This is a genomic window from Desulfobacter sp. UBA2225, assembly GCF_002348205.1.
Lineage (GTDB): Bacteria > Desulfobacterota > Desulfobacteria > Desulfobacterales > Desulfobacteraceae > Desulfobacter > Desulfobacter postgatei.
In genome coordinates this window covers 1-52,973 of sequence record NZ_DDYV01000336.1, presented here as the reverse complement: position 1 = coordinate 52,973, position 52,973 = coordinate 1, and the positions used below count along the sequence as shown (strand labels likewise).

Annotated in this window: 47 protein-coding genes and 1 rRNA gene; 28 read left to right on the top strand and 20 right to left on the bottom strand. The window is 48.0% G+C overall.

Features of this window, described 5'->3' with window-relative positions:
* The coding region (locus tag B3D59_RS17635; RefSeq protein WP_286822454.1) for a hypothetical protein at nucleotides 1-398 on the top strand (398 nt) is incomplete at its 5' end.
* Between the two features lie 745 nt (nucleotides 399-1,143).
* On the opposite strand, the gene B3D59_RS17630 is transcribed toward B3D59_RS17635, so the two are convergent.
* The 11 genes from B3D59_RS17630 to hysB form a co-directional block, all read right to left on the bottom strand.
* The gene (locus tag B3D59_RS17630; RefSeq protein WP_286822453.1) at nucleotides 1,144-1,719 is read right to left on the bottom strand and encodes a class I SAM-dependent methyltransferase; all 576 of its coding nucleotides are present in this window, start codon (nucleotides 1,717-1,719) and stop codon (nucleotides 1,144-1,146) included.
* A 161-nt stretch (nucleotides 1,720-1,880) separates the two neighbouring features.
* Complete coding sequence (locus B3D59_RS17625; RefSeq protein WP_286822452.1) at nucleotides 1,881-2,267, bottom strand: Hsp20/alpha crystallin family protein; 387 nt, start codon at nucleotides 2,265-2,267, stop codon at nucleotides 1,881-1,883.
* Between the two features lie 40 nt (nucleotides 2,268-2,307).
* Complete coding sequence (locus B3D59_RS17620) at nucleotides 2,308-2,754, bottom strand: Hsp20/alpha crystallin family protein (protein WP_286822451.1); 447 nt, start codon at nucleotides 2,752-2,754, stop codon at nucleotides 2,308-2,310.
* 465 nt (nucleotides 2,755-3,219) lie between these two features.
* Nucleotides 3,220-3,813, bottom strand: a complete 594-nt coding sequence (locus B3D59_RS17615; RefSeq protein ID WP_286822450.1) for an FmdE family protein — start codon at nucleotides 3,811-3,813, stop codon at nucleotides 3,220-3,222.
* Between the two features lie 46 nt (nucleotides 3,814-3,859).
* The gene (locus B3D59_RS17610; protein WP_286822449.1) at nucleotides 3,860-5,179 is read right to left on the bottom strand and encodes a TRAP transporter large permease; all 1,320 of its coding nucleotides are present in this window, start codon (nucleotides 5,177-5,179) and stop codon (nucleotides 3,860-3,862) included.
* A complete protein-coding gene (locus tag B3D59_RS17605; protein WP_286822448.1) occupies nucleotides 5,176-5,670 on the bottom strand; it encodes a TRAP transporter small permease in 495 nt (164 codons plus the stop codon). The genes B3D59_RS17610 and B3D59_RS17605 overlap by 4 nt, the downstream gene beginning before the upstream one ends.
* A 121-nt stretch (nucleotides 5,671-5,791) precedes the next feature.
* Complete coding sequence (locus B3D59_RS17600) at nucleotides 5,792-6,784, bottom strand: TRAP transporter substrate-binding protein (protein ID WP_286822447.1); 993 nt, start codon at nucleotides 6,782-6,784, stop codon at nucleotides 5,792-5,794.
* Nucleotides 6,785-7,027: 243 nt separating this feature from the next.
* Nucleotides 7,028-9,016, bottom strand: coding sequence for an HDOD domain-containing protein (locus B3D59_RS17595; RefSeq protein WP_286822446.1), 1,989 nt, complete (start codon nucleotides 9,014-9,016; stop codon nucleotides 7,028-7,030).
* Between the two features lie 237 nt (nucleotides 9,017-9,253).
* A complete protein-coding gene (hysD, locus tag B3D59_RS17590; protein ID WP_286822445.1) occupies nucleotides 9,254-9,736 on the bottom strand; it encodes a NiFeSe hydrogenase maturation protease in 483 nt (160 codons plus the stop codon).
* Entirely contained in the window at nucleotides 9,737-11,254 is a 1,518-nt protein-coding gene (gene hysA / locus B3D59_RS17585; RefSeq protein WP_286822444.1) for a NiFeSe hydrogenase large subunit HysA, read from the bottom strand.
* Between the two features lie 35 nt (nucleotides 11,255-11,289).
* Complete coding sequence (hysB, locus tag B3D59_RS17580) at nucleotides 11,290-12,246, bottom strand: NiFeSe hydrogenase small subunit (protein WP_286822443.1); 957 nt, start codon at nucleotides 12,244-12,246, stop codon at nucleotides 11,290-11,292.
* A 169-nt stretch (nucleotides 12,247-12,415) separates the two neighbouring features.
* On the opposite strand from hysB, the gene B3D59_RS17575 reads away from it, so the two are divergent.
* Nucleotides 12,416-12,769 carry a hypothetical protein gene (locus tag B3D59_RS17575; protein ID WP_286822442.1) on the top strand — a complete coding sequence of 118 codons (354 nt, stop codon included), beginning with the start codon at nucleotides 12,416-12,418 and terminating at the stop codon, nucleotides 12,767-12,769.
* Between the two features lie 11 nt (nucleotides 12,770-12,780).
* Here the strand turns inward: B3D59_RS17575 and B3D59_RS17570 are convergent, their stop codons facing one another.
* On the bottom strand, nucleotides 12,781-13,215 hold the full coding sequence (locus B3D59_RS17570; RefSeq protein ID WP_286822441.1) for a YbgC/FadM family acyl-CoA thioesterase: 435 nt from the start codon (nucleotides 13,213-13,215) through the stop codon (nucleotides 12,781-12,783).
* A gap of 182 nt (nucleotides 13,216-13,397) precedes the next feature.
* Here B3D59_RS17570 and B3D59_RS17565 point away from each other — a divergent pair, with 182 nt between their 5' ends.
* The 3 genes from B3D59_RS17565 to B3D59_RS17555 all read left to right on the top strand — a co-directional run bounded on the left by B3D59_RS17565 (nucleotide 13,398) and on the right by B3D59_RS17555 (nucleotide 15,975).
* A complete protein-coding gene (locus tag B3D59_RS17565; protein WP_286822440.1) occupies nucleotides 13,398-14,075 on the top strand; it encodes a nitroreductase family protein in 678 nt (225 codons plus the stop codon).
* 54 nt (nucleotides 14,076-14,129) lie between these two features.
* Nucleotides 14,130-14,600 (top strand): HAD family hydrolase, encoded by a 471-nt coding sequence (locus tag B3D59_RS17560; RefSeq protein WP_286822439.1) that lies wholly within the window; start codon nucleotides 14,130-14,132, stop codon nucleotides 14,598-14,600.
* A 151-nt stretch (nucleotides 14,601-14,751) separates the two neighbouring features.
* On the top strand, nucleotides 14,752-15,975 hold the full coding sequence (locus B3D59_RS17555; RefSeq protein ID WP_286822438.1) for an acetate kinase: 1,224 nt from the start codon (nucleotides 14,752-14,754) through the stop codon (nucleotides 15,973-15,975).
* 7 nt (nucleotides 15,976-15,982) lie between these two features.
* Here the strand turns inward: B3D59_RS17555 and crcB are convergent, their stop codons facing one another.
* Both crcB and B3D59_RS17545 read right to left on the bottom strand, forming a co-directional pair.
* Complete coding sequence (gene crcB, locus B3D59_RS17550) at nucleotides 15,983-16,360, bottom strand: fluoride efflux transporter CrcB (RefSeq protein ID WP_286822437.1); 378 nt, start codon at nucleotides 16,358-16,360, stop codon at nucleotides 15,983-15,985.
* A 173-nt stretch (nucleotides 16,361-16,533) separates the two neighbouring features.
* Complete coding sequence (locus tag B3D59_RS17545) at nucleotides 16,534-16,734, bottom strand: hypothetical protein (protein WP_277005219.1); 201 nt, start codon at nucleotides 16,732-16,734, stop codon at nucleotides 16,534-16,536.
* Between the two features lie 316 nt (nucleotides 16,735-17,050).
* Here B3D59_RS17545 and B3D59_RS17540 point away from each other — a divergent pair, with 316 nt between their 5' ends.
* The 8 genes from B3D59_RS17540 to B3D59_RS17505 all read left to right on the top strand — a co-directional run bounded on the left by B3D59_RS17540 (nucleotide 17,051) and on the right by B3D59_RS17505 (nucleotide 28,572).
* On the top strand, nucleotides 17,051-18,436 hold the full coding sequence (locus B3D59_RS17540; protein WP_286822436.1) for a sigma-54-dependent transcriptional regulator: 1,386 nt from the start codon (nucleotides 17,051-17,053) through the stop codon (nucleotides 18,434-18,436).
* Nucleotides 18,437-18,720: 284 nt separating this feature from the next.
* The gene (gene acs / locus B3D59_RS17535) at nucleotides 18,721-20,685 is read left to right on the top strand and encodes an acetate--CoA ligase (protein ID WP_286822435.1); all 1,965 of its coding nucleotides are present in this window, start codon (nucleotides 18,721-18,723) and stop codon (nucleotides 20,683-20,685) included.
* Nucleotides 20,686-20,817: 132 nt separating this feature from the next.
* Complete coding sequence (locus B3D59_RS17530; RefSeq protein ID WP_286822434.1) at nucleotides 20,818-22,512, top strand: bifunctional sulfate adenylyltransferase/adenylylsulfate kinase; 1,695 nt, start codon at nucleotides 20,818-20,820, stop codon at nucleotides 22,510-22,512.
* 148 nt (nucleotides 22,513-22,660) lie between these two features.
* A complete protein-coding gene (locus tag B3D59_RS17525) occupies nucleotides 22,661-23,833 on the top strand; it encodes an MBL fold metallo-hydrolase (RefSeq protein ID WP_286822433.1) in 1,173 nt (390 codons plus the stop codon).
* A 31-nt stretch (nucleotides 23,834-23,864) separates the two neighbouring features.
* On the top strand, nucleotides 23,865-24,881 hold the full coding sequence (locus tag B3D59_RS17520; protein ID WP_349676910.1) for a 4Fe-4S dicluster domain-containing protein: 1,017 nt from the start codon (nucleotides 23,865-23,867) through the stop codon (nucleotides 24,879-24,881).
* On the top strand, nucleotides 24,874-25,341 hold the full coding sequence (locus tag B3D59_RS17515) for a FeS-binding protein (RefSeq protein WP_286822432.1): 468 nt from the start codon (nucleotides 24,874-24,876) through the stop codon (nucleotides 25,339-25,341). Before B3D59_RS17520 ends, B3D59_RS17515 begins: the two co-directional genes overlap by 8 nt.
* 83 nt (nucleotides 25,342-25,424) lie before the next feature.
* Complete coding sequence (locus tag B3D59_RS17510; RefSeq protein WP_286822431.1) at nucleotides 25,425-27,326, top strand: HDOD domain-containing protein; 1,902 nt, start codon at nucleotides 25,425-25,427, stop codon at nucleotides 27,324-27,326.
* On the top strand, nucleotides 27,319-28,572 hold the full coding sequence (locus B3D59_RS17505) for an adenylate/guanylate cyclase domain-containing protein (protein WP_286822430.1): 1,254 nt from the start codon (nucleotides 27,319-27,321) through the stop codon (nucleotides 28,570-28,572). Before B3D59_RS17510 ends, B3D59_RS17505 begins: the two co-directional genes overlap by 8 nt.
* Before the next feature lie 23 nt (nucleotides 28,573-28,595).
* Here the strand turns inward: B3D59_RS17505 and B3D59_RS17500 are convergent, their stop codons facing one another.
* Together B3D59_RS17500 and B3D59_RS17495 are read right to left on the bottom strand one after the other, a co-directional pair.
* Complete coding sequence (locus tag B3D59_RS17500; RefSeq protein ID WP_286822429.1) at nucleotides 28,596-29,606, bottom strand: tetratricopeptide repeat protein; 1,011 nt, start codon at nucleotides 29,604-29,606, stop codon at nucleotides 28,596-28,598.
* 8 nt (nucleotides 29,607-29,614) lie between these two features.
* Nucleotides 29,615-31,618, bottom strand: coding sequence for a class I adenylate cyclase (locus B3D59_RS17495; RefSeq protein ID WP_286822428.1), 2,004 nt, complete (start codon nucleotides 31,616-31,618; stop codon nucleotides 29,615-29,617).
* Nucleotides 31,619-31,743: 125 nt separating this feature from the next.
* Between B3D59_RS17495 and B3D59_RS17490 the strand changes: the two genes are divergently transcribed.
* From B3D59_RS17490 to B3D59_RS17460, 7 genes are all read left to right on the top strand, one after another.
* Complete coding sequence (locus B3D59_RS17490) at nucleotides 31,744-33,312, top strand: HDOD domain-containing protein (protein WP_286822427.1); 1,569 nt, start codon at nucleotides 31,744-31,746, stop codon at nucleotides 33,310-33,312.
* Nucleotides 33,313-33,380: 68 nt separating this feature from the next.
* Entirely contained in the window at nucleotides 33,381-34,025 is a 645-nt protein-coding gene (locus B3D59_RS17485) for an IMPACT family protein (protein ID WP_286822426.1), read from the top strand.
* Between the two features lie 134 nt (nucleotides 34,026-34,159).
* Nucleotides 34,160-34,747 carry a helix-turn-helix domain-containing protein gene (locus tag B3D59_RS17480; protein ID WP_004071595.1) on the top strand — a complete coding sequence of 196 codons (588 nt, stop codon included), beginning with the start codon at nucleotides 34,160-34,162 and terminating at the stop codon, nucleotides 34,745-34,747.
* Nucleotides 34,748-34,758: 11 nt separating this feature from the next.
* Nucleotides 34,759-36,045 (top strand): 3-isopropylmalate dehydratase large subunit, encoded by a 1,287-nt coding sequence (locus B3D59_RS17475; protein ID WP_286822425.1) that lies wholly within the window; start codon nucleotides 34,759-34,761, stop codon nucleotides 36,043-36,045.
* A gap of 11 nt (nucleotides 36,046-36,056) precedes the next feature.
* Nucleotides 36,057-36,584 carry a 3-isopropylmalate dehydratase small subunit gene (gene leuD / locus B3D59_RS17470; protein ID WP_286822424.1) on the top strand — a complete coding sequence of 176 codons (528 nt, stop codon included), beginning with the start codon at nucleotides 36,057-36,059 and terminating at the stop codon, nucleotides 36,582-36,584.
* A 466-nt stretch (nucleotides 36,585-37,050) separates the two neighbouring features.
* Nucleotides 37,051-38,136 carry a RelA/SpoT domain-containing protein gene (locus B3D59_RS17465; RefSeq protein WP_286822423.1) on the top strand — a complete coding sequence of 362 codons (1,086 nt, stop codon included), beginning with the start codon at nucleotides 37,051-37,053 and terminating at the stop codon, nucleotides 38,134-38,136.
* Nucleotides 38,137-38,387: 251 nt separating this feature from the next.
* Nucleotides 38,388-40,631 carry a hypothetical protein gene (locus B3D59_RS17460; RefSeq protein WP_286822422.1) on the top strand — a complete coding sequence of 748 codons (2,244 nt, stop codon included), beginning with the start codon at nucleotides 38,388-38,390 and terminating at the stop codon, nucleotides 40,629-40,631.
* A gap of 337 nt (nucleotides 40,632-40,968) precedes the next feature.
* On the opposite strand, the gene B3D59_RS17455 is transcribed toward B3D59_RS17460, so the two are convergent.
* Both B3D59_RS17455 and polA read right to left on the bottom strand, forming a co-directional pair.
* Nucleotides 40,969-41,802: an NAD(+)/NADH kinase gene (locus tag B3D59_RS17455; RefSeq protein WP_286822421.1), complete on the bottom strand. Its 834-nt coding sequence runs from the start codon at nucleotides 41,800-41,802 to the stop codon at nucleotides 40,969-40,971.
* A gap of 24 nt (nucleotides 41,803-41,826) precedes the next feature.
* Nucleotides 41,827-44,517, bottom strand: coding sequence for a DNA polymerase I (polA, locus tag B3D59_RS17450; protein WP_286822420.1), 2,691 nt, complete (start codon nucleotides 44,515-44,517; stop codon nucleotides 41,827-41,829).
* 84 nt (nucleotides 44,518-44,601) lie between these two features.
* Between polA and B3D59_RS17445 the strand changes: the two genes are divergently transcribed.
* Both B3D59_RS17445 and purN read left to right on the top strand, forming a co-directional pair.
* Nucleotides 44,602-44,832, top strand: coding sequence for a hypothetical protein (locus B3D59_RS17445; protein WP_286822419.1), 231 nt, complete (start codon nucleotides 44,602-44,604; stop codon nucleotides 44,830-44,832).
* A 16-nt stretch (nucleotides 44,833-44,848) separates the two neighbouring features.
* A complete protein-coding gene (gene purN, locus B3D59_RS17440) occupies nucleotides 44,849-45,571 on the top strand; it encodes a phosphoribosylglycinamide formyltransferase (RefSeq protein ID WP_286822418.1) in 723 nt (240 codons plus the stop codon).
* A 29-nt stretch (nucleotides 45,572-45,600) separates the two neighbouring features.
* Here purN and B3D59_RS17435 read toward each other — a convergent pair whose 3' ends face one another.
* Together B3D59_RS17435 and B3D59_RS17430 are read right to left on the bottom strand one after the other, a co-directional pair.
* Nucleotides 45,601-46,821 carry an EAL and HDOD domain-containing protein gene (locus tag B3D59_RS17435; protein ID WP_286822417.1) on the bottom strand — a complete coding sequence of 407 codons (1,221 nt, stop codon included), beginning with the start codon at nucleotides 46,819-46,821 and terminating at the stop codon, nucleotides 45,601-45,603.
* Between the two features lie 22 nt (nucleotides 46,822-46,843).
* Nucleotides 46,844-48,025 (bottom strand): TraB/GumN family protein, encoded by a 1,182-nt coding sequence (locus B3D59_RS17430; RefSeq protein ID WP_286822416.1) that lies wholly within the window; start codon nucleotides 48,023-48,025, stop codon nucleotides 46,844-46,846.
* Nucleotides 48,026-48,155: 130 nt separating this feature from the next.
* Here B3D59_RS17430 and B3D59_RS17425 point away from each other — a divergent pair, with 130 nt between their 5' ends.
* The 6 genes from B3D59_RS17425 to B3D59_RS17400 form a co-directional block, all read left to right on the top strand.
* Entirely contained in the window at nucleotides 48,156-48,344 is a 189-nt protein-coding gene (locus B3D59_RS17425) for a hypothetical protein (protein ID WP_004071621.1), read from the top strand.
* Nucleotides 48,316-49,317 carry an iron transporter gene (locus B3D59_RS17420; RefSeq protein ID WP_286822415.1) on the top strand — a complete coding sequence of 334 codons (1,002 nt, stop codon included), beginning with the start codon at nucleotides 48,316-48,318 and terminating at the stop codon, nucleotides 49,315-49,317. The genes B3D59_RS17425 and B3D59_RS17420 overlap by 29 nt, the downstream gene beginning before the upstream one ends.
* Nucleotides 49,277-50,986 (top strand): DNA repair protein RecN, encoded by a 1,710-nt coding sequence (gene recN / locus B3D59_RS17415; protein ID WP_286822414.1) that lies wholly within the window; start codon nucleotides 49,277-49,279, stop codon nucleotides 50,984-50,986. Before B3D59_RS17420 ends, recN begins: the two co-directional genes overlap by 41 nt.
* A 257-nt stretch (nucleotides 50,987-51,243) precedes the next feature.
* Nucleotides 51,244-51,483: an FmdB family zinc ribbon protein gene (locus B3D59_RS17410; protein ID WP_286822413.1), complete on the top strand. Its 240-nt coding sequence runs from the start codon at nucleotides 51,244-51,246 to the stop codon at nucleotides 51,481-51,483.
* Between the two features lie 15 nt (nucleotides 51,484-51,498).
* On the top strand, nucleotides 51,499-52,356 hold the full coding sequence (locus B3D59_RS17405; protein ID WP_286822412.1) for a glycerophosphodiester phosphodiesterase: 858 nt from the start codon (nucleotides 51,499-51,501) through the stop codon (nucleotides 52,354-52,356).
* 342 nt (nucleotides 52,357-52,698) lie between these two features.
* Nucleotides 52,699-52,973: ribosomal RNA gene (locus B3D59_RS17400) — 16S ribosomal RNA — on the top strand; the annotation flags it as partial.

The following is a 52,973-nucleotide window of genomic DNA, read 5'->3' as shown; positions in this document are numbered from 1 at the left end:
AAACCGCGTTTTTGGACACCCCAGACTTGACCTTTTACATGAAAAAGTTTTTTCAAAAAGATTTTGAGCGTTATCTATCCAATAGAGACCACCAGGGTATATGTAATGCAATAGAGGGAATTTTTCGACATACTGTATCAGAGATTACAAATAAATTTTTAGTGTTTAGATTTATAGGTAACAAAACTATTGAGGATATCAGGAATGACTCTGATTTGGTTCCGGTGCAAAATGCAAAGCAAAAAACAATAGAGATTTTTAAGGATGCCTTCCAAGAGAACTCTCCTGACGTTGAACTGCTACTGTCAGCTATTTTAGGACAGGTTCGTTATGCAAATGATATGGGTAGAGACAAAATGAAAAAAACAGTCGACAAATTATATAATAAATCGTGCTAATCGGCATAAGACTTCCCAGCACTACGGTAAAAAAAACACTTACTCAACATTTTTTCAAGAAAGTTTAATACAATTTTGAGAACATAAAAAATTGGCCCGTACCAAAAGCGACCCGCCAGGGGAAGGACAGCTGTTAGGCTCGTCCTTAAAGCAATTCCGGGATTTTTATGCTATTTTATTACAACAGGACCGATAGGGGATATTGGACCTGTAGGGTGGTGCTGGGACACACTCACTGGATTTTTGAGCAGTGCTTACATCGGTTTTTTATTTTTTACGGGTTTGTTATTCGACTGTCGGAAAAAGTTTTAGAAAAATCATCGTCCAACCGTCAATCATCGTCCAAATCCAACAATTTCAGCAGGTTTTGATGGAAGATGTTATTGTCCAGATCAGATGGGTACCGTCCATGGAGAGATGGGATTAAAATCCCTGATACACTGCCGAAGTGATAATTGCCCTTCAGGAAAAAAGTTTTTGGAATTTCATCGTCCATATCGGGTTTATCGTCCAGGCATCAACTTAACGACTGACGTCTTGTTGTGGCTATATTTTGATTTGTTTTTGGAGCTGGATACCATCTGTTCCAGCTGTCTGAAAGGTAAAGGATTTACGGCTGGCAGTAAGGGTTATCGTGGAATTGGGGTAAACGGAGAGTAGCCTTGGGGACGCCACTTAAAAATAAAGGCTTTTCAGACTTTTCTGAAAAGTCTTTTTGCTTTTTGTCCGGAGAACGGGGCCTGTTTTACATCGGTGACTTGAAAGTTGTCAGATAGTTGTAGTCACCGATCTCCGTAGTATTTATTTTTTTAAATCCCACCCCGGTGACCAGTTTTTCCGTCTCTTCCTGGGACAGGCGTATATGTGCCGGCGGACCGGGAGGTCCATCCATCTTTTTGAATTCAATTACGGCCAGGCATCCCCCGGGTATAAGAAGGTTTAGCACTTGTTTTAAAACTGTCTGGTCGGCGTTCATCTCCTTGAAGTCATGCAGTACTGTGGCCATCAGGCACAAATCCAAGCTATGAGCTTCAATGTCTATTTCCCTGGTGGCATCCGCCTTGATGGTTAAAATATTTGCGGCCTCTTTTTTCAGCGCGTCTTGTTCCAGTATTTCAAGCCCCTCTTCCCAGAGATCCACGGCATATACCAGGCCGCTCGGTCCCGAAAGCTGTGATAGAAACAGTGAATACAGCCCTTTACCGCAGGCCAGATCCAGAATTACCGAGCCCTTGTGAATTGGCAGCATCTGTTCTAAAATCTGCGTGTCAATCAGTTCAAAACTGCTTTTGCCGGCACCTTTGGGTTTTGCCTGGTCCATTATCTGCCTCCTTGGGAATTTGTGGTTTGTCCGGTTGTCGGTCTTTAATATTCATGTCTCATCTCCTTTGGTTTTTATGGTTGAGGGCCTGGGATGGCTGCGGCTCATTTGTTTTGCAGCAGCCATCCTGATACTGGCACAAAGAAGATGGTCTCCTTGTCTTAGGCAGCTTTGATTTCAATCAATCTGGGTTTGGCTGCTTCGGATTTGGGCAGATGGAGGGTAAGCACCCCATCTTTGAGCTTGGCTTCCACATCTTCTACATTAATGGTTTGGGGGATGGAAAAGCTTCTGACATATTCAACGTCCACAAATTCCTCCCAGTTCGACACGCCCTGGTGATCAAGCCGTCGGACGCCGGAGATGGCGAGCTTGCCGTTTTCAATGTTTACCGTGATATCATCCTTGTGAACCCCGGGCATGTCCGCAAAAAGCAGGATCTCATTTTCATTTTCATAAATGTCCACTGACGGGGTAGCGGTTCTTAGTTCACGGGTTTTCTCAATGGTCTTGTTTTCGGTTTTAGTGATATCTTTTCTGTCAGTCATGGTAACCCCCTGGGTTTTATTTTTGTTGTTCATTTGATTTTTAGTTAATGGTGATCTGTCTGGGTTTGGCGGCCTCTGATTTGGGCAGTGTCAGATACAAAATGCCGTCTTTAAGCGTTGCATCGACTTTTTCCGCATCAACCTCATCGGGCAGGGTGAAGCTGCGTGAGAATGTGGTGGCGGACCTTTCATTTCTGTGGACCTTGTACCCTTCGAGGGGCTCAATTGCTCTTTTTCCGCTGATTTCAAGGTAATTGCCCTGGATTTTAATGCTGATGTCATCCTTTGAAATGCCGGGGAGTTCTGCCCGGACTTCAAATTTGTCACCGTTTTCCATAAGATTGGTTTTGGGTGAATTGGTCCCTAAGGTTAATGCCGGTCCATGCAGATAAGGTCTTCCCATTTCATTGAAGAGTCTGTCCATTTTGCTGCGGAGCAGATCCATGGCCCCAAACATTCTGTCGATTTCATTGATTCTTGCAAACATAGTTCATACTCCTTTCTCTTGATTGTTGTTTTTGTCGGTTGGCTCGTTTAAGTCTGCCTTCCGTTTGTTTGAGAGTAAAATATGTCTAAATAATATTGTGTCAATATTATTTTCATTATTATATCCAAAAAAAATTACAAAGTAATATAAATCAATTAATTTTAATAAAAATGAGGAGGATTAGAAAATGAGCGAATCGAAAATAAAGTCCAGCGAGTTCTCCCTGGATGCACTTAAAGGGATGCAGTCTGTTCGGACAACGTTTACACTGCCCAGACATGCCATCAATTTAATAAGCACCGTTGCCAACCAGATGATGAGACGGTTCAAAAGTTTGAAACCTTTTTCGGCCAGTATGACAAGACAATGGATGAACTTGAAGCCATTATTGAAAAAGGAAAGTCCGTGGAGCAGTCAATGTCTGCCTCACAGGATTAAAGAAAAGATTAGTCTATTGGGTTGTGTTCATGAGGGGTCCACAGGTTCATAATAGGATCCAAAAGCACATGGCCGGCAAAGGACCTGGTTGTTTTTTAAAACTTCCTTTTTATCCCTGACCACAATGCCGCACCGGGCACATACGGCCTTGAACCGTGTGGGGCCGGGCATCTCCGCTGCGGGAACATTTACTTTTACCCGGGAAACCGTAAACAAATCTGAATCATTCATGATTTTATAAGCTTCGAGCTGGGCAAGTCTTGAATCTTCAATGCTGGGCATCAATTTTGGGGCAAGTTCCCGGGCTGTTTCCGTGGAAACGATTCTAAATGCCTTTCCTGTTTCAAGGTTCATAAAGGTGGCAGCCATGATGCCGTTGTCAATGAATTTTAAGGACCGTCTGCCAAGCTTTACACCTGTAACATAGGAGATGGCGTCCGTGGCACACCGGTCCATCTCCACATATACAATGATTTTTTTGATCTGGGGCAATGTTGACGGTTCATCTAAGCCAATGAGCCGACACCCAAGCATGGCCATGCGCACCCCGATCACCTGCCCCGGGCACAGATGACCATGGGCCTGCGCCGATCCTTCAAGCAGCGTATTAAAATCTTTCAATCGCACCCCGGTGTTTTTTTTGAATATGTCATTTTTTTACAATTTCTTAGGAGTACATCAAATCGGGAAGGAACAATATGATCCAGGGAAAGGCAATAAGAATGATAATCCCGACAATCAGGGCAATCAAAAACGGGATAATGCCTTTAAATATTTTTTCCAGGGCCACGTTATGGGACAGCACGTTTTGGGCCACCCCGTAAACCACGTAGACATTGATGCCCACAGGCGGTGTAATAACCCCCATCTCCGTGACCATAACAATGATAATGCCAAACCAGATGGGGTCATACCCCAGTTCCATGACCACCGGGAAAAATATAGGCACCGTGAGGGTAACAAAAGCCAGGGCATCCATAAAACAGCCGCCCAGAAAATAGATAAAAATGATTACGGCAATCACCAGGGCCGGCGCCATATTAAGTTCGCTCACCCAGGATGCAATCTCAAAGGGAATCCGGGTAACAGCCAAGAATTTACCGAAAATAACCGCCCCTGTGATCAGCATTAAAATCATGCAGGAGGTGGTCAATGTTTCCATTAATGATTTTACGAATCCCTTCCAGGTGAGCCGGCGTCTGAGTACAGCAATGATTAGAACACCGAAAGCGCCTACAGACGCAGCTTCCGTGGGGGTAAACAGGCCGTAGAAAATGCCGCCCACCACCAGGGCAAAGATAATCAGGGTTTCGCCAAGGCCCAAAAGCGCTTTGAATCGCTCGGTCCAGGAAAATTTTTCCCCGGCAGGCCCGGCGTTTTTGTCCAAAAGACAGGTGATAAAAACAGCACCGATAAAAAGCAGGGTAACAAGAAGAGCCGGGAATATGCCGGCCACAAAAAGTTGGCCAATGGACTGCTCCGTTAAAATGCCGTAGATGATCAGCACCACGGACGGGGGCATGATCATGCCGATGCCGCCGCCCGAGGCCACAGAGCCTGTGGACAGTGCATCGTCATAGTTGAACCGCTTCATCTCGGGTAATCCCACCGTTGCCATAGTGGCGGCCGTGGCCGGACTTGAGCCGCATACGGCCCCGAATGCCGTACAGGCAGCCACCGTTGCCATGGCAAGGCCCCCGCGTATGCTTCCCAAGAATTTATACCCGGCTGAATAGAGGCGCTTGGATATGCCGGAATTGAATCCCAACTGCCCCATGAGAATGAACAGCGGAATGGTGGTCAGATCATAGGAGGCAAAGGTGTCATAAAAACTTCTGGATAAAAGAATAAGCCCCGCATTGGGACTTACCATTAATGAAACGCCGATAAACCCTACCAGGGCCATAACAAACGCGACAGGCATCTGGGTCATGAACATGATGATCATGGCGGCAATGCCGAAAATTCCTGTAAGAATGGGGCTCATCTGGTTGTGCCTTTTTTAAATTGGTTGACGGTGGCAACAATCTGCTGAAGGATGGTGCTGGAAAAAAAAGCAAGGCTTATGGCCAGGACAATGACAATATAATGCAGAGGCAATTCCAGGTTCATGGAAACTTCGCCAGCCCGCTGCATCTCTTTGGCATAAACAAACATCTGCCAGGCAGCCACTGAGAAAAAAATCAACGTCAGGGTCCGGGTAAATAGATCCAGCAGCAGACGGGTTTTGCGGGGCAAAAGACGGGTGATAATTTCCACACCCACGTGTCCGTCCACTTTATACGTGTGGGGCATGGCCGCAGCAGCCACGGCAACAGCTAAAAAACCCACAAGTTCCACAGATCCGAAAATGGGGTGTTTGAAAAAACGGCCTGTCACATCAGCCACGGTAATGAGCATCATCAGCGTCAGGGAAAGGGCGCCGACAGATCTGAGCAGGTCAGAAATACGGTTTAAAATACGGTCCAGCAATGTCATTCAAAAACCTGTTATTGTAAATGTGTTAACAAAAAATTAGGAAGAATCCGTTAAAACGAATTCTTCCATAAAACTGCTACTGCACCTTGGGGGCGCGATTTATCTAAACCCTATCGGCGTGCTACATGTTGGCTTTTATAAAATCCACAACAGCCTTTCCATCTACGCCCTTTTCAGATACTTTTTTAATATAGTTGTCAAGAACCGGCAGCGCAGCTTCACGCCACTTCTCAGCTTCGTCTGCTGACTGGGGGATGACAACCCCTCCTTTTTCCTTGAAAAACGCCATGCCCTCCTTGTCGGATTCGTCCCAGGCTTCTGCGTGTTTTACTGCCCATTCCCGGTTTATTTTCATAATAGCATTTTGCTGTTCCGGCGTAAGTTTGCTCCACTGATTTTTGTTCATAAATACACCAAAGGTGGTGGTATACGCGGTGGAAAAGTTCTGAATCATGTAATGGACCACTTCGCCCAATTTCCAGCCTTTGTTGGATTCAATGGGGTGACAGGAGCCGTCTACCACGCCCTTTTGCAGCATCGGGTAACACTCCCGCATGCTTGTGCCCACTGGTGATGCGCCTAAAGCGTCCATAACCAGGCCGCTGGTCCCTGTACTCCTGATCTTAAGGCCCTTTAAGTCTTCAAGGGTGTTTATTTCCTTATCCCGGGTGTGGATCAGGCCCGGACCATGGGCATGGAAGAACAGGATGTGAGTTTCATTGAACTCTTCGGGTTTGAATTTCTCGTACATGGCATTGGCCACGGCCGTGGCCTGGACCCCCGAAGTGTATCCCATGGGCAGGTCAATGGCCTCTGCCACCGGAAATCTACCCCGGGAGTATCCCAAAGCGCTCATACCGATGTCGGCTATGCCCCCGCTCACCACCTCGCCGTAGGTTTGGTCTGCTTTGGTCAGAGTGGAGGCCGGGAAATACTGGATAACCACTTCTCCATTGGTTCTTTTTTCAACTTCCTTGCACCAGCTTTCAGCAAGCTGGCTTTGGATATGTGTGGGCGGGAAAAAATTGGAGTATCGAAAGGTGGTTTTGGCTGAAACATGGGATGCCCACGACAGACAAAGTAAAAGAGCCAGCAATACAGACCATTTCTTCATGGTACCTCCAAAAAAAGTGATTACAATGTAAATATAAATATGTTAAAAATTAAAAATATGTGCATTCTATCCGAGCAGGACAAGGTGTCAAGTAAAAAACCGCACGAATGACGGGTGTGTCGTGTGAACAAGTTGTGTCGTCAACTATATCCTCTTCGGGGAAGAATGATCATAAATCCGTTTATCAGCCCAGCCCGGGTATTTTAATGGTTGTACCTCTTCAATTACCGGCAGACTCTGTTCTTATCCTGAAACCACCCGATTCCGACCGGCTTTCTTTGCTTTGTACAGGGCCTCATCCGCCTTTGACACCAGAGCTTCCTTGTTTTTCATATCATTTTCAAATTTGCTGATGCCGATACTCACGGTCAGGCCAAGCCCTGGAAAACGATCAGAAAGCAGATGGCCCAGACGTTCGATCTCCTTTCGAATACGTTCGGCATACACAACCGCTTTGGCGGGGTCTGTGTTATTCAGGACAACGATAAACTCCTCTCCACCGTATCGGCCGACATAGTCTGTGGGGCGGGACATTTTTTTTAAGGCTTTTGCGATGAGCTTGAGGACGCTGTCTCCAGCCTGGTGGCCGAACATATCATTAAATTTTTTAAAAAAATCCACATCAATCATAGCAACGGAAAGGGGGGTATCTTCACTGACCGCTTTTATAAAAGATTCTTTTAACAGATCATCAACGGCCACCCTGTTCAGCAGTCCGGTCAACCCGTCGTGAAGAGATGCGGACTTGGCCTTTTTATAGGCCGAGGCATTTTCCAGCGCAAGCCCAAGCTCATTGGCCACAAGCGCAATGGATGAAAACAGACCCGGCTCAATTTTTTGTCCGGATACGGCATAATCCATTCCCAGAAGTCCGATTACCTTATCATGACTGCAAAAAGGAACAACAAGCATCTGGGATACTGAAAACCGTTCCAGCACCTCCTTTTCGCCTGGCAGGGTGCCGTTGATGACAACCGGCTCTTTATTTCTCAGGCACTGGAGGAAACCGTTATCCACCTTATCCGTGGAGATATAGTGAGATGCCAACCGGTTTGAAAAACCGTCCTGTTGCAGGCACTTTACAACCTGAAGGCGGCGTAAAGGGGAGACTGCCCTTAATATGTAAACCCTGTCAAAACCAAAATCCTGGCAAATGGCTTTCAAAGTCGCCGATAGTATCTTTTCGGGCTCCAGGCTGCAGTGGGGTGCGGTGATGCTTGCAGTCATAGAGCGCTTTTTCTCATGGATTTCTTTTTGTTTGGGGGAAAAATAGGCCGAGTTAATGGAGCTCAATTTCAAATTGGCCTTGAGCAGGTTGGCTCGGTACTGGTCAGAAGAAGGAAATTTGAATTCATAAAACTTGGCCGTATTTTCAATCTCTTCATCCATTTTTTGGATCACGGCTTCAAAGTTTATACGGTCAAGCTGAATATTTTGTTCAACTTCGGGCTGTAGCGATAGTGGGGAAATGGCATCCACAGAGCCCATGCCCTGGGTCCAGGCCAGAAAATCAGCCAGGCAGACAATGCAAATAAACTGCATATCTTCTTTGCAAAGATCCAGATGGTTAAAACGACGGTGGTGGTATTGTATGGCCAGGGAAAGCTTTTGGGGAAATCCCCAGCGATGTCCGTAATAGGCCCCCAGGTCATCGTGCCCGATCCCCATGACATCCCTTTCTGCTTCAACCGAGGGGCCGGTGCAGTTGAAGGCGTTTTTGCAAAAAACAGCATAATTCACCCGGCCGAAACGGTCCAGGGCAATTTTTCCAAAATCATGGAGCAAGCCTGCCGTATAAGCGTCCTCAGGGTTGGGATATCCTATCTCCGCGGCAAGGGCCTGACTGAGACTTGCCACGCACAGGCAGTGACGCCAGAAAAACGTTCGGTCAAATTGTTTTTGGCGTCCGGATTTAACCATTTTTTCAAAAAAAGTTGCACCCAAGCAAATTTTTTTGACCTCATCAAGTCCCAGAAAGAGCACGGCCTCTGAAATGGCCGAGATCCTGGATCTTAGATTGAAAAAAGCAGAGTTTACAATACCCAGCACCTTTGCGGTGATGCTCGGGTCTGTTTCAACCAGTTTGGCCACATCTCCAATGGTAGCGTCAGGGTCATTGCAAAGGGTGAGCATTTTGGCCATAACCTGGGCAAATCCCGGCAGTTCCTTGTCATTTCTTTTCAGGACTTTTTTGATATCAGAATCACTGGGGAGACTCAGTATGTTGTCCATTATAAGAAACCATAGAAAATCAAGGAGTTTGGATTAGGCTTACTGTCGATTCTGCCTGTTTATTATCATTTTCCTTCTGAACTGTACAGATTAACTTTCGTATTTTTCCTTGATTTACGGTCAGGAACGGGGGGCAGCGGTCTATTGGGGGAAGGATAATTCCTGGCGTATCAATTTTGCGCCAACAGGGAGTGGCTTGTGGATACCTGAAAATTAATTGCCCACAGGGGCGCCGTATCACACCGTGTCGGATGACCCAAGGATCTCATTGATGTGTTTTCGAACGACCTTCAAATAATCGGGAAGGGCGGCTGCCAAAGGCGGGGTAAGTTCCGTTCCCCAGTTAATGGTGGCCGGTTCAATCCCCACTACCCTCAGATAGGGCCTGTGTCCACGCATTTCAGCCATACCTAAAGAGTCTAAAAGATCAATGTCGTGTAAAGAGAGCATCTGCTTTTTATCTTTTCTCAGGTGGTTTTCTTCCAGGGAAAAGATGGTGCCGGGTGCCTGGTTGGCCCGGACGATATCCAGCACCAGAACGTTTTCATACCCTTCAAACAGGTAAAAGATATCCTGGGTAAAGGTGCCGCCGTCGATGAACTCCACGTCCGCATCTTTCCAGGTCTCTTTTTCCTTCCAGAGTTCATTGATGGCGTGGACGCCCATGCCTTCGTCCTGCATCAGGATATTTCCCACACCAAGCACCAGTAATTTTTTCATTTACAGGGGAACTTCCACTTTGATTTCCTTGCCGGTATCTGCGTCCAGCACGTGGACGGCGCAGCCCAGTCAGGGGTCGTAGGCGCGTATCAGGCGCCCGACATTCACCGGATTGTCCACGTCCGGTACGGGGACGCCGATCAGGGCTTCTTCAATGGGGCCTCTCTGGCCCATGTCATCCCTGGGGTTGGCGTTCCAGATGGTGGCAGAGGTGATCTGGTAATTGGATATCACGGAGTCCTTGATCTCCACATAGTGGAGAAGCGCGCCTCTGGGGGCTTCTGTCATACCAAGACCTTCCGCGTTTTCGGGGATAGCCGCCGGAACAAAGGTCTCTTTGCCCGGGGTGGCTTCGGCAAGCCATTGTTCAACCGCTTTGGCAACCAGGACGGTCTCTTCGGCCCTTGCCACATGGCGGCCCAAAATTGAGAAACAGGCATCGCCAATATCACGCAGTTTTTTAACCCCCAGCGCTTCCTGGCCGGTTTTGGACAGTTCCGGGTTGGTGGCCCACATTCTGGCCAAAGGCCCACCTTCATGGGGCTTGCCATTGTATCTGGGCGCCTTGATAAAGGAGTATGCACCGGCTTTGCCCGGTTCCGGCCGGGTCCGGCCCCTGGTGGGATTCAAACCTGTGGTGCTGTCTTCAAACCAGGAGTATTTAACATATTCCTTGATCTGGGCAGGGTCCACTTTATAGTCTTCCCCGTCTGTATAAACACCTGGTTTCAGAAGGGTTTTGCCTTTGCTGTCCATGGGGAATACACCCCAGGAGACCAGGTTTTTGTGGCCCACACCGGTTTTGAGCAGATCGCCGTAGGGCCCTGCCAGGGCGTAGATCACTGGAATATATTTTTCCATGACGAATTTTTTGACTTTCTTGAACCGTTCGTTATAGGCATTCAGGGCTTCTCTGGTGGGAATTTCCGTTGTTCCGCCCACCACAATGCCTTGGACATGGGGCATTTTGCCGCCCAGAAGCGCCACCATTTCATGGCAGATTTTACGTATTTCAAGGGCTTCAAGGTACTGGGCGACGCATAGGTCGTTAATATCCTTGGAGACCCGGATGTCATTGTTTTTATATCTGGGAATAAAAGGCGCCGTGTCCGGACCGTTCACATAGTCAAGTGCTGCCAGATGGTAGAAATGCAGGATATGGGACTGGATGAAGTTGGCCCCCAGGATCAGATTTCTGGCAATTCGTCCGTTGTCCGTAAGTGTTACGCCGAATGCGTCATCCAGGGCAAGGGATGATGCCGTGGCATGGGATGTGGGGCATACCCCGCAGATTCTCTGGGTGATCTGGACGGCATCCCTGGGGTCTCGGCCCACAAGAATTTGCTCAAATCCGCGGTACATGCCGCCTGACATGCGGGCGTCCACAACAACGCCATTTTTAACTTCCACCTCGGCTTTCAAGTGGCCTTCGATCCTTGTGATCGGGTCAATGCTTATTTTAAGTTTTTTAGTGCTATCGACCCCGACTGATCCGGTAGTGGGTTTGCTGCCTGACATAAATATTTCTCCTTGTGTGAATCTGTTCCGGTGGATTATGCGGGTTCATAAAAGGGTGATGATTGATCCGGGAAACCGGGTTCAACGCAAGCGATACAGACCGCATTATCCACACACCAGTTCAGGCCGCTGTTCCATTTTCTCTTGTAGCAGTCCGCATATGTGGAAGGTCCCTTGCAGCCCAGGTTTATACGGCAGCCTTTGGGGTCTGACAGGGTCTGGGACAGTTGGTCCGCCTCATACATTTTCAGCCTGGGGCAGTTGTCATGGATATTCTCTCCAAAGAAGAGCATGGGGCGTCCTTCATCATCCAATTCAGGAATGCCCTTTTCCAGCAGATGTACGATCGAAAGGACGATCCAGTCCGGATGGGGCGGACAGCCCGGGATATTGACAATCGGGGTGTTAATGCCGTTATCTGCAAAAAAGTCTCTGCATCCGGTGGCACCGGTGACATTGCCGTTGGCCGCGGGAATGCCGCCGTATGCGGCACAGGTGCCCACAGCAAGACAGGAGGCGGCCATGGGAGCCACTTCCTTGACCAGGTCAACCATGGTGTACTCTTTATGCGCGTATTCGCCAAAAGCACAGTACTTGCCCTCTGCTGCCGTAGGGATGGCGCCTTCCACAACAAGAGAAAATTTCCCCTTGTATTCCTTGGCAATACCAAACAGGTTCTCCAGAGCAGTTTCGCCTTCGCTGGCCATTATTGTGGGATGATATTGCAGACTGATGACTTTCAAAAGCACATCTGCAATGCTGGGATCAACGCTGTTGAGCAGGCTGACCGAACAGCCTGTGCATGCCTGTCCCTGGATCCAGAGAACCGGATGCCGTTTAAGTTCTTTTTCAAGGGCTTTAACCAGCGTCGGGTTCACCATCTGGGACACACCAATGCCGGCTGCGGCACCGGCAACGGTTTTCAGGAAGCATCGCCTGGTAACTCCTGATTTTTTTTGTTGCGTTTCAGGCAACATATGGTCGTCTTTCACGGGCACCTCCTTGATAATGAATATTTTACAATATTTTACAACAATTTGTAAAAAACTTAAATATTTTGATTATACAATTGCCGTACGGAATAATAATTTGTTGATTTGATTAGGTAAAATGGCTTAATATGTACGTTAATTTTTATTTTATCTAACTATCAGGCTGATTATGGAAAAAGAAAATAATTCAGAAAACGAAGATCTTCGCACACAGTTAAGAACAGCGGCTGCGGACGGTGCCAGTGTTGAATTTACGTTCCCAGGTTCCGTGATGGTTTACCAGTTTCCCTTGCGGGACTGGACTTACACTGGCTTGGGTATCCTGGCAAGACAAGATTCTAAGATATTGGATCATATCCAAGAGGGTCAAATATTTTCAGTGACCCTCCGCCGGGAGGGGATCCGCCTTTCTTTGGAGGCGTACAGGGTGGAAATTCGACATATTTCAGATCCTGAACAAGGACGGCATCCCGGACACAAAGTCATTGGGTTGAGCATTCTGGAAAAGGAGGCTGTGTTGTAAAATCTGAGTCCCTAATCCAGAAAATCGAATTCCGGAATGGGCAAAAGCTTTTTGCCCGGCCCCAGGCAAACCAGGTCCAGGGTGCAGGTTACCGCGGGCTTGTTTTGGCCCGGGCGCCAGGCGCTGTGGTAAAACACCACCCGGTATGGCCCCTGTTTTTCCCAGGTGGTCCGGATATCCAGGAGATCCCCGAATTGCGCCCCCTCGTGGTAGCCGATCTCAGCTTTGTATACGGCAAAGCCGATGCCTTTGTCGTGCCACATCCGGACCAGGGTATCAATACCGAAGATGTCTTCTCTGGCCCGTTCAAAAAATTTCAGATAATTGGCGTGGTAAACCACCCCCGAGTGATCCGTATCTTCATAATATACCCTGGCCTCAAGGTGATGAATGGCCGGGTCCTGATCCGCTGCATGTAGATTGGTGATATGTTTTATGGTCATCATAATAATAAAAGCTTATACATTGGATACCCTTTTTGATAAAGGGTTGTTTTGTGGGCAACCAAGGCTCTGTCCTAAATTTGCATAAAAAGTGTTGAGTATTTATTGCGCTTCACATTAAACTGCTCGGCATCAATTTGCAAGGTTTGATACATGGGGTTTAATAGCTATCCAAGGATGAAATAATGGAATTAAAGGATGTCATTGAACAAAGAAGAAGTGTTCGCGGATATTTACACAAACCGGTGCCCAAAGAGATGCTGACCCGGATTCTTGCCATCGCTACCAGGGCACCGTCTACGAAAAATACACAACCCTGGCATTTTTATGTGGTTGCCGAAGAACCTTTGGAGCAGCTAAAACGTGCCAATGTGGAAAGATTCCGCAGTTCTGAAGATCCCCCTGAAGAGATGGCTCATATCGTGATTGAACCGGAAAAAGGCACTGTGTACCGTGAACGGCAGGTAGATATTGCAAAACGATTGTTTAATGTTATGGGTATCGAACGGGAAGATAAAGCCAAACGGATGGCGTGGATGGAACGCGGATTCCGGTATTTTGACGCCCCTGCAGCGATCATCCTTGCTGGTGATAAATCACGCCCCATTGAAGGCGTCTATCTGGATGCCGGGTTGGTTATTCAAAATATCTGCCTGGCTGCCGTTGATTTCGGGCTTGCTACCTGTATTGAGAACCAGGGTATCATCTATTCCGACGTCATCAGAGAGATTGTTCAAATCCCCGATGATAAGCGATTACTCGTTGCCATTGCAATCGGGTACCCTGACTGGGATTTTCCTGCAAACCAGGTGATCAGTCCGCGGGAGGATGTGGAAAATGTTATTACCTGGTGTGGAGTATAACGATTTTTAGAAACAATAATTGCACCATATCTATAGATTTCGTCAGGGGATGGCATGATTTGTATTGAAATTCCCGGCACCGGTCCGGTTAATATTCAGAATGTAATCTTTGACTACAACGGCACCATTGCAGCGGACGGCCGTCTTTTTGACGGGGTAGGGCCGGCCATGAACCGGCTTGCCCACTGCCTTGATTTTCACGTTGTGACAGCCGATACCTTTGGCTCTGTCCGGGTACAGCTTGAAGGTGTGAAGGCTGAAGTTGTACTCATTTCAAATCAGGAACAGGATCAAAAAAAACTGGATGTACTCAAACACATCGGCCCGGAAACCACCATGGCTGTGGGCAACGGGGTTAATGATGCCCTGATGCTTAAACATGCAAGGTTGGGCGTTGCAGTGCTTGGAGAGGAGGGGATGGCCTTGCCGGCCCTGATGTCCGCCGATGTGATGATCCGGCATATTCTGGATCTATTTGCCTTTTTTGAAAATCCTAAACGGTTGATTGCTACTCTGCGAAACTGATTTCCCCGGACTCCTTTAAGCCGGAAGCTTTAAGATATGCTGCCATGGGATGTTTAAAAAATTGAAATGGTGCATGAGCTTAAAGTGTAACTGCCTGAATGCCCTGAATGTAACCGGGCATAATTAACTCAATTAAGCGAAAGTTGAAAAAATGAAAGTACTTGTCATTAATTCAGGAAGTTCCTCCCTGAAGTATAAATTGTTTGATTTAGCCGGTCCCAGGGCCATATGCGCGGGGTTGGTGGAGCGAATCGGCAGTCCGGAGAGCAGTTTGACCCATACCTTGTACACGGACTCCGGGTCCGGTGAAAAAACCGAGTTGTTTGAATGTTTTGAAAATCACACCCAGTCTATCGAAAAGGTGGCCGCTTTACTTATGGCGGGTGATGAGCCGCTTGTTAAATCTGCACAGGAACTTGTGGCCATTGGGCATCGGGTGGCCCAGGGTGGTGAAATTTTCAAGGAAAACTGCATTGTGGATGACTGGGCCATTGAGGGCATCCGGGAGAACATCGTGCTGGCGCCCTTGCATAACCCGGCCAACCTGGCCGGTATTGAAGCGGCCATGGCGCATTTCCCCGGCGTGCCTTCGGTTGCGGTGTTTGACACGCTGTTTGCAAGTCATCTGCCTGATTATGTGTACCGGTATGCGTTGCCCGCAGCTTATTACACTCAATATAAAGTCAGGCGGTACGGATTCCATGGCGCCTCCCACGCCTATGTCACCAGAACGCTTGCCGGTCTCATGGGAAAACCTTTAAATGAGTTGAGCAATATTGTGTGCCACCTGGGTAACGGGTCTTCGATAACCGCGGTCAAGGGCGGCGTGTGCCGGGAAACCTCCATGGGCATGACGCCGACTTCCGGTTTGATCATGGGAACCCGGTGCGGTGACATTGATCCTTCGCTGCCTGCTTACCTTGCCTCCTGTACCGGGAAAAGTGCTGCACAAATTCAGACCGTTCTTGACCGTGAAAGCGGTCTTGCCGGTATCTGCGGCATGAATGATATGCGGGATATTCATAAAGCCATGGCCTTCGGTGATGACAATGCCAGGCTTGCCTTTGAGATGCTGTGCCACGGTATTAAAAAATATATCGGAGCTTACTATGCCGTGCTTGGACGCCTGGATGCAATCGCCTTTACCGCCGGCATTGGGGAAAACGACGCGAAAGTCCGGGGTAAGTGCCTGGAAGGGCTTGAGCATCTCGGCATTATAGTGGATCAAGAAGTTAACGCCGGTTTAAGGGGTAAATCCGCTCGTATCTCAACCGATGACAGCGCTGTGGAGCTCTGGGTGGTCCCCACGGATGAAGAGTTTGAGATTGCAACCATCTGCAAAGATCTTGTATTGAGAAATAACAAAAATGCATAATTGTTTTTCAAATGGCTTTTGATAACTCGAATCCAATCCACACAAAAATCAGGCCGGCGCTTAACTGGATAAGCCCGTTTAAAACGGCCAGACCGATCTGTCCGTTGCGCATATATAAAAACAGTTCAAATCCAAAGGTGGAAAACGTGGTGAATCCGCCTAAGAATCCGGTAAAAATAAGTAGTCTGACTTCCGGGGCAAAGACTTGCCGTGTATCGGCAATACCGCCTAAAAATCCGATGATAAAGCATCCTAAAACATTGACGGTAATGGTTCCTAAGGGAAGCGATGTGTTTTTTAAGGCATTGATATAACCTTCGTACACCAGAAATCGGCACATGGCGCCTATGGCGCCGCCTAATCCGACTATTGCTATTTTGATCATTTTTATATTAACCGGTTAAATATCTCACATTAATGTATCAATTTCGTCCTGATGGTGGTTTTTGAGATAAAAAAACACCGGAAAAGCATTCGGCCTTTCCGGTGTCCTTTATATATCAGATTTTGCCGGGAAGATACTACATGCCCGGCAAAAAGGGGGGGATGACAAAAGGCTTATCCGATTTTCAACTGAATATTGTGTGAAGCCATGGTGCGGGTAACGGCCTGGTTCATCTCGTCTAAGTTAAGATTGGAACGGTATTTTCCGTTCATTTCACTGATCTCTATCCCGTCTATGGTTTTACGGGTTAGTTTCAGCAGTACACTCAGTCCAAATGTTTTTTTTACTTCAAATATTTTTTTGTTGCTGTCCATTTTAATATTCCTTTTTTTTAATATGTTTTTGACTTGTGTGCTTAAAATTATATAAAGCATGTTTTATGCCATTGTGTTTTAGAATTGTTCAAAAGTGGTAAAATTCAAAGATAACCGGGCTTATGGAGTGGATTTTGTCTCTATTGTTAGAAACCCCTTGATGTTATTATCGGAATAACCGGCCAGAAATTTACATTTTTGTTTCGATTTTTGTCAGGTTTTTTGAACAGCAGTTGACATGGGATTCTTTTTTCAGGATAAAGGTAGGGTGGCCTAACCCTTAAATTGTGCCGGTAAAAAGGAGGTTTTAATCGTTTTGAATTCCCCAAATCCGGATAACCCCATATTCATAGTGGATGACGATCCAAAAATTCTTGCTGCAGTAGAAACGATTCTGCGAATAGCCGGTTTTGACAACATCACTGCCATCCAGGATTCAAGGGATGTGATCAGGACCATGGAACGTAGAATTCCGGGGCTGGTTCTCCTGGATTTAAATATGCCTCATATCAACGGCGCCTACCTGTTGAAAAGTATCCGCAAGACCTGGCCAAGAATACCTGTTATTGTGCTCACAAGTAATCTTGAGGTGGATACGGCTGTTAAATGCATGAAGATCGGGGCCATGGATTATATCCTTAAGCCCGTTGATTCGGATCGCCTGATTAAGTCGGTAAAACAGGCGCTTGATGGCGGACAGGCCTTGGGGCAGCTTTCTCCTTCCCTGCACCAGGAGTTGTTTGCCCAGATAAAAAAACCTGCAGCTTTCAGCGCGATTATTACCCAGGACAGTCAGATGCATGCCATTTTCCATTATGTGGAAGCTGTGGCGCCGTCTCCCCAGCCGGTGCTGATCTTTGGGGAAACAGGGGTGGGCAAGGAGTTGATTGGCCAGTGCATTCACAACTTAAGCGGCCGTAAGGGCAAATTGGTAAAGGTCAACGTGGCAGGGTTGGATGATAATATGTTTTCAGACACTTTGTTCGGCCATGTGCCCGGCGCGTTTACCAGCGCCCGGAACGCCCGGCCCGGCTTGATTCTTCAGGCTTCCGGGGGAACTTTGATGCTCGATGAGATCGGCGATTTGGCATTATCCTCCCAGGTTAAGCTGCTCAGACTGCTCCAGGAAGGTGATTATCTGGCGCTGGGGTCGGATATTACCCGGCATTCGGATACCCGGATCATTGCTTCCACCAATCAGGATCTGTGGGCACTCGAAAAACAGGGTAAATTCAGAAAGGATCTGATTTACCGCCTCTCCACACATAGGCTGACCATACCTCCGTTGCGGGAACGCCTTTTGGACCTTCCCCTGCTTCTGGATCGCTTTATCTGCCAGGCTGCCGATGAACTGGACAAGCCTGTGCCTGATATCCCGAAACGTCTTATTGAAATCATGGAAACGCATCCGTTCAAGGGGAATATCCGGGAGTTGAAGTCCATGGTTTACGATGCCATGTCCAGATACCAGGGCGGTGCCATCTCTGCTGATTTGTTTAATATTTCCATCCATACCGATCATGGGGTGGGGGCGTCTATGTCGGTAGATCCGGAACTTCCGACTTTGAAGCAGGCTGCCAATGCACTGGTGGAAAAAGCCATGGCCCATACAGGAGGGAATCAGTCTGCTGCGGCCAAAATTCTGGGCATTTCCCAGCAGGCGCTCAGCAAGCGACTTCAAAAACTTCGTGAAGAGGGATAGTTCTGTCCAGCTACAACTAAATTGTATCTACAATATTTATTGTAATTTGATCTATCTTCCTCTTTTAAATGGTTTTTAAGGGTTTTATCCGGAAAGTTTAACAATTTTTATTGTAGCTGGACTTTGATTGAATGAGATCTGTTTCTTCAAATATTATGTTTGCTATCAATATGTTATGCATATATGTTGCTCCCGGTACAAAGTTTGCTCTAATTATCGATGATAAAATGGTTAAAAATAAATTACAGCTACATTATTATAAATAAGAAAAGGAGCTTCTGAATATGAGTGACAACATGTTTCATGCACCGGATAAATTTCGTGAAAATGCCTGGATTAAATCCATGGACGAATACAAAGCCATGTACAAAAGATCCGTGGAAGATCCTGAAGGGTTCTGGGGTGAAATTGCACAAACTTTTTACTGGGAAAAAAAATGGGATAAAGTCCGGGATTTTAACTACAGCATGTCCAAGGGGCCGGTGTTCATTGAATGGTTTAAAAATGCCAAGACCAATATTACATATAATTGTCTGGATCGTCACCTGGATACCCGGGGTGACCAGGCTGCTTTCATCTGGGAGGGAAACAGTCCGGATGAGGAGATGGTGATCACCTACCGTGAACTCCATGAAAAAGTGTGTCGCTTTGCCAATGCCCTGAAAAAAAGCGGGGTAGGCAAGGGCGATCGTGTGGCCATCTACCTGCCGATGATCCCTGAACTGGCCATAACCATGATGGCTTGTGCCAGGATAGGGGCCATCCACTCCATTGTATTCGGAGGCTTTTCCTCCGAGGCCCTGGCCAACAGAATTTTGGATTCCCTTTGTAAGGTTCTGGTGACATCGGACGGTGTTATGCGCGGGGCCAAGGCCGTTCCCCTCAAGGGCAATGCGGACAGGGCCCTCAAGCTGTGCGAAGGCCATGGGCACACCGTTGAAACCTGTTTTGTGGTCAAACGAACCGGTTCTGACGTTAATATGGTAGCGAACCGGGATGTCTGGTGGCACGAGGCAGCCCAGGCCCAGAGTGCTGAATGCCCGGTGGAATGGATGGATGCCGAGGATCCGCTGTTCATCCTTTATACATCAGGCTCCACAGGCACGCCCAAGGGGGTTCAGCACAATGTCGGCGGATATATGGTGTATACCGGAACCACCTTTAAATACATATTTGACTACCACGATGGCGACGTTTACTGGTGCACGGCGGATATCGGCTGGGTTACGGGGCATTCATATATTGTTTACGGGCCCCTTTCCCAGGGCGCTACATCCATTATATTTGAAGGCGTGCCCACCTATCCGGATCCCGGCAGGTTTTGGGCCACTATTGATAAATGGAAGGTCAACCAGTTTTACACCGCCCCCACCGCCATTCGGGCGCTCATGGCCCAGGGAGAGGAATGGGTGACAAAATATGATCTGTCTTCCCTGCGGCTTTTGGGATCAGTGGGCGAACCCATTAACCCCGAGGCGTGGCTGTGGTACCATAAATATGTGGGAAAGGGGCAGTGCCCCATTGTAGATACCTGGTGGCAGACAGAGACCGGCGGCATCATGATTTCTGCCTTGCCCTATGCCATTGGCCAGAAACCCGGCTCCGCCACCCTGCCGTTTTTCTCTGTGCAGCCTGTGGTCCTCAGTGACGATGGTAAAGAGCAGGAAGGGGCCTGCCAGGGAATCCTTGCGATCAAGGAACCCTGGCCCGGTCAGATGCGTACGGTTTATAAGAGCCATGACCGGTTTGAAATGACCTATTTCCAGATGTTTGACGGATACTATTTTGCCGGCGACGGCTGCCGCAGGGATGAGGACGGTTATTTTTGGATCACGGGCCGTGTGGATGACGTTATCAACGTTTCCGGACACCGTATGAGTACCGCAGAAGTGGAATCTGCCCTGGGCAGTCACGTTGATGTGGCCGAGGCTGCAGTCATCGGATATCCCCATGACATCAAAGGGCAGGGAATTTATGCGTTTGTTACCCTGAATATCGGCGTTTCCCCGTCCGATGAACTGATGGCTGAACTGAAAAAACATGTGAGAAGTGAAATCGGGCCCATTGCCACACCGGATATCATCAATTTTGCCTCGGATCTACCCAAGACCCGATCCGGCAAGATCATGAGGCGCATCTTAAGAAAGATTGCAACGGATGAGCATGATCAGCTTGGCGATATATCGACCCTGTCAGATCCCGGCGTTGTGGGAACCCTGATTAACAGCCATAAGGAATTAATGAAATAGTAATAACGGCCATGTCCTGACGGACACAACAAACAATGAAAGATGTTAGTTTTGAGTATTGAGTAGTGAGGAAAACAGCTTATTTTAATCTCACTACTCACTACTCACTACTACTATTTAAAGGATAGTTAGATGGCCCAAGACACATCCCTTGTCAATCTTCTGGTGGATCAGGAACGTCATATCGCACTTAAACAATTATTATCCTCTTTACCGGATATCACATTGAATCTGCGCCAGATATGTGATTTTGAACTGTTGACCACAGGCGTGTTCACTCCGCTGAAAGGATTTATGACCCAGGAGGCCTACGAAAGTGTCCTGGACCGGATGCGTCTGCCTTCCGGCGAAATCTGGCCTGTGCCCATCTGTCTTGATGTTTCCAGGGATCGTGCCGACAGGTTTGAGGCCGGACAGTCGGCTGTTCTTCGAGACCCTGAAGGATTTCCCTTAGGTATCATGGCCATTGAGGACATCTGGCAGGCGGATCGGGAAAAAGAGGCCATGGCGGTTTACGGCACCACAGATATGACCCATGATGAGGTGGCCCGGCTTCAGGAGGGACGCGACCGATACTATGTTGGCGGCAATATTGAAGCGTTGAATCTGCCGATTCATTCCGATTTTAAGCAGATCCGCAACACGCCTTTAGAGGTGCGGCAACAGTTTTGCAAGCTGGGATGGAAGCGAATTGTGGGGTTCCAGACCCGCCAGCCCATCCATCGTCCCCAGTTCGAACTGACCATCCAGGCCATGAAAAAGGCAAAGGCAAACCTGTTGATGCTGCCCATCGCGGGCATCCCCAGACCCGGAGATTTTGACCATTATACCCGGATGCGCTGTTATCAGAAGGTGGCCGCTTATTATCCCCCGGACACCTATCTGCTTAATCTGTTGCCTTTATCCACAAGGCTGGCAGGTCCAAGAGATGCCGTGCTTCACATGATCATCGGAAAAAATTTCGGGTGTACTCACTTTGTCATCGGCCATAACCACGCAACCCCGGGAAGTGACAGTTGCGGCAATCCGTTCTACGATACTCCCCAGGTCAGGGAGTTGGCTCAGCAGGCCGGGGAAGAGATCGGTATTGAACCGGTATTTTTTGAAGAGATGGTATATCTGCCCTTTGAGGATGAGTTTAAGCTGGCCAGTGAGGTGACGGATGGCCAGGAAACGCTCTCTTTTACCAATGACCATATCCGTGACCGGGTCAGAAAGGGCAAACATATACCGGAATGGGCCAGCTTTCCGGATGTGATCAAAGAGTTGCGCCGCTCCTATCCGTCCCCTTCCACCCAGGGATTTACAGTGTTTCTTACAGGGTTTTCCGGGGCCGGGAAATCTACCATTGCCAAAGTCCTCTATTCAAAATTTATGGAAATCGGCACCCGGCCCGTAACCCTTTTAGACGGGGACATTGTCCGGCGCAATCTGTCTTCAGAACTTAGTTTTTCCAAGGAGCACCGTGATATTAATGTCCGGCGCATCGGGTTTGTGGCTTCCGAGATCACCAAGAACAGAGGTATCGCCATCTGCGCTCCCATTGCTCCTTACGAGCGTACACGGTCAAAAATACGTACATCCATCGAAGCCCATGGCGGATTCTTTGAAATCCATGTGGCCACCCCCATCAGCGTGTGCGAAAAAAGGGACCGCAAAGGTATGTATGCAAAAGCCAAGGCAGGACTGCTCAAAGGCTTCACCGGGGTGGATGACCCATATGAGGAACCGTCAAACCCGGAGTTGTCCATTGACACCTCCAACCTGACCCCGGATGAAGCGGTTCAGCAGATTTTACTGTTGATCAGTGAAAAGGGGTTTGTGTAACGATTAACCGAGTTGCACCAATCTATCAAAATTTTACTAAAAAACACAAAAAACAACATTTTTTAGTGTATGCAAAAATCTAACCGGACATTACTGTGAAAGACTGGAAAGTATTAGACAGAGCAATACCAAATAACGGCAGAAGCCGTTGAGTGACTTTTTAGTATATATGACATGTTTTGTCCCTTGTCGGTCATGCATCCTGCTACCGCTTCTCATGCTTGTGTTCCTTCTGGGGTGTTCACCCCAGGAGAAGCAACCCTTTTCAGAAGATGTGTGGGAAAAAGAAGTATCCCGGACCCAGGAAAAAGATTTTTATGCCCCGCACAAAAAAGATGACCGATATTTTGCCCCCTGGATGAAAATGCCGGATAAAAGCTTTCTCGATGTCCTGGGCTGGAAGTTTTTTTCAAAAACGAATTATACAAAAGAGGAAAGGGAATTTCTGCCCAAAATTTTGCCCCAAACCCTGCAGCGTGTTCAAAAAACCCGGGGGGATTTCATCCTCTGGATCGGGCACAATACCTTTCTTGTCCGGACAGGAGAACAATATTGGCTCACAGATCCCATTTTTTCAAAACGCGCCCTTATTCCCGGGCGCAAGACACCACCTGCCCTGACCCTCGAAGAGATTAATACCCTGGTCAAAGTCCCCAATATCCTCATCTCCCACAACCATTACGACCACCTGGATCGTGGATCTATAAAAGGCCTGCCGAATGCATCCCGGGTCTTTGTGCCCAAAGGCCTGGCGGTTATGGTGAAAAAGATGAATAAACCCCATACCCTGGAGATGGACTGGTGGGAGGAAAAAACCTTAAGCCCCGATATAAAGCTGGTCTGTCTTCCCACCCAGCACTGGTCCATGCGCATCAACCAGGGCCGAAACAAAAGCCTGTGGGTGGCCTGGCTGCTGATAACGCCCTCCGCAACCTTCTATTTTGGCGGGGATACCGGCTATTTCAAAGGGTTCAAAGAGACCGGGAAGAAATATCTGGGCATCGATTATGCCTTCATCGCCACCACAGCCTACCATCCCAGATGGTTCATGCACTACCAGCACATGAACATCCCGGAAGCTGTCAAAGGCTTTAAGGAATTGGGGGCAAAATATTTTATCCCCACCCAGTGGGGCACCTTTCACCTGGGCAGCGAACCTGCAGGCTTTCCCGGCCTTGAACTTAAACGCTTTATCCAGACCCGGAACCTGGATCCATCCCTTTTTAAAATTATGGATATCGGTGAAATTTTAAAGATCATCCCTCGAACGGGAGGTTTTAAGGGCCAAAAGGCGAGCGGAAAACCGGCTTTAAATTCTTAAAATAATCAACATGCGACTTCAGGAGGACGATATGAAGGACGATATGAAGGACGATGAAAGGGTGAGCGTAAGCCGCCGTGGGTTTTTAAAAGGGGTGGCTGTTGGCGGCGCATCCATGCTTCTGCCCGGTACGGTCAGGGCATCCCGGCAAGGTAATGCGTTGGCCTCCCTGCATGACCTGTCAAAGTGCATCGGTTGCGGAGAATGCGTTTCAGCCTGCTCCGAACAGAACGGGGGTAAATATCCTGACCCCCAAAAACCCTTTCCAAAGATGTACCCCGGCAGGGTCAAGGTGGCGGACTGGTCAGACCGCCGGGATGTTCAGGAGAGGCTTACGCCTTACAACTGGTTGACAATCCAAACCGTAGAGGTCGATTGGCAGGGGCAGTCCTATGAAATCAATATTCCCCGGCGCTGTATGCACTGCCAAAATCCCCCCTGTGCCAATTTATGTCCCTGGGGGGCCTGTGCCCGGGAGGACAATGGGGTGGTGCGCATTAATACCGATATCTGCCTGGGCGGTTCCAAGTGCAAGTCGGTTTGTCCCTGGGATATTCCCGAACGCCAGACAGGCGTTGGTCTTTACCTTAAGCTTCTGCCCGCTTTTGCCGGAAATGGTGTTATGTATAAATGTGACCGTTGCTTTGAACTTCTGGCTGACGGTCGTGTGCCGGCCTGTGTCAGTGAGTGTCCGGAAGAGGTTCAGTTCATCGGCCCCAGGCAGGATATCCTGGTCCGGGCCCATGCGCTGGCTAAAACCTTTGCCGGTGACGCTGATGAGAATGATTTCATCTATGGTGAACATGAAAACGGCGGCACCAATACCATCTATGTCTCTCCCGTCCCCATTCCTTTGCTGGCCAAGGCCTTGGAAACAGGTCCGGGCAGTCCGCATATGGATCCGGTGAAGGATATGATGGCCCAGGACGAGTTCCTGGGGCTTGCCGCCTTAGCGGCTCCGCTGGCCGGAGTGGCTGCAGGACTGTTGACTGCCGGGGCAAAATTTATCAAGTCGGGAAAAAAAGACGAGGAGGCAACCCATGAATAGCCTGTTTCCCAGGTGGCTGAACCGGATCCTGCTGGCCGTCATAACGCTTTTGGCCTTGACCGGGATGGCACAGATGCCTATTTTCAAACGGTATTACATTGCGGACATCCCAGGGCTTGGCTGGCTGGTAGCCTTTTATACCACCCACAAAATACACTATATTGCCGCAGCTGTTTTCCTGGCCCTGCTTTTCTGGATGGCTACGGTTTACCTGTTAAACCACCGCAAAACGTGGCGGCTCACAGCTATGGGCTGGGTGCGTTTGGTTATTCTGGCGCTGATCGTGGTGACCGGAATGCTGCGAACGGTAAAGAATCTGCCCGACCACGGTTTTAGTCCCATGACGGTGATGCTTGTTGACTGGACACATCTGGCCGCTGCCATGCTCCTGGGGGTAACCGCCATTCTTGCCCGGGTGGGACCATGGCACCGTAAAGGGGTTTATGCAACACGCCACTGATCGTCATTGGTTCTGCAGTGTGAAAAAATTAGCGTTTGTATTGTCTTAATTGCTGGTCAGGAGAGGTGCGCTGTTTTTAAAAAATGAAAAAAGTATTATACAGAATCATCGTAAACAAGCTTGTTCCAGAACGTATGGAGGTCTTTTCTCAAATTCTGGAAAACGAATTTAATTACACCTTAAAGAGTGTAGATGATTTTGTCAGATTTCTGCCGCGCATAATTTATGAGGGACATCATGGCAGCAAATTAAAAAAAATCTTAAAAGTTTTAAAATCGGCCAATATTGACTTCAGTGTTCATAAACTTGTTAAAGAGGAGAACTTTCTTTTTTATATTGACCAGGCAACGCATCGGCTGATTTTAAAAATTTTGAATATGACATTGAGGGCCGGAACGGATGCAGCCTTTGTTTTTATGGTTGCCGGGAATGAAAATGAGCTTTTCCTGGGTGAGTCATTAATCGGCAGGGGGGAAGAACTTGTAGATTCGTTTCGTCTCAGCGATTTTATTTTTATTATCGATGAAAGGTCCTTGTTGTTTTTAGGATTTGCCACGGATAATGAAGGATTGCATTTTTTAATTCCAAAATTGAAAAAGGCGGTACAGGGCATTGTGGGAAAGGATGCCGAAATTAAATTTGGTGAGGCTGTGTTTCCCAAAGACGGGTATTCTTTGCCTGATATTATGCGCCAGGTAAAGAAAAATTTTGGAATGAATAAAAAATGGGTAAAAAAACCAAAGGTATCAGATCCAGAGCCGGTGCGGGAGGAAAACGATATCCTGTCAGCACCGATGGTTGGGCCTGTTTTTGACGCTTTTGAGTCGGATGCGTTTTTTAAAGATGCAAAAGGAAGCTTTTTTTATAAACTGTTAGCCCTGTCTCCCGAAACAGTGTGGTCCGGTGTAAAAAATATGACCATCAAGGAACAGAAACGGTTTATGTCAAAACTTCCCCATGACTCTAAATTGGTTGATTATCTGTCAGGGAAAATTAAAAGCCAGGCAGAGGTCCGGGATGTACAGACCGCCAGGGAAGAAATTGGCCGCCTTTCTGCAGGGATGCAGTTTGAAAAGGGGATGATCGAAAGGCAGCGCAACAGGACCACGGTTGTCGGGATGCTTAACCGGATAGAGTCGCTGCCCGTCATTCCCGCGGTTGCCATGCAGGTGTATCAACTGTCAATCGATCCGGCGTCTGACATTGAAGATGTTCAAAAAGTGCTTTCCACGGACCAGGGACTTGCCTTAAAGATATTAAAACTTGTCAATTCTCCTTTTTACGGGTTGGGTCGGAAAGTTGATTCCATCAGAGAAGGGATCATCATCCTGGGGATGGAGGAAATTGCACAATTGGCATTTGGCCTGAGCCTGGCCGGCTCTTTTTCCGGGGTCGGTATAAAGGGACTGATAGACCCGGTATCGCTTCGGCGGCATGCAGTGGAGGTTGCCGTTATAGGCCGTTTTTTGTGTGAAGATCTCACGGATGACGAATTCAAAGTGGCATTTACGGCCTGTGTTCTGCATGATATCGGCAAGCTGTTTTTGATCCAGAATTTTCCGGAATTATATAAACGAGTGATGTTGGTGGCCGGGGAAATGCAGATGCCTGTATATGCGGCAGAAGAAGATATTTTTGGATTAAACCACGGCGTGGTGGGAGGCATCATCACTAAAAAGTGGAATCTGCCCGACTCCCTGGTGCAGGCCATATCGTTTCATCATTATCCGCCGGATGCCTCGGAATACCAGGAACTTGCAGCGATCGTGGGATTTGCGGACAGTCTGAACCATATGAACACCGCAGAGGATACCCCTGGGGCAGTGAAAAGCATGTCTGTGAATTTAATGAATAAGGGTCTTATTGATGTCCTTCAGACCACTCTGGGAAATATTTCAAAAGAGATGATTGCCGATAAAAAAGTCCAGGCGGATCGATTCATGCAGGAAAACGCAACAATGATCGGATCAATAGCCGATGATTAGAGACATAGATCAAGAGAGCGCTCCGGACGGCAGGCAGTTTGAGCTGCTTAAGAATAACTATCTTAATCTCCTTGCCAAATACGAACACAGGATAAATGAACTGTCAATTCTAAAAGAATTGATCGAGTCAGTGACTTCCTTGACCCTTGCAGACCAGGAGCTGATCTGGCACAAACAGCTGGAAAGCCTTATCCGGTATAAGAGCCTGTCAGGTGCGGTACTATACTATATTGGAACAAGACAGGAGCAGAAAGAAAAATTTTATGCCCTGAGCTTTGACCATACCACCGATTATGCAGACCTCCTGCGGGGGGCACAGGTCCTTGACACAATTGTTAATGAAAAAGAACCGATCCTGGTTGCCGATCTGGGTAAGCATGGTAAACTGAATATGATAAACGGCTCCATGTTGGCACTGCCGCTGGTATCGGGAGATGAAAGCATTGGTGCATTAATTTTGTTCAGGAATCTTATTGACGGTTTTCCAAAAACCGATATCAGTTTTTTTTCAATTGTCCGTGACCATTTGATAAATACCATTGCGTTTCAGCGGTTTTATTTTGAGAAAATAGAAGAGGAAAGACATATCAGCCAATTGTCCAGGTTTTTTTCAAAGGGTGTTGTGAAAAAAATCCTGGAAAGCAGCGCACCCAGGTTGGGCGGAGAGCGTAAAAAGGCCTGCGTATTATTTGCCGACCTCCAGGGGTTTACAGCGTTGTCTGAGCAACTTGCATCAGAGCAGGTGGTAGAGGTGCTCAATAATTTTTTCCACTACATGATTCCCATTGTATTCCAAAATCACGGGACATTGGATAAGCTTATCGGGGATTGTATTATGACCGTGTTCGGCGCGCCCATTGATGATAAAAAAGACTGTTATCATGCGGTGAAAACCGCCCTGGAAATGTTCGTTGTCTTTAACCGGTTGAAGGATAAAAAAGGCGGAGTATACCAGCACCTGAAGATGACGGTGGGTATCAATTTCGGTGAATTAATTGTAGGTTTCATCGGCGAGCAGAACCACCTGGACTATACGGTGATCGGTGATACGGTGAATTCTGCGCAACGACTTCAGTCAATGGCAGGCGGCAATGAAATTTTTATTTCCGAGAGTGTGTTGGAGAGGACAGGCAAGGATCTCAATACCATGGAGAACATCAAGTCCGTTCATGATCTGGGGACCATGACCCTGAAAGGAAAAAGCCATCAATTGAAGGTCTATAAAATTATCCCGGAGATATGCTGATCCCCTAATTACCAAACAAGCTCTCAGATCATCCCCAGATCAATGGCTTTAATCACCTGTTTGGCCTCGGTAAAACTGTGGTCTTTGTCAAGGGCGGCCTGGAAATAGGTTTTGGCTTTGCTGGTGTTTTTGTCATCTAGATAAAGGCGGCCGATATTGTAATAGATATAGGGCTCGTCCGGGTGGACTTTCAACGCTTTTTTGTACTGTTTCATGGCTTCTTTTGTGTCACCCTTTTTCCGGTAAAGCACGCCTAAGGTGTTGAATACGTTCAGTGAGTTGGTCCCGGAAGCCAACAGCTCATTGAGCAGATCCTCGGCTTTTCCCAGTTTATCGGTATCCATATAGATTTCTGCGGCGATCTGGGTGTGCTCTTCGGCCTTTTCAACGTCCCCCATGGCTCTGTATACCACGGCCATGGCTTTGTATGCCTTGACAAAAAGCCGGTCCAGGCTCGTTGCCTTGGAAAAGGCTTCTATGGCTTCGGGATGCTTGTTTTGAGCCGTTTTGATGTATCCGATATTGTAATAGTATTCCGGATTTTCTCTCTGGGTCACCAGGGTTTGGAATAACCCCAGCGCCTTTTTGTATTCTTTTTTTTCAATGAGTTCGAGGCCTTTTTTTACACGTAGCTCGACCTGGTGGATGACAGGATCTTTTAGCTTTCCTAAGGCTGTGATCAACCTCATTTTCAAGGACTTGGGATCATAGGGGATGACAAAGAGCCCGCTGACACCTGCCTGACCTGCTTTGATGACCTTGATTTTGGTAAATGCGCTGTCTGTTAAAAAAAAAGGCAGCTCCCCCAAGCGTTCTTCTTTCCTCAAAATTTTCAACAGGGCCAGTCCGGACATATCGCTCATATCATAGGCAGCAATAACACATCCGATGTCGGATGTTTTCAATACGGTCCACCCCTTGTCTGCGCTGTCGGCCGTTATCATATTGGTGTAGCCCACCTTTTTCAGGGCTGTTAAAAGTCTGTCCTGCTCCATGGTGTCTTCGGTGATGGTGAGAATTGAGGGGTGGGGCATATACATTCCTATAATTTGTCCAGCATTGGACGAGTCCTTTTAGCTGTCCCCGGTCGGTGCATCAGAAAACGCTCCGCCAAAAACTGTTTGATTCCGTATACGGCATTTTCATCCCGGTTTTGTGCCATCTGAAAAAAGAACAGACGGATCTCTTCGCCGGCATACTGGTTAATTTTATCGGCTATTTTTCTATACCTATCATCCAAGACCCCTTCGGTGTCAAGCCTCAAGAGATCCAGAAACAGTTCCCCCCAGGAATTGAGGGCCAACAGCTCAACTTGCGTCACACCGAAGCGGGCAGACGGGCATACGAGCAGAATCAGTATTTTGGTCCACCGGGCATCGTATTCAAAACAACCGTCAAAAAGAGGTTTGACCGGCTGCATGATCAGGTAGAGGGCATCTGTGGAGACAGCCTGGGCGTTGCTTTCATAAAGTTTAAGCCTGGTTTTCAGTTTGATCTGGGTTTTATCCCTTCGGTAAAGCCGGTTTTCCATGATCCATCCCATCAGGCCCAGGAAGGTTTTGGATGTGTGGAGAACGCTGTCATGTATTGTATTTGAAAGCGCAGCGCTTAAAATCCACTCCCCCATTGAATTTTCTTTTATCGAAAGAAATGGAAAGGAATGTCGGGTCAAAAAATTTGAACTTGACGGAATTTTGCCGGCTTCCTTGTTCAGGCGCTCCTTGACTTTGTTGTTGAGGATTTTCATATTTCTTTGTTCCGCCGGGGGCAGGTTTTTTTCAATGGCTTTTCCTTTGGCACTGATCTGTTCGTACATCCCGGCCAGACGTTGGATTAAGGTTGAGTCAAGAAGCTGTTTTCCTTGCTCAGGCCAGTTTGGATATGAGATCAGTTTTTTGACCTGGGACGGAGGAACGTTCCAGGTTCGGATGTATTTGTCTATCAGCTGTTTTTTGGGTGAACCCGGTTCCGGCAGCCTGACTTTGGGGTAGCCGCAGAGCCTGAAAAATATCGCGGTTTTTATAAGTTTTAGCCCATCCGGGGCATGGACCTGGTGGTAGTGGAGTACTCTGTCAAACACAATTTTGTAAGGATCACTTTCGCAGTCGTCAATGCCGGCTTTTGCAAATTTCTGCTTGAGTTGGTCGCACAGGAGCATGGCGCTATCTTTTTCGTTCGTTATGTGGGAAAGGATCATGGTGGCCTTAAGCAGCGCCTTGACCGGATCTTCTTTGGATTTGCAGATGTGCCAGCGGATGCCCTGGTAAATGTCTTTGACGGAGGGCATTTCTACCTTTCCAAGGTCAAGAAAATCTTTTAATAAAAAAGCCAGTTCAGGCTGCCGGAACAGATGTCCAACCAAACGGTCGTATGTTCCCTGCGGCATATTTGCCGGCAAAATGGTCCATATCGGAATCTTGCCGGCAATCATTAAAAAGGTCCGGTAAAATTCTTCTTTGAGGAACAGTTTCGGGGCAATCATTGTTTCAGGTTCTTCAAAACCGGCATAGCAGTCTTTCCGGATGTCGGCCTGGTCCATGATGAAAAACGTCACTTCCTGATCAAAGTTTTCCCTGGCAAATTTAACAATGTGGTTGAGTTTTTTTTCAAAGTTGTAATATCGTTGTTCCGTAAAGCCGGTTCTGTCAATGATGACCCAGTAATCAAAGTCCGACTGGGCGGATTGGGTAAAGGTGCCTAGGGAACCGATGTGGTAAAAACCAAGCACGCAGGGATCTTTGATGTCCGTTTGGGTTTCAAGAATATCCCCGGGTACCTCTTCCATGTCCAGCACCGCTTTATAAAATCCAGAGTTCTTAAAGTTATAGATGCCGCAGGCTTCAGGCGCTTCAGGCACATACCCCTCGAATTGCGGATGGTTAATGTGGATGAGAAAAGGAATTTTGATAAAAAGTTCAAGCTTGGGCTCTGAAAGGTAACGCAAGGCCTCACGCATTCTCACCACGTTGTAGTTGGAAAAGGCCGCTTTCATCCTGGTAAGCTTGGCTGCCAGGGTGTTTTTTGTGGGTGCTGAAGCGTCGCGCATGCCCTGTCCCGGTTTTATAGGTGAGTAAATCATTTGAAAAGATAATACAACATGTCTAAGATTATAGTGATATTATAAGAACGATTTTTTATTATTTTCAAGCCAAGTTTTAACATGGAGCATGAATGGGCGACAGGGAATCCTCCCATACCGGCATTGATTTGGATATTATCTGCATCAGCGAACTGGTTACAAGAGATGAAGGTGCTCCGGAAAAATTTCAGGACAGCATACGTTCGGACCCCAATGATTATCGGGTCTATTTAAATGGTATTATAAAAAGAATGCAGGGCAAGGATGCGTTTTTAACCTTTGCCCAACAGATCAATAACGTTAACCGGATACTGAGTATGGACTATAGCTCTGCAGGGGATATTGCCCGGGTGATTCTTAAAGACCTGAGTTTGACCGCCCAGGTGCTGAAACTTGTGAATTCCTCAATTTACCGGCAGTTTTCAGACAAAGGCATTTCAACCCTTTCCGAGGCCATGATCATATTGGGTACGGATGAAATCCGGGAACTGGCCGCCGGGCTTAAGATTTTTGAGATGATGAAGTCAAGGGCCAATTCCATGGTCTTGAGGGATAAAATGCTCAGAAGCCTTCATCGGAGTGCCGTTGCCAGGCAGATTGAAAGGGAAAAGGGCGATAGAACTTCGGATGCCTTCCCCATTTCAGCCATGTTGTATGAGTTCGGAGAATATCTGGTGGCGCTTCTGGATCCGGATACTTACATCAGGGTGGAGGTCGCCTTGGAAGAAGAGGGAGTATCAAGGGAAACTGCGGCTAAAATGATTTTAGGCGTAACCTATTTTGAACTCGGTCAGATGGTTGCTTTGAAGTTTAATTTGCCCCAGAAGATCGTCCAGGCCATGCGGCCGGTTTCTTTGACTGCCCGGCAGAGTCTGAAGATTGCCCCAAAAGAGGAGACCAGATATCTCTGTGCATTTGTCTATGAACTATGCAATATTCCTGCGTTGGAAAATGACGCTGTATCCCTTGATGCTGCAGGTACGCTTGTGGATAAGTATCGCGGCCTTTTGGATTTTGATGCCCGGCAGGCACTGATGTTGACCTGTACGGCCATGGATCGGGTGATTCGGCATGCCGAAATTCTAGGCATTGATCCTGTGTTAACCCCACCTGTGAAAAGCGATCCGGGGATAAAAAACAAAGTGAAACTGGATCTGGGTATCAGTCGCGTGGAAGAGGCCTTGGGTGAAGGCCTGAGCATCCATGAAATTTTTACCCGGCTAATCGACACCATGGCGCAGTGCTTTTATTTTAAGCAGATTGTCATCAGTATCAAAAAAAAAGAGAACAACACCATGGTGCCGCGTTTTGTCCGGGGCGAGAAACGGCTGGAGGGATTCGGTCAAGTCATGGGATTCAAAATTGAATCGGCATCGGACATTTTTAACAATGCCATCGACCGGAAAACCGATATCATTGTCAAAGATACTCAAAAAGAGTTTTCCCGGCAGCAGATTCCTTCCTGGTACATGGAAAAGATAGCCTGCCCATTTCTGGTAAAGGGATTCGGCATTTTCCCCGTATTTGTGGACGGAAAAATAGTCTCTATGCTTTATGTGGATTGGGATGAAAAAACACCGGATCCGGACCAAAATACACTGTCGTATATCCAGAGATTCAGACAACAGATGATTAAAGCCTTCACGCTTCACTCTAAATAGGCTCGTCCTCAATTCTACGGTCATATTCGGCCTTTTATTTGAGTTTGATTTGTACTATACCATGATCCATGAATACGGATTGCGAAAAATCAGTTTTTTATTCCGTGGGGCGGTCCATATCCGATCCAGTTCGCCGGGCGGAAATAAAAATCAAGCGCTCCGTATTTGTCTGTCGGCTCAGCTATGTTGAGACCATTGAAGATGCAAAGGAATTTATCTCCAAAGTTTCCAAAGAATACAAAACCGCCACCCATAACTGTTGGGCTTATGTGGTGGGCGATTCCGGGCAGATCAGTCATTGCTCAGATGCGGGTGAACCCCCGGGTACGGCCGGCAAGCCCATGCTCAACACCCTTTTATCCCATCATATGACCTGTACTGCGGCGGTTGTTACCCGGTATTACGGCGGGGTGAAGCTCGGGGTGAGGGGGTTGATTGAGGCCTACGCCTTGGCTGTGGCCGAAGCCATTGCCCAGGCTCCCCTGGTCCGGCTGGTAAAGACGGAATCTTTCCGAATCTGCCTGGATTACAGCCTGAATGATTCATTTTTAAACCGCATCAGTGCCCTGAAGACCACAATTGCCGGAACGGATTATAAAGAGCGGGTCACCCATGAATTGGTCGTGGAGTTGTCGGACCTGTCGGCCCTGGAATCAATGCTCACGCAATACCAACGCCAGGGGCTTCTCAATTATATCAAAATATCAGCCTGATTTTTTAACGGCAGATGTTTTCTCCCTAAAGATTTTTTCCTGTATCTGTTTTTCATCCGGCTAAAAAGTATTGACACCAAGCAAAAATTCACTAATCTTTAACAAGAATAATAAATACTGAATTTAGGAAATGAATGAAAATTAAACTGGGCCCGTTATTGCGGGCCATTCGAAATTCACGGCATCTGACCATCAAAGAGGTGGCATCAAAAGCCGGGGTCAGTTCAAGTCTGTTGTCCCAGATTGAACGCAACCGCATATCCCCGTCTCTGGATACCCTGCTGGAATTGTTGGAAGTCTACGGGGTCTCTCCGGAGAAGTTTTTTAAAGATTATGAAACCATGAACCGGGTGGAGATTATAAAAAAGGACCAGCGCCGGGTTTACCAGCGCAAGGGGTTTAAATATGAAACCCTGAGTGGATACAGCCAGTCCAAAGGCAACCACTCATTTACCGCCTTTTTTCTTGAGCTTGCCCCGGGACAGAAGCGGGGGGATGAGAATGACGGCCATCTTGGCCGGGAACTCGGGATTGTGGTTAACGGTTGTGGTCAGTTGATTTACGGCGGGGATGTCTACGATATCAGTGACGGGGATACCCTCTCTTTTTCGTCACAGATACCCCATGTGATTAAAAATACCGGTAAGGATTTGTTTCAGGCCTACTGGATTGTCACACCGGCTGACGGTGAAGATTATTTTGGTGAAGGAAATAACAAGTAATGGAGAGTGCCATGGGAAAAACAATTGCTGAGAAAATTTTTGACGCCCATCTGGTGGACAAACCCTTCGGGGATGTCAGCGTCCTGCGCCTGGATCGGGTTTTTTGTCATGAGATTACCACCCCGATTGCGATCCAGGACCTGGTTGCGCGGGGAAAAGACCGGGTGTTTGATCCGGATAAAATCAAGGCGGTGATTGATCATGTTTCACCGGCCAAGGATTCCAAAACCGCAATGCAGGGAAAAATTCTGCGGGACTGGGCCTTGCGTCACGGTATAAAAGATTTTTTTGATATCGGCCAGAACGGGGTCTGCCATGCCCTGTTTCCTGAAAAAGGGTTTGTCCGTCCCGGATTCACCATCATTATGGGCGACTCCCATACCTGCACCCACGGGGCATTTGGTGCCTTTGCCGCGGGCGTGGGCACCACCGATCTGGAGGTGGGTATTCTAAAGGGTGTGTGTACTTTTAAACAGCCGGAAACCTTTAAAATTGAAATCACCGGCACCCTTCGTCCGGGCGTATATGCCAAGGATATTATTCTTGAGGTGATTCGTCAGATTTCAGTGAACGGGGCGACCAATATGGTCATTGAGTTTACCGGCCCTGTGGTGGATGCCATGGGCATGGACCAGCGCATGACCCTTGCCAATATGGCCGTGGAGGCCGGTGCCACATCGGGTATCTGTCTGCCGGACATGACAACGGTACAGTATCTGTGGCCTTTTATTAAGGATGAGTTCGAAAGCCCCGAGGAGGCTCTGGCACAATATTCCCGGTTCAGTTCCGATCCGGATGCCGTCTATGCAAAGACAAAAACCATTGATGTCACCAGCCTTGAACCCATGGTGACCTTTGGATTCAAACCGGACAATGTTAAACCGGTCTCCCAGATGACGGGTACGCACGTGGATCAGGTTTACATCGGTTCCTGTACCAATGGGCGTCTGGAGGATCTTCGCGAGGCAGCCGCCGAGGTGGCAGGTAAAAAAATCAGCCCCGGAGTACGGGCCATTGTATCTCCGGCCACACCTGATATTTTTAAGGCGGCACTGGATGAAGGATTGATTAAAATTTTTATGGATGCCGGGTTTTGCGTGACCAACCCCACCTGCGGGGCCTGTCTTGGCATGAGTAACGGTGTTCTGGCTGAAGGGGAGGTGGCTGCGTCCACCACCAACAGAAATTTTAACGGACGAATGGGCAAAGGCGGCATGGTTCATCTCATGAGCCCGGCCACGGCGGCGGCCACCGCACTCCATGGTGTGATCACTCATTCTGACCGGTTTAAAAGTTAGGGAGGTATATTATGAAAGACTTTGAAGGAAATATGCTCTGCCTGGACCGGGCAGATATCAATACCGACGAAATTATTCCGGCCAGATACCTGACGGAAAGTTCAAAATCCGCCTTGAAACCACACCTGCTTGAAGATTTAATCCTGGAGGGCTTTAATCCCCAGACCGATTTGAAAGATATCCGTGTGATTTTATCCCGGGGCAATTTCGGGTGTGGCTCTTCCAGGGAGCATGCGCCCTGGGCACTGGAAGCTAACGGCATCAATGTGGTCATCGCCCCAAGCTTTGCCCGGATTTTCAGGCAGAATATGTTTAATTGCGGCATGATGGCCATTGAATTGCCTGAAGATAAGGTCCAGGCCCTGTTCGAGCTGGGTGCGGGCAAAGATGCCCGGCTTTGCATAGATGTGGAAAGCCAGACCATCACCGCAACCAATGGCAGCGGCAAAGAACTGAAACTTGAATTCCCTGTTTCACAATTTGACAAAACCCTGGTAAAAACCGGCGGCTGGGTAGAGTTCGCAGATAAAAATTATTAATTAGCGCCTGAATGAAAACCGCGTGTTTGGACTGCTCGTAAGAGGGGCGTATGCCCACAAAGTTGCCCGGATGCTCATAAAATTTAACCCCCTCACGGTTGTGAGGGGGTTACGTTTTTTTGTTAACATTATCTTGAAAAAATATAGGCCTTCCCAGATAATGTTAATGTTTTTAGCATTGATTTTTTTCACATTTATGCCGATCTGGTTATTCTTCCTTTTCGGATATTATTCTGTTAGATAAGTCACTATGAAAGATAAACGGAAATCACAGATCAACTTGTTGGACGAAGCCCTAACGGGCTTACAGAGATGGTTTAGATGCTTTGACCCAAGGGACGAACATCGTGCAAAACTCACCCGATAAATCGGGTTCGTCCAACAAATAAGTTGAAGACGGGCATCAACCTGCTGGCCTTTTTTTGACCGCGTGGCGGGTGCTTAACTTAATGTTCGATATAAAAAAATGAATCTATACAAAACAATAAATTTTCCTGGTGGCTCCAAATCAAAGGTAAATGATGCTGGGGATAGAGTTCGAGATGATATCTCCACCCTCGCTGATATAAAAACAATAGAAGACTGGAGGGCTGCGCACCGAGCTGTATTGAATACTTTTCAGGCTATACTACGAACAAGGACCAAAAACTCTAAAGCAGTTGTGGCTCAGAGGCACAAAAGAAGAAACACTATTGTAGGGAAGCTTCTTAGATTTCCTAAAATGCAGTTATCAAGAATGGATGATGTTGCAGGGTGTAGAATAATATTTCCATCAGTTAAAGAATTAAAAAAATTTCGAAGTCACATACACAAGGCACGATTCAAACATAAAAGAAAAAACGATCCTGACAAGTACAATTATATTTTAAATCCAAAGAAAACTGGATACAGAGGAATACATGACGTTTATTCCTATGATGTCAATTCCGAGTCAGGGAGACACCTTAAAGGCTTATTGGTTGAAATTCAATATCGAACAAAAGTTCAGCATGCTTGGGCAACTGCTGTAGAAGTAATTGGTTTCATAACCGAAAGTCAGCCTAAGTTTGAAGAAGGAGATACTCGATACCAATATGCAATGGCGTTAGCAAGTGAAATATTAGCAAGATCTTTTGAAGAAATGAAAGGCCCTTTTCCTGAGCTATGTGATTCCGAACTAATATTGAAATTTTTAGATATAGATTCAGAGCTTGGTTTAATAAAAACGTTTAAAGGTCTTAATTCTGCCAAAACTTCTGTAAATGATAAAAAGAATAGTATTTTAATCTTCTCAGAAGATGGCAATTTGGAAGTGAAATCTTATAAAGATTCTACTGAGGCACTTAGGGCTTTGTTTGAATTAGAGAAAGAGTTGGTTGGTTGTGATATTGTATTGGTCAAGGCAGACAGCTCAGAGGAGATAAGATACGCATTCAAGAACTATTTTACTGATGCTAAAGACTTTATAAAATACATTGAGACAGGATGTGAAAAGCTAAGTCACAAACATATTATTGATAAAAAAACATTAGAAAAAGCTATTGAACAAAACGCTGCAGCCGACCCGGGCTAGCGGGTTTTTGAAAGGTCTGATAAATGGGGTCAGAGCAAAATTAAATTTTTTGGTGCTCACCCGCTAATACTTTGATTTAGAATTAACTTATTATTTCAGATAGTTATAATAAGTAAACCCATTGCTTTCACTCTCTGTTTTTCATGGAATTTCAGAGTATTAGAATGACCAAAATCATAATCAAAGTATTAGCGGGTGAGCACCGGATTCTGCTTCTCCGCGTTTAACCTTTAACATAAGGAAACTTTTAAATGGAACATACCTCTAATGCAACACATCGCTGGAGATTCTGTCGTCTGGGTGGATTTGATCAGGTACGCCTGGAAAGAGCTGAAGACCTTCAGCATCTAATGGAGCTTGATCAAAAACTTTGGGCTGCGCTCAGTTGTCCGGTTAATGGTCTGGAATTCGATTCCAGAACTCTGGCTATGCTTGACAGTGATTCCGATGGGCGGGTGCGTGTTCAGGAGGTTCTGGCTGCAGTAAACTGGATCTGTTCGGTACTCAATAGTCTGGATTCGGTAATGGCTGGTTCCAGCGAACTGCCTCTGCAGGCTATCGACGACAGTAATCCGGAGGGACAGCAACTGCTTGCTTCGGCCAGACAACTCCTTACCTATCTTGGCAAATCCGAGGCTGACCGTATCACCATTGAAGATGTTGCCGACACCTCCCTGCTGCTTCACGATTCAGCTTTCAACGGCGATGGCATCATCTCGACCCACTCGGCTGAGGACGAAGAAACAAGGACGCTTATTGAGGAAATCATGACCTGTGTCGGCAGTGATGAGGATCGCAGCGGTCTGCCAGGCATTTCCCGGGAACGGATCGACCTCTTTTTCGAGTCTGCGCGATTGTATACAGAGTGGTGGGCAAAGGCGACCAGCAATCCTGCTGTCCTGCCATTTGGTGAGACCACTACGGATGTCGCTGCAGTGTTCAGCTCCCTGAAGAACAAAATTGACGATTTCTTTGTGCGCTGCAGCCTGGCGGCTTTTGACGCTAAAGCCGAGGAGCCTCTCAACCCCTCGATTGTCACCTACGAAGCCATTGCCGGCCAGGATCTGCATGGTGCGACCGAAGAACTGGAGCGTTTTCCTCTGGCGCACATTCAGGCTGGGCGTGCCCTGCCACTAAAGGAGGGGCTCAACCCGGCCTGGGCTGGCCCCATGAAGCAGTTCGTAAAGATGATTGTCGCTCCGTCGTTCGGATCGCTGGAGCAGCTTGACGAGGATCAATGGCAGCAGATCAAAGCCAATTTTGCCGCCTACGAGGCCTGGAGCGCCGAAAAAAGTGGGGTGGAGGTCGAACCGCTGGGTCTTGAGCGGATACAGACAATACTGCAGAGCTCACAGCGGGAACGACTGGAAGAACTTATCCAACGTGATCTGGAACTGACAGAACAGGTTGATACCATTGTCAAGGTTGAGAAGCTGGTACATTTCAACCGGGATCTTTACCGTTTGCTCAATAATTTTGTTGCTTTTCGCGATTTCTATGCCCAGGGCCGCAAAGCCATTTTCCAGTCCGGTACGCTCTTTATTGATGGCCGGGCCTGCGAACTTTGTGTCAGGGTGGCAAGTATCGACACCCATAGCCCGCTCGCCAGTCTGAGCAGGACATACCTGGCGTACTGCAACTGCAAGCGTCGCAACAGCAGTGAGGCTATGATCATCGCCGCTGCTTTTACCGGGGGTGACTCAGACAATCTGATGGTCGGTCGAAACGGTGTGTTTTACGATGCCAAGGGTGATGACTGGGATGCGACAATCGTCAAAATCATCGACCATCCGATCAGCGTCTCTCAGGCGTTTTGGTCACCCTATAAACGCATTGGCCGCATGATCGGCGAGCAGCTTGAAAAATTTGCCGCCGCGAAAGATAAAGCGGTGGACAGCGGCACCAGTGCCGGGATAGCCGACGTGGGAAATAAGGCGGCTGCCGGTGCGAAACCAGCTCCGCCTTTTGATGTGGGCAAATTTGCTGGTATCTTCGCAGCCATCGGTTTGGCTTTGGGTGCTATCGGCACTGCAGTCGCTGCGATTATTGGCGGCTTCATGGGCCTGTCTGTTTGGCAAATGCCGTTGGCTTTCGGTGGCATAATACTTGTTATTTCAGGTCCATCCATGCTGATCGCCTTTCTCAAGCTGCGGCAGCGCAACCTCGGCCCTATTCTTGACGCCAACGGCTGGGCGGTCAATACCAAGGCCCGCATCAACATCCCGTTCGGCGCCACGCTCACCAAGATGGCGGAGTTGCCCAAAGGCGCCGAACGGACCCTGGTCGATCCCTTTGCCGAAAAAAAACCCCACTGGAAACGATGGGTATTTCTGCTGATACTGCTCACGGTCCTGGGTTTTGCCTGGAACAAGGGCTATATTCAGCAAATCAGCCAGAAAATTACGGCCAGAATAGCAGGTCAAACAAGCAATGGTCAAACGCAACCTGCGCCTGAACCATCTCAGGAACAGAAGCCTGAACCTGCAGCTAAATAATTCACTAAAAGTATGGAGAATTTCTCGCCGGACCAATACTGGTCCGGGTCTATAAATGGGGTCAGAGTAAAATTAAATTTTTTAATTTTACCTATAAATTGAACCATTATTTTGAAAATAATTTTACTCTGACCCTAATTATTTCTTGCCTGCCCCGCTTGCAAGTGCTGACGCGCTGTTGAGGCAACTGCAACACCCCGGTCATCGTGCCGCGTCAATGGCATTGCGTTGTTTGAGGGGCGGCGTTCCGGTTAGCGTCATTGTTCGACCCTGCCGAGGGATGCTTCCATGGAAGGATTATACCTTTATAATCCGCATAAAACAGTGGAGCTGGCTGTCAGGACCTGCCGCCGCTCCAGTGCAGCCGTGTTTTCAGCACCCTGAAATAGGAGTGGGGTTCAAAGGAGATCATTTTTACGCTGTGGCGGCTTTTTTGAATATAAATCCTGTCTCGGGAGGTATCCATATCAAAACCCTCCTGGCCGTCCAGGGTCAAAATCATATCCTCAGGGCTGCCTTTGAGGCTGATTTCGATCTGCATATGGTCCGGGATGAGTAACGGCCGGTTGGTCAGGGTAAAGGGACAGATCGGGGTCAAAATGGTGGATGGCACCTCGGGATGAACTACAGGCCCGCCTGCGGCCAGGGAATAGGCCGTCGATCCAGTCGGCGTGGCCACAATCAGACCATCGGCCCGGTAGGTGGTCAAGTAGGTGTCATCCAAATAGACGGCGCATGAGGCAAGCCTCGACAGGGCCGCCTTATTGATGACCGCATCATTCAGCACATCTTCGTCCACAATGCACTGACTGTCCCGGATCACCCGGATATTGAGGCGGCTGCGTTCCCGGATAAGATAATCCCCGTTAAACACTGTCTCAACCACCTTGCAAAGAAGATCCTCCGTGGTTTCAGCAAGAAATCCGACTTCACCGAATTTGACGCCCATCAGGGGGATGTCCGAATCACCGATATATCGGGCCACACTTAAAAATGTGCCGTCTCCGCCAAGCACAACAATGCAGATCAGATCTTCGGGGATGGGTGGCGGCGTCGGAGCCTGGGTGTCAATGACCAGGCACCTGTCCCCTATGTGCCGGATCAATTCCCGGGCTTTCTCCTGGGCGTGATCTTCGTCTTTTATTACAAGTCCGATGCGCTGCTTACTCACGTTTTTCCTCTTGTCTGTTTGGGGTTAGTGTTCCGCCTCGGCCCAGTTGGCGCCGGCACCAAAGTTGACTTTTAAAGGCACCTTCAGAGGCGTAACGTTTTCCATAACCTGCTTTGCCATGGCCATGAGTTTGTCTTTTTCCTGTTCAGGGGTTTCAAAAATGATTTCATCGTGCACGGATAAGAGCATCTTTGACGCCATTCTTTCCGTTGCAAGGGCTGCCTGCATTTTGATCATGGCAAGCTTGATCAAATCCGCAGCACTCCCCTGGATGGGCGTATTCACGGCAGCTCTTTGCGCGAAGTTTCGTAAATTGGCGTTAGATGAACGGATGTCATCCAGTCTTCGTTTTCTGCCGAAAAGGGTGGATACCTCGCAGGTTTCCCGGGTCTGCATGATGGTTTTATCAATAAAGGTTTTTACCCCGGCATAACGCTTGAAATAATTGTCAATGTAAATATCGGCCATCTTCCGGCTGATGCCCAGCTCATTGGCCAGGCGAAACGCGCCCATGCCATAGATGATGCCGAAGTTGATGGCTTTGGCCTGGCTGCGCATCTCATCCGTCACAAGACCGGGCAGCACCTGGAATACTTCCAGGGCCGTACGGGTATGAATATCCTCATCTTTCCGGAAGGATTCAATGAGAATGGGGTCCATGGCACAATGGGCCAGAAGCCGCAGTTCAATCTGGGAATAATCCGCGGAGATGAGGATGCAGCCGTCTGCCGGGATAAAGGCCTGCCGGATCTTTTTCCCTTCGGGTTTGCGAATGGGAATGTTCTGCAGATTAGGGTTGGACGATGACAGGCGGCCGGTGACGGTTATGGTCTGGTTAAAGGAGGTGTGGATGCGTCCGGTCTGCGGGTGTACCAGTGAAGACAGGGAATCCACATAAGTGGATTTCAGTTTGTCCAGGGTTCTGTACCGTAACAGTTTTTCAGGCAATTCATGGGTTTCGGCAAGTTGAGTGAGTACCTGGACATCCGTGGAATTCCCTGTTCTTTTGCGGGTCTTTTTAACGGTCTTAAGGCCTAACTTTTCAAACAGAATCACCCCAAGCTGCTGGGATGAATTGATGTTGAACTCTTCCCCGGCAAGTTCGTAGATTTTTTGCTCAAGGGTTTTCAGTTCTTCCTCAAACTCCAGGGACAATTGGCCAAGCACATCCGTATCCACACGGATTCCTGCCATCTCCATTTTTGCCAGAACGCAGATCAAAGGCACTTCAATGGTTTCCATCAAAGGGGTCAGCCCCTTGTCCTCGATCTGTTTTTTCAATACCGCATATGCCATCAATGTCAGATCTGCGTCCTCTGCCGCATACTCTGCGGCAAGGTCAAGGGGGACCTCCTGGAACCCGATCTGGTTTTTTCCTTTGCCGGTAACCTCTTCGTAGGAAACCATTTTGTACCCGAAAAGGTTCATGGCAATGCGGTCTAACCCATGTCCCCGGGTGCCGGGATTGAGCAGGTGTGAGGCGATCATGGTGTCAAACACAATGCCTTTGATCTCAATGCCGTATCGGGCCAGGACGATGAAGTCATATTTGATGTTCTGGCCCACTTTAGCGATGTCAGGATTTTCAAGCAATGGCTTGAAAATACGAAGGAGATCTTCTTTTTCCGGCATCGGTATCCCGCCTGTGTCGGTGTGTCCCACCGGAATGTAAAAACCGGCATCTTCCATATATGAAAAGGAGAGGCCCACAAGATCCGCCCGCATGGGGTCGATGTCTGTGGTCTCCGTATCAACGGCAAACACCCCTTTTTTTTCAAGCGCCGATGCCAGATGTTCCATGTCGGCAACGGTGTGGAGCATTTTATATTTTTTTTTTGATTTATCTGTTGTTTCAGAAAATTCCGAGGCAAGTGTTTTAAATTCAAATGACTGGAACAGTTCAAAGGCTTTGCGGGTGTTAATATCCTGTTCTTGTAGTTGAAAATCGCTTAGGGGCTGCTCAACATCCACATCCCGGTCAATGGTGGCAAGATCCCGGCTTAAATCGACCATCTTTTGGGAAGCTGTAAGGTTTTCATGCAGTTTTTTCTTTTTTTTCAGCTGGTCCAGATTCGTGTAGATATTGTTGATGGAGCCGTATTCGGCAATCAGTGCAACTGCGGTTTTCATGCCCACGCCTTTTACACCGGGGATGTTGTCTGAGGTGTCTCCGGCAAGGCCCAGCACGTCAATGAACTGTTCGGGTTCAAGTCCCATTTCCTCTTTTACCCCGGCCCGGTCTGTGACGGTATCCTTCATGGGATCCCACAGGATGCAGTCATCCGTGATCAACTGGATAAAATCTTTGTCTCCTGTGACCATGACCACCTTGAATCCCTGGGCCTGGGCAATGCGGGCGTAGGTACCCACAAGATCATCGGCCTCATATCCGGGTTTCTCGATAATGGGAATGTTCAATGCCTTGATAATCGCTTTGATGTCAGGGATCTGGATGGCCAGTTCTTCGGGCATGGGCGGACGGTTGGCTTTATATTCATCAAACATTTTATGGCGAAAGGTGGGGCCTTTGACATCAAAGAAAACGCCTGCGTATTTGGGTTGTTTGTCCTTAATCAGTTTAAGCAGGATCCGGGTGAATCCGAACGTTGCATTGGTGGGGTGTCCCTTTGAGGTAGAGAGGCTGCGGATGGCATGAAAGGCTCGATATAAAAATGCGCTGCCGTCAATTAGATAAATGGTGTTTTGTGCCGCCATAGTCGCTTCCTAAGGAAATTGTCTGTTGAATTATTATTTAATTAGCGGCATATATACTATCTTTTAAAGGAAAGGAGAAGTCTTATGTCTGAACAATCCCGGGCAAGGACCAACGCCGGAAAGTCCCGGCGGCGGCAAAACCGGTCAAAAATCTGTCATTGCTGCGGTGCCGATGTCATGTTCTGCTGGCAGTGTCGGTGCGGATTTTCCATGTGTCAATCCTGCATGTATGAAAATCAGTGGGGGATGACCTGCAACGGAATTACATGGGAATGCCCCGACTGCGGGGCTCAGAACGGGTATGGCAACCAATAGTGAAAGGAATAGCACCATGGCTGAAAAATTGAAGGTTGGCACATTGATATCCGGTGGCGGCACCAACCTGCAGGCCATTATTGATGCCTGCAACCAGGGGCGCATTGATGCGCAAATTGTTTTTACCGGATCAGACGTTGACGGCGTGAAAGGCCTGGCGCGGGCAAAAAAAGCAGGTATTGACACGTTTGTGGTGGATTATGCCCGGATCATTGCCGATTGTCGCAAGGCACGGGATATTGACAGCCTGCTTCCCAAAGATTTTGACCTTGACGTGATTCTTGGAAAACAGCGACTGGTGGATGTGGAAAAGAATCGTGAAAAAGCCCTGTTTTTTATAAAATCCAGGGTCATTGCCGAACGGCAGCTTTTGGACAATATTGAATCCTATGATATGGATTTGCTGGTTCTGGCCGGGTTCATGCGGGTGTTTACCCCTTATTTTATTGACCGGATTAATACCAACGCCTCGGGCCATCGGATCATGAATATCCATCCGGCCCTGCTGCCTGCATTCCCCGGTACCGACGGATACGGGGAGACCTTCCGGTATGGCTGCAAAATTGGTGGATGCACGGTTCACTTTGTTGACTACGGGGAAGATACAGGTCCCATCATCGGCCAGAAGGTATTTGAAATAGCTGATGGTGATACACTGGAAGATGTTAAATCAAAAGGGCTGCAAAAGGAGTGGGAACTTTATCCTGCCTGTATTCAGAAATTTGCCCAATCCCGCTGATGGATTTTCTGGTTGGCGCAATCAAAAAATCAGGGAGAAGCAAAAAAAGAATCCGCCATTTTTAAGGCGTCCATGTAAAAGACAGGTAGTTTTTGAATCAGTTGAGAATCTTTGTCTGCCTGAAACCGGTCATGGTCCCACTTTCCCTGTTCAAAGCTTGTGACCAGGTCATTGAGCTGGCTGAACATGCGGTCTTTGCCTAAAAGCGCATCCTTGATTTTTTCAGACAGGGCAATTTTTTCAAGAATGTCTTCCATGGGCATATCCAAAATGGCATCCATGCTTGAAAACAGCCCCACAGTGAATAATTCTCCCGGCGTAAACCGGGTTTTAATCACATCAGCGCATTGTTCGTACATTCGGGCCTTGATCATTGAAGACCGGATCAGCTCATTGGGCTTTTTCGGGTTCATTTCCGATACCACCACCACAGTGATAAATTTTTTCAATTCCTGCAGGCCCAAAAAAATGATGGCATCCTTGATCGTGTCTACGGCCGTGGTCCGCTTAAAATACGCTGAATTGATAAACGTCAAAAGCTTGAAAGAGATGGCCACATCATTTTTGATCATGTTCTCTATGACATTTAAGGCCAGTTCCTGCTTTGAGACCTCATTTAACAGTTTTAGGTTGCTGACCTGGTTGGCGGCCAGGCCTTTGTGTGATATGACTTCGGGTTTTGAAAAAAAATATCCCTGAAAAAGCTGGAACCCCATGGCTTTAGCCTGTTCAAACGCTTCGTGGGTCTCCACCTTTTCACACAACAGTGTAATATGCTTGAGTTCATTTTCCAGGAATTTTAGAATCGGGCCCAGGGTGTCCAGAGGTGTGGCCATAATATCAAACTTGATCATGTCGCACAGCTGAATCATTTCACTGAATTTATGATCATAAACAAAATCATCCAGGGCAATCCTGAACCCTTGGGATTTAAGAGACTTTAAGGCATTGATGATTTCTGGTTCAGGCTCAATGTCTTCTAAGACCTCAATGATAATATGCTCTTTGGGGAAAAGAAGCGGTGTCTGCTTGAGCAGAAGATCCCCGGTAAAATTGATCAGTCCGGGCTTGCCGGAAAGGATGTCATTGATTCCAAAGGAGAAAAAAGTGTTGGACAGCACACCGGATGTGGCCACAGACCCGTCGATATTTGGGAATACATTATCCAGGCCGAGCCTGAATAAAAGTTCATAACCAAAAATTTTTTTATCTGACGTGAATACAGGCTGGCGTGCAACAAAAATATCCATTGGACCCGAAACTCCTTTTTAATCAGGACAAAAGTTTAATCATCAACGGCAGGGCCGTCATGGTGCCGATGGAGGAGCCAAGATTGGTGAACACCACCACCAGCAGAATCCTAGTGACATTATTCCGCCAGAATCCCTTGACGGAGGTGATATCCTGAGGGATCGCCTCAAGATCGCGCACCTTGGGTTTGCGTGCAAATGCCTCCACAAGGCCTGCCACCCAGCCTGCTGCGATCATGGGGTTCAGGGAGGTAATCGGGGCGGCCACAAAGGATGATAAAATGGTGTATGGGTGGGCCAGGGCGATGAGTGCGCCGATGCCGGCAAAAATGCCGTTGGCCAGAACCCAGATCAAGATCATGTCGGTTCCGGCGCCTTTACCCCCCATGAGAAATCCGGCAATGAAAATCATGACGATCAGGCCCGGGATAAGCCATTTTAATACCTTTCCCACGTTACCGGCAGGCGGGAGTGTTTTGAGTGCGGCAAGGTCTATAGGGGTATCTTGATTGATATATTCTAAAATTCCGGGGACATGGGCCGCACCCACAACCGCCACGATTTTGTTTCCCTGCGCACTTCGTATGTTTTCGGCCAGGAACTGGTCCCGTTCATTAATCAGCACTTTCCCAATAATGGGGTGATCCTCTTTGATTTCCGAAAGCAGGGATTGAAGGATGTCCTGGTGCTTCATCTTTTCAATGTCTGTCTCTTCAATCTCTTCTGATTGGCCAAATGAGAGCACCATGGCAAATATCAGTTTTGTTTTTTCCCAGAATCCCATGCCCCGCCATATCCGGGAAAGGGTGGTTTGAATTTCCCTGTCCGCAGGGACGATAGCCGCACCTGCTTTTTCTGCCGCAGCAATGGCATTGATCATCTCCTGGCCGGGTTTGATGCCGAATTTATCGGCTATTTTTTTCTGGAACGAGGCCAGCAAAAGATTCATAAACAGCATCAGGGCCTTTTTTTCCTTGATGATCTTTACAATATCCATGTTCTGCCATCTGTCCTTATCCCGGATGGCAGCCAGTCGATTGCTGCACAACTCCACACATACGGTGTCAGGCTGTTCTGATTCTATGGTGTCCAAAACCAGCTGGGCGCTGTGCCGGGATACATGGGCTGTTCCGATAAGGATGATCTGCTTGCCGTCCCGGTCAAGAATGTGGATGTCGTTATGGTCCATGGGGTTTTCGCTCATTGTGCAACGCCGCCTTTATACTGAATAATGTTTAAGAAGAAAATAGTATTATAAACATTTAAAAATACATGGCAACACAAATTCAAGTCAAATATTGACCTTATCAAATGGTTCTGGTATTCAGCCAGTTATGAAATCCGTTGACGAACACATACTCCGAGTCACTAAGGAAATTATAGTCAAGTTCATTGAGATGGGCCGGCTGTCGCCTTCCAACGTCCATGAATCTTTCAAGGATGTTTACAAGACCGTCAATGATACCGTGAAAAAGAATCTGGATACGCCCCAAGATGCCTCATCCGGCTCCCCGAACGCCTGAATCCCGCGTGTTTAAGCGAGTACTGGCCGCAATTAAAGCAGGTTTGAAAAAAGGGTGGGACGGCCTGATCTGGCTGGTTAAAATTCTTGTGCCGATCTCCTTTGCAACGGCGTTAATGGTGCATTATCAGCTTTTGCACCACCTTGATTTTCTTTTACAGCCCATGATGAGCATGATCCATCTACCCGCATCTGCGGCCATTGTTCTGGTTATCGGCCTTTTTACAGGTATCTACGGCACTGTGGCTGCCCTGTCTGTTATGTCCTTTTCCATGGCGCATATGATCCTGATCGCCGTGTTTACCCTGATCTCCCATAATCTGATTCAGGAAAGCATGGTTCAGGCCAAATCAGGATTGCGGTTTTCAACGGCGTTTGCCTTCCGCCTGGTCATGTCCTTTGTTGTCACAATGATCTGCGGATGGATCATGGGGGTGGATCCCGACAGTGCCGGACCGGCCGGTGTGGCGGCTTTGCAGGCGGCACCGGGCCCGCTTGCCGTCATGCTGATTGACTGGGCCACAGGCACGGCCTGGCTGTGCTTAAAAATTTTGTGCATTATCATGACGTTGATGGTGGTCATGGAATTGGCAAGAACCTTTCGTATTATCGAGGCTGTGACGCGGATTACAGCCCCTGTTTTAAGGTTGCTGGGGCTGGACCGATCCTGTGCGCTGCTTTGGATGACCGCGGCGGTCTTTGGTCTGGCTTACGGGGCTGCCGTCATCGTTGAAGAGACAAAAAACGGTAGTCATGAACCCATGATCTTAACCCGGCTTCATCTCTCCATCGGGGTCAATCATGCCATGATTGAGGATCCGTCCTTATTTCTCTCTTTGGGTCTGCCTGCATTCTGGCTATGGGTCCCCAGGCTTGTGGCTGCCATGGCTGCCGCCTGGCTTCATATGGGGTTTTCTTTGGCAAGGAGATTTTATGCTGCACGCCCTGGTCATAAAAAACTTTGCGATCATTGAGGATTTGCGCATTGAATTCGGTCCCGGCCTTTCTGTGCTGACAGGGGAAACCGGGGCAGGAAAATCAATTATCATCCAGGCCGTAAATTTGCTTTTGGGATCACGGGCATCGGCTGATCTGGTACGTACCGGAAAGGACAATGCCGAACTGGAAGCTGTGTTTGACATCGCCCCCGATTCTCATGCTGCCCGGCTCATGGCGGATCAGGATATGGATATTGAAGAAGGCCTGATCATCAGACGGGTGGTTTCTGCCGAAGGTAAAAGCAAAATTTATATCAACGCCCGCCAAACCACTCTGGATTTTTTAAAACAGGTGACTGAAAATTTGGCCGGTGTATCCAGCCAGCATGCCCACCAGGGATTGCTTAAAGAAGATCAGCACCTGGATATCCTGGACGAGTTTGCCCAGACCCTTGATTTACGAAAAGATGTGGCAGCGCTGTACCGGCAGATTCTTCCTTTGAAAAAAGAGATCGCCGGTTTAAAGGCCGGAAAGGAAAAGGCTGAAAAGGAATTAGAACTGCTTCAATTTCAGGTGAATGAGATTGAAACCGCCAATATCCAGCCGGGAGAGGATGAAGAACTGGTTCAAAAACGCGATCAACTGCAGAATGCCGGGCAGATTTTTGAAGCTGTAAACGGTGCTGTGCATGATTTATATGACCGGGAGGGCTCGGTGCTGGATCAGATTTCAGGGTTGTCTGCCCGGTTTGGCCGATTTTGCGGAACCCATGAAAAACTGGGAGCCCTGGCCCGGCGCCTGGACGAAATATCCTATGAACTTCAGGATCTGGTCTCAGAGTTCAGATCCTTTGCCGCAGGTATTGATCTGGACCCCCAGTCCTTGGATCAGGTGGACCAGCGCCTGGATCAGATCGCAAGACTTAAACGTAAATATGGGGGCAGTCTTGACACCATATTTGAGCAATACCGGAACATGGCACAGACCGTGGCTGATATCCAGGGGATTGATGGGCGGATAGAACAGCTGGAACAAGAGCAGAAGGGCTTGGTGGTCCAGATTCGCCAAAAGGCAAAGGCCCTGTCCATGCGGCGGCAGAAAGAAGGTCTGGCCCTGGCAAGGCAGGCAAAGGCAGAGCTTGGGGTTCTTGAAATGGGCCGGGCCTCCTTTGAGGTGGATTTTTCTACCGACCCATGCGATGATCCCAGCGAACTTGTGACGGAAGATAAGGAAAAAATATTTATCACAGGCATGGACAGGGTGCGGTTTTTGCTCAGTCCAAACCCCGGGGAAACCCCAAAGCCTTTGGCAAAAATCGCCTCGGGCGGAGAACTGTCCCGGATTGTTCTGGCACTTAAGGCGGTGCTCTGCCGGGGCCAGTCCTTTGAGACCCTGATCTTTGATGAGGTGGATGCCGGTATTGGCGGTGCGACATCCGACAAGGTCGGGCTTAAACTTAAAGAATTGGGGCGGGTTCAACAGGTAATTTGTATTACCCATCTGGCCCAGATTGCCAGGTACGGCAACCATCAGTTCAGGATAACCAAAGAGGTGTCGGACGGTAGAACAGCCACCCGCATAACCCCCTTGAACTGTCAGGAAGAGAGGATCAAGGAACTTGCCCGGATGATTGGCGGCAGCCGGATCACCGATGCCACTCTTGTTCATGCCCGGGAACTTCTTGATACGGCACAGGAGTCTTGACAAACGCTGTCACTGCTTATATTTGGTAAACTATATAAAAACCATGGGTTGATATCTCAACTGCCGGGCATAGCCCGCAACAAAGGTTGAAAGATCTGAGTAACTTACCCAGACTTTCTTATAAAAAATATAAATATAGTGCCTGAACGAAAGCCCCGTGTTTGGACGAGTAGGTTGACCAGATGCAAGGCGCAAAAAAAAAAATGCAACGTCGCAGATGGGTGACTTCTCATCCAAACGTTATACAAGGAGTGAATATGCCGATATATGAATTCAAATGCAGTAAATGCGAAGAATTTTTTGAAGTGATAGTCATGGGGTCACAAGATGACCGGGAGGTTGTCTGCCCCAAATGTAGTTCCAAGGAGTTTCAGCGGGTGGTCTCGGCCAGCAACTATGCCATGGGTTCGTCAGGAAACTCTGCCCAGGGCGTACATACCCAGGAACGTACCTGCTCAAGCGGAACGTGCAAAACTTATACGGTTCCGGGAGGTTAGGGCCTCGGAATAATCATGCCCGGGTGTGTTGAAATTATCGCCCACCGCGGGGCCAGAAGTCTGGCCCCGGAAAATACCCTGGCGGCTGCCCGTCTGGCGCACAAACTGGGTGCTCACCGGTGGGAAACAGATGCCGTCCTGACCCGGGACGGGAACCTGGTGCTTTTCCATGATGAAACCCTGACCCGGTGTACCAATGCCGCCCAGGTGTTTGGATATGACTCCAAGGCACCTGAAAAAACAGTCTGGCCCGGACCCGGGGCCATAGACCGGTTGGACAGTCATCCCCTTATTGACTTGCAATTGCTGGATGCCGGAGGGTGGTTTGAGCAAAAGGACCCTTACGCCACTGTTCCCGAGATTGCCCCACATATTCTGGCCGCGTTTAAAGAAGAACCCATTCCTACGTTGTACGACGGTCTTGTTTTGACCAAAGAACTTGACTGGCGCATCAATATTGAACTCAAGGATCATGGCAATGAACCGGAACCTAACTTTCATCCGGCCCGGGTGCTGAGGGAGCTGGCGCGATCCGGTATTGCGCCTGCCCGGGTGACCCTTTCTTCATTCAACCACGACTGGCTTAGATTTCTGCGGCAACATGCCCCTGGATATGAAATTCAGGCCCTGGTAGGGGATCGTGATGAGGAGCCCTTAAACTTTAATGATCCTGTGTTCACCAGTGCTGAATTTGAGGTGCTCAATATAAACGCGTTGCTAGTTACGCTCTCAGATATCAGATCGCTGAAAGCCGCAGGCAAGCGTATTAATCTGTTTACGGTCAATACGCCCCATGATTACATGCGGTTAGTCAATGCCGGTGTTGACGGACTTTTTACGGATTTTCCCCAGCGCTTTATATCCCCTGTGTAGCTCAGGACTTTCTACGGGTCAGATTTTATGAGGCAGGCGTTTTTGGAGACCTGTCTAAATTAAAATCTGCATGCAGCGTTATTCCCAAGGTTAGTTTTTTTATTTTGTATGAAAAATAAATTTATCAAATCTTTTAGTGTGTTACAAATATTTTTGGCCGGCTGGAAAAAAATATTTGAAATTGATTAAAAAAAGATTTGACATTGATTAGAAAATGAAGGATATTGCTCTGGCTTCACGGGAAGGGCAAACGTTTCCGGGAAGATTTTTTTTGAGAGCAGTAAGTTTGATCTTTGAAAATTGGTCAGTGAAAAAGAAAAGAGCGGGTCAATGACAATGCGCTTGGAAGTGTAACAGCTTTAAGTGCAGACCNNGCTGGCGGCGTGCTTAACACATGCAAGTCGAACGAGAAAGGGATTGCTTGCAGTCCCGAGTAGAGTGGCGCACGGGTGAGTAACACGTAGATAATCTGCCTTCAAGCCTGGGATAACTATTCGAAAGGGTAGCTAATACCGGATAAAGTCGATCTACACAAGTAGATTGATGAAAGATTGCCTCTTCTTGAAAGCAATTGTTTGGAGATGAGTTTGCGTACCATTAGCTTGTTGGTGGGGTAA

Excerpts from the sequence above, each read along its gene's own strand:
- B3D59_RS17630 (WP_286822453.1), bottom strand. The coding sequence starts at position 1,719 with ATGGACCAGGCAAAACCCAAAGGTGCCGGCAAAAGCAGTTTTGAACTG.
- B3D59_RS17625 (WP_286822452.1), bottom strand. The coding sequence starts at position 2,267 with ATGACTGACAGAAAAGATATCACTAAAACCGAAAACAAGACCATTGAG.
- B3D59_RS17620 (WP_286822451.1), bottom strand. The coding sequence starts at position 2,754 with ATGTTTGCAAGAATCAATGAAATCGACAGAATGTTTGGGGCCATGGAT.
- B3D59_RS17610 (WP_286822449.1), bottom strand. The coding sequence starts at position 5,179 with ATGAGCCCCATTCTTACAGGAATTTTCGGCATTGCCGCCATGATCATC.
- B3D59_RS17605 (WP_286822448.1), bottom strand. The coding sequence starts at position 5,670 with ATGACATTGCTGGACCGTATTTTAAACCGTATTTCTGACCTGCTCAGA.
- B3D59_RS17600 (WP_286822447.1), bottom strand. The coding sequence starts at position 6,784 with ATGAAGAAATGGTCTGTATTGCTGGCTCTTTTACTTTGTCTGTCGTGG.
- B3D59_RS17595 (WP_286822446.1), bottom strand. The coding sequence starts at position 9,016 with ATGGACAACATACTGAGTCTCCCCAGTGATTCTGATATCAAAAAAGTC.
- hysD (WP_286822445.1), bottom strand. The coding sequence starts at position 9,736 with ATGAAAAAATTACTGGTGCTTGGTGTGGGAAATATCCTGATGCAGGAC.
- B3D59_RS17575 (WP_286822442.1), top strand. The coding sequence starts at position 12,416 with ATGGAAAAAGAAAATAATTCAGAAAACGAAGATCTTCGCACACAGTTA.
- B3D59_RS17570 (WP_286822441.1), bottom strand. The coding sequence starts at position 13,215 with ATGATGACCATAAAACATATCACCAATCTACATGCAGCGGATCAGGAC.
- B3D59_RS17565 (WP_286822440.1), top strand. The coding sequence starts at position 13,398 with ATGGAATTAAAGGATGTCATTGAACAAAGAAGAAGTGTTCGCGGATAT.
- B3D59_RS17560 (WP_286822439.1), top strand. The coding sequence starts at position 14,130 with ATGATTTGTATTGAAATTCCCGGCACCGGTCCGGTTAATATTCAGAAT.
- B3D59_RS17555 (WP_286822438.1), top strand. The coding sequence starts at position 14,752 with ATGAAAGTACTTGTCATTAATTCAGGAAGTTCCTCCCTGAAGTATAAA.
- crcB (WP_286822437.1), bottom strand. The coding sequence starts at position 16,360 with ATGATCAAAATAGCAATAGTCGGATTAGGCGGCGCCATAGGCGCCATG.
- B3D59_RS17545 (WP_277005219.1), bottom strand. The coding sequence starts at position 16,734 with ATGGACAGCAACAAAAAAATATTTGAAGTAAAAAAAACATTTGGACTG.
- acs (WP_286822435.1), top strand. The coding sequence starts at position 18,721 with ATGAGTGACAACATGTTTCATGCACCGGATAAATTTCGTGAAAATGCC.
- B3D59_RS17530 (WP_286822434.1), top strand. The coding sequence starts at position 20,818 with ATGGCCCAAGACACATCCCTTGTCAATCTTCTGGTGGATCAGGAACGT.
- B3D59_RS17520 (WP_349676910.1), top strand. The coding sequence starts at position 23,865 with ATGAAGGACGATATGAAGGACGATGAAAGGGTGAGCGTAAGCCGCCGT.
- B3D59_RS17515 (WP_286822432.1), top strand. The coding sequence starts at position 24,874 with ATGAATAGCCTGTTTCCCAGGTGGCTGAACCGGATCCTGCTGGCCGTC.
- B3D59_RS17510 (WP_286822431.1), top strand. The coding sequence starts at position 25,425 with ATGAAAAAAGTATTATACAGAATCATCGTAAACAAGCTTGTTCCAGAA.
- B3D59_RS17505 (WP_286822430.1), top strand. The coding sequence starts at position 27,319 with ATGATTAGAGACATAGATCAAGAGAGCGCTCCGGACGGCAGGCAGTTT.
- B3D59_RS17500 (WP_286822429.1), bottom strand. The coding sequence starts at position 29,606 with ATGCCCCACCCCTCAATTCTCACCATCACCGAAGACACCATGGAGCAG.
- B3D59_RS17495 (WP_286822428.1), bottom strand. The coding sequence starts at position 31,618 with ATGCGCGACGCTTCAGCACCCACAAAAAACACCCTGGCAGCCAAGCTT.
- B3D59_RS17490 (WP_286822427.1), top strand. The coding sequence starts at position 31,744 with ATGGGCGACAGGGAATCCTCCCATACCGGCATTGATTTGGATATTATC.
- B3D59_RS17485 (WP_286822426.1), top strand. The coding sequence starts at position 33,381 with ATGAATACGGATTGCGAAAAATCAGTTTTTTATTCCGTGGGGCGGTCC.
- B3D59_RS17480 (WP_004071595.1), top strand. The coding sequence starts at position 34,160 with ATGAAAATTAAACTGGGCCCGTTATTGCGGGCCATTCGAAATTCACGG.
- B3D59_RS17475 (WP_286822425.1), top strand. The coding sequence starts at position 34,759 with ATGGGAAAAACAATTGCTGAGAAAATTTTTGACGCCCATCTGGTGGAC.
- leuD (WP_286822424.1), top strand. The coding sequence starts at position 36,057 with ATGAAAGACTTTGAAGGAAATATGCTCTGCCTGGACCGGGCAGATATC.
- B3D59_RS17465 (WP_286822423.1), top strand. The coding sequence starts at position 37,051 with ATGAATCTATACAAAACAATAAATTTTCCTGGTGGCTCCAAATCAAAG.
- B3D59_RS17460 (WP_286822422.1), top strand. The coding sequence starts at position 38,388 with ATGGAACATACCTCTAATGCAACACATCGCTGGAGATTCTGTCGTCTG.
- polA (WP_286822420.1), bottom strand. The coding sequence starts at position 44,517 with ATGGCGGCACAAAACACCATTTATCTAATTGACGGCAGCGCATTTTTA.
- B3D59_RS17445 (WP_286822419.1), top strand. The coding sequence starts at position 44,602 with ATGTCTGAACAATCCCGGGCAAGGACCAACGCCGGAAAGTCCCGGCGG.
- purN (WP_286822418.1), top strand. The coding sequence starts at position 44,849 with ATGGCTGAAAAATTGAAGGTTGGCACATTGATATCCGGTGGCGGCACC.
- B3D59_RS17435 (WP_286822417.1), bottom strand. The coding sequence starts at position 46,821 with ATGGATATTTTTGTTGCACGCCAGCCTGTATTCACGTCAGATAAAAAA.
- B3D59_RS17430 (WP_286822416.1), bottom strand. The coding sequence starts at position 48,025 with ATGAGCGAAAACCCCATGGACCATAACGACATCCACATTCTTGACCGG.
- B3D59_RS17425 (WP_004071621.1), top strand. The coding sequence starts at position 48,156 with ATGAAATCCGTTGACGAACACATACTCCGAGTCACTAAGGAAATTATA.
- B3D59_RS17420 (WP_286822415.1), top strand. The coding sequence starts at position 48,316 with ATGCCTCATCCGGCTCCCCGAACGCCTGAATCCCGCGTGTTTAAGCGA.
- recN (WP_286822414.1), top strand. The coding sequence starts at position 49,277 with ATGCTGCACGCCCTGGTCATAAAAAACTTTGCGATCATTGAGGATTTG.
- B3D59_RS17410 (WP_286822413.1), top strand. The coding sequence starts at position 51,244 with ATGCCGATATATGAATTCAAATGCAGTAAATGCGAAGAATTTTTTGAA.
- B3D59_RS17405 (WP_286822412.1), top strand. The coding sequence starts at position 51,499 with ATGCCCGGGTGTGTTGAAATTATCGCCCACCGCGGGGCCAGAAGTCTG.